At 38.0% G+C, this 57,671-nt stretch carries 48 protein-coding genes, 4 tRNA genes, 1 other RNA gene and 2 pseudogenes (1 of these 55 running past the window's edge); 32 read left to right on the top strand and 23 right to left on the bottom strand.

Translation table 11 applies throughout. The features are described 5' to 3' along the window. The 5 genes from FTV32_RS03390 to FTV32_RS03370 all read right to left on the bottom strand — a co-directional run. Positions 1-413: the 5' portion of an META and DUF4377 domain-containing protein gene (locus FTV32_RS03390; RefSeq protein ID WP_180027937.1), read on the bottom strand. The gene continues 364 nt to the left of window position 1, outside the view; 413 of the gene's 777 nt are visible here — the first part of the coding sequence; the start codon lies at positions 411-413; the stop codon falls past the left edge of the window. A gap of 153 nt (positions 414-566) precedes the next feature. Continuing rightward, complete coding sequence (locus tag FTV32_RS03385) at positions 567-1,343, bottom strand: class III extradiol ring-cleavage dioxygenase (RefSeq protein WP_180027936.1); 777 nt, start codon at positions 1,341-1,343, stop codon at positions 567-569. Between the two features lie 100 nt (positions 1,344-1,443). After that, complete coding sequence (gene rlmH, locus FTV32_RS03380; protein ID WP_035268469.1) at positions 1,444-1,926, bottom strand: 23S rRNA (pseudouridine(1915)-N(3))-methyltransferase RlmH; 483 nt, start codon at positions 1,924-1,926, stop codon at positions 1,444-1,446. Between the two features lie 156 nt (positions 1,927-2,082). After that, positions 2,083-4,509, bottom strand: coding sequence for an endopeptidase La (gene lon / locus FTV32_RS03375; protein WP_180027935.1), 2,427 nt, complete (start codon positions 4,507-4,509; stop codon positions 2,083-2,085). A 116-nt stretch (positions 4,510-4,625) separates the two neighbouring features. Continuing rightward, the gene (locus FTV32_RS03370; RefSeq protein ID WP_180027934.1) at positions 4,626-5,240 is read right to left on the bottom strand and encodes a 5-formyltetrahydrofolate cyclo-ligase; all 615 of its coding nucleotides are present in this window, start codon (positions 5,238-5,240) and stop codon (positions 4,626-4,628) included. Between the two features lie 225 nt (positions 5,241-5,465). Here FTV32_RS03370 and FTV32_RS03365 point away from each other — a divergent pair, with 225 nt between their 5' ends. Then, the gene (locus FTV32_RS03365; protein WP_373683282.1) at positions 5,466-6,722 is read left to right on the top strand and encodes a putative solute-binding protein; all 1,257 of its coding nucleotides are present in this window, start codon (positions 5,466-5,468) and stop codon (positions 6,720-6,722) included. 253 nt (positions 6,723-6,975) lie between these two features. Here the strand turns inward: FTV32_RS03365 and FTV32_RS03360 are convergent, their stop codons facing one another. The 4 genes from FTV32_RS03360 to FTV32_RS03345 all read right to left on the bottom strand — a co-directional run bounded on the left by FTV32_RS03360 (position 6,976) and on the right by FTV32_RS03345 (position 9,475). Next, positions 6,976-7,950 (bottom strand): hypothetical protein, encoded by a 975-nt coding sequence (locus FTV32_RS03360; protein ID WP_180027933.1) that lies wholly within the window; start codon positions 7,948-7,950, stop codon positions 6,976-6,978. Between the two features lie 401 nt (positions 7,951-8,351). Beyond that, a non-coding RNA gene (gene ssrS / locus FTV32_RS03355) (6S RNA) lies at positions 8,352-8,535 on the bottom strand. 101 nt (positions 8,536-8,636) lie between these two features. After that, positions 8,637-8,921, bottom strand: a complete 285-nt coding sequence (locus FTV32_RS03350; protein WP_180027932.1) for a cell division protein ZapA — start codon at positions 8,919-8,921, stop codon at positions 8,637-8,639. Positions 8,922-8,923: 2 nt separating this feature from the next. Beyond that, positions 8,924-9,475, bottom strand: coding sequence for a hypothetical protein (locus FTV32_RS03345; protein ID WP_180027931.1), 552 nt, complete (start codon positions 9,473-9,475; stop codon positions 8,924-8,926). Positions 9,476-9,540: 65 nt separating this feature from the next. Here FTV32_RS03345 and FTV32_RS03340 point away from each other — a divergent pair, with 65 nt between their 5' ends. The 5 genes from FTV32_RS03340 to FTV32_RS03320 all read left to right on the top strand — a co-directional run bounded on the left by FTV32_RS03340 (position 9,541) and on the right by FTV32_RS03320 (position 14,621). Beyond that, positions 9,541-10,161, top strand: a complete 621-nt coding sequence (locus tag FTV32_RS03340) for a UPF0149 family protein (RefSeq protein ID WP_180027930.1) — start codon at positions 9,541-9,543, stop codon at positions 10,159-10,161. 82 nt (positions 10,162-10,243) lie between these two features. Next, positions 10,244-11,563: a Xaa-Pro aminopeptidase gene (gene pepP / locus FTV32_RS03335; RefSeq protein ID WP_180027929.1), complete on the top strand. Its 1,320-nt coding sequence runs from the start codon at positions 10,244-10,246 to the stop codon at positions 11,561-11,563. A 195-nt stretch (positions 11,564-11,758) separates the two neighbouring features. Continuing rightward, entirely contained in the window at positions 11,759-12,967 is a 1,209-nt protein-coding gene (locus FTV32_RS03330; protein WP_180027928.1) for an FAD-dependent oxidoreductase, read from the top strand. Then, positions 12,964-14,202, top strand: coding sequence for an FAD-dependent monooxygenase (locus tag FTV32_RS03325; RefSeq protein ID WP_180027927.1), 1,239 nt, complete (start codon positions 12,964-12,966; stop codon positions 14,200-14,202). Before FTV32_RS03330 ends, FTV32_RS03325 begins: the two co-directional genes overlap by 4 nt. A 170-nt stretch (positions 14,203-14,372) precedes the next feature. Continuing rightward, entirely contained in the window at positions 14,373-14,621 is a 249-nt protein-coding gene (locus tag FTV32_RS03320) for a hypothetical protein (protein ID WP_035269751.1), read from the top strand. Between the two features lie 39 nt (positions 14,622-14,660). Here the strand turns inward: FTV32_RS03320 and rsmI are convergent, their stop codons facing one another. Beyond that, positions 14,661-15,503 (bottom strand): 16S rRNA (cytidine(1402)-2'-O)-methyltransferase, encoded by an 843-nt coding sequence (gene rsmI, locus FTV32_RS03315; protein ID WP_180027926.1) that lies wholly within the window; start codon positions 15,501-15,503, stop codon positions 14,661-14,663. A gap of 11 nt (positions 15,504-15,514) precedes the next feature. Between rsmI and FTV32_RS03310 the strand changes: the two genes are divergently transcribed. The 4 genes from FTV32_RS03310 to FTV32_RS03295 all read left to right on the top strand — a co-directional run bounded on the left by FTV32_RS03310 (position 15,515) and on the right by FTV32_RS03295 (position 18,513). Further along, on the top strand, positions 15,515-16,444 hold the full coding sequence (locus FTV32_RS03310; RefSeq protein ID WP_180027925.1) for a penicillin-binding protein activator: 930 nt from the start codon (positions 15,515-15,517) through the stop codon (positions 16,442-16,444). Positions 16,445-16,458: 14 nt separating this feature from the next. Next, positions 16,459-16,875, top strand: a complete 417-nt coding sequence (locus tag FTV32_RS03305) for a YraN family protein (RefSeq protein ID WP_180027924.1) — start codon at positions 16,459-16,461, stop codon at positions 16,873-16,875. Between the two features lie 64 nt (positions 16,876-16,939). Beyond that, on the top strand, positions 16,940-17,632 hold the full coding sequence (locus FTV32_RS03300; RefSeq protein WP_035266827.1) for a BON domain-containing protein: 693 nt from the start codon (positions 16,940-16,942) through the stop codon (positions 17,630-17,632). After that, positions 17,632-18,513: an alpha/beta hydrolase gene (locus FTV32_RS03295; protein ID WP_180027923.1), complete on the top strand. Its 882-nt coding sequence runs from the start codon at positions 17,632-17,634 to the stop codon at positions 18,511-18,513. The genes FTV32_RS03300 and FTV32_RS03295 overlap by 1 nt, the downstream gene beginning before the upstream one ends. A 23-nt stretch (positions 18,514-18,536) precedes the next feature. Here FTV32_RS03295 and nudC read toward each other — a convergent pair whose 3' ends face one another. The 3 genes from nudC to dnaQ form a co-directional block, all read right to left on the bottom strand. Next, a complete protein-coding gene (gene nudC, locus FTV32_RS03290; RefSeq protein WP_180027922.1) occupies positions 18,537-19,295 on the bottom strand; it encodes an NAD(+) diphosphatase in 759 nt (252 codons plus the stop codon). Further along, positions 19,295-20,935 carry a chemotaxis protein gene (locus FTV32_RS03285; protein WP_180027921.1) on the bottom strand — a complete coding sequence of 547 codons (1,641 nt, stop codon included), beginning with the start codon at positions 20,933-20,935 and terminating at the stop codon, positions 19,295-19,297. The genes nudC and FTV32_RS03285 overlap by 1 nt, the downstream gene beginning before the upstream one ends. Before the next feature lie 119 nt (positions 20,936-21,054). Further along, positions 21,055-22,482 carry a DNA polymerase III subunit epsilon gene (dnaQ, locus tag FTV32_RS03280; protein WP_180027920.1) on the bottom strand — a complete coding sequence of 476 codons (1,428 nt, stop codon included), beginning with the start codon at positions 22,480-22,482 and terminating at the stop codon, positions 21,055-21,057. 215 nt (positions 22,483-22,697) lie between these two features. Here dnaQ and FTV32_RS03275 point away from each other — a divergent pair, with 215 nt between their 5' ends. From FTV32_RS03275 to FTV32_RS03250, 6 genes are all read left to right on the top strand, one after another. Then, positions 22,698-25,910 (top strand): LysM peptidoglycan-binding domain-containing protein, encoded by a 3,213-nt coding sequence (locus FTV32_RS03275; RefSeq protein ID WP_180027919.1) that lies wholly within the window; start codon positions 22,698-22,700, stop codon positions 25,908-25,910. Between the two features lie 39 nt (positions 25,911-25,949). Next, positions 25,950-27,797 carry an extracellular solute-binding protein gene (locus FTV32_RS03270; RefSeq protein ID WP_373683293.1) on the top strand — a complete coding sequence of 616 codons (1,848 nt, stop codon included), beginning with the start codon at positions 25,950-25,952 and terminating at the stop codon, positions 27,795-27,797. Positions 27,798-27,808: 11 nt separating this feature from the next. Further along, entirely contained in the window at positions 27,809-28,879 is a 1,071-nt protein-coding gene (locus FTV32_RS03265) for a microcin C ABC transporter permease YejB (protein WP_180027917.1), read from the top strand. A gap of 2 nt (positions 28,880-28,881) precedes the next feature. Next, positions 28,882-29,892: an ABC transporter permease gene (locus FTV32_RS03260; RefSeq protein WP_180027916.1), complete on the top strand. Its 1,011-nt coding sequence runs from the start codon at positions 28,882-28,884 to the stop codon at positions 29,890-29,892. Beyond that, positions 29,870-31,447: a dipeptide ABC transporter ATP-binding protein gene (locus FTV32_RS03255; protein WP_180027915.1), complete on the top strand. Its 1,578-nt coding sequence runs from the start codon at positions 29,870-29,872 to the stop codon at positions 31,445-31,447. The genes FTV32_RS03260 and FTV32_RS03255 overlap by 23 nt, the downstream gene beginning before the upstream one ends. A gap of 102 nt (positions 31,448-31,549) precedes the next feature. After that, positions 31,550-32,794: an NADH:flavin oxidoreductase/NADH oxidase family protein gene (locus FTV32_RS03250; RefSeq protein ID WP_180027914.1), complete on the top strand. Its 1,245-nt coding sequence runs from the start codon at positions 31,550-31,552 to the stop codon at positions 32,792-32,794. Positions 32,795-32,853: 59 nt separating this feature from the next. Here FTV32_RS03250 and FTV32_RS03245 read toward each other — a convergent pair whose 3' ends face one another. The 6 genes from FTV32_RS03245 to FTV32_RS03220 form a co-directional block, all read right to left on the bottom strand. Then, a complete protein-coding gene (locus FTV32_RS03245; protein WP_180027913.1) occupies positions 32,854-34,257 on the bottom strand; it encodes an iron-containing redox enzyme family protein in 1,404 nt (467 codons plus the stop codon). A 156-nt stretch (positions 34,258-34,413) separates the two neighbouring features. Continuing rightward, a tRNA-Glu gene (locus tag FTV32_RS03240) sits at positions 34,414-34,489 on the bottom strand. Positions 34,490-34,534: 45 nt separating this feature from the next. After that, a tRNA-Glu gene (locus FTV32_RS03235) sits at positions 34,535-34,610 on the bottom strand. Between the two features lie 24 nt (positions 34,611-34,634). Then, positions 34,635-34,710 (bottom strand) — tRNA-Glu (locus tag FTV32_RS03230). Positions 34,711-34,923: 213 nt separating this feature from the next. Continuing rightward, a complete protein-coding gene (locus FTV32_RS03225; protein ID WP_180027912.1) occupies positions 34,924-36,336 on the bottom strand; it encodes an amino acid permease in 1,413 nt (470 codons plus the stop codon). 108 nt (positions 36,337-36,444) lie between these two features. Further along, positions 36,445-36,520: transfer RNA gene (locus tag FTV32_RS03220), tRNA-Glu, on the bottom strand. 270 nt (positions 36,521-36,790) lie between these two features. Between FTV32_RS03220 and FTV32_RS03215 the strand changes: the two genes are divergently transcribed. Next, on the top strand, positions 36,791-37,258 hold the full coding sequence (locus FTV32_RS03215; RefSeq protein ID WP_035266848.1) for a YaiI/YqxD family protein: 468 nt from the start codon (positions 36,791-36,793) through the stop codon (positions 37,256-37,258). Between the two features lie 23 nt (positions 37,259-37,281). After that, complete coding sequence (locus tag FTV32_RS03210) at positions 37,282-38,190, top strand: DMT family transporter (protein ID WP_180027911.1); 909 nt, start codon at positions 37,282-37,284, stop codon at positions 38,188-38,190. 9 nt (positions 38,191-38,199) lie between these two features. Here the strand turns inward: FTV32_RS03210 and FTV32_RS03205 are convergent, their stop codons facing one another. Beyond that, the gene (locus tag FTV32_RS03205) at positions 38,200-38,775 is read right to left on the bottom strand and encodes a PilZ domain-containing protein (protein WP_035266851.1); all 576 of its coding nucleotides are present in this window, start codon (positions 38,773-38,775) and stop codon (positions 38,200-38,202) included. 23 nt (positions 38,776-38,798) lie between these two features. On the opposite strand from FTV32_RS03205, the gene FTV32_RS03200 reads away from it, so the two are divergent. The 4 genes and pseudogenes from FTV32_RS03200 to FTV32_RS03185 form a co-directional block, all read left to right on the top strand. Next, complete coding sequence (locus FTV32_RS03200; protein ID WP_180027910.1) at positions 38,799-40,034, top strand: lipoprotein-releasing ABC transporter permease subunit; 1,236 nt, start codon at positions 38,799-38,801, stop codon at positions 40,032-40,034. Then, positions 40,027-40,704: a lipoprotein-releasing ABC transporter ATP-binding protein LolD gene (lolD, locus tag FTV32_RS03195; RefSeq protein WP_035266856.1), complete on the top strand. Its 678-nt coding sequence runs from the start codon at positions 40,027-40,029 to the stop codon at positions 40,702-40,704. The genes FTV32_RS03200 and lolD overlap by 8 nt, the downstream gene beginning before the upstream one ends. A gap of 82 nt (positions 40,705-40,786) precedes the next feature. Beyond that, positions 40,787-41,632: a DUF4131 domain-containing protein gene (locus FTV32_RS17720; protein ID WP_180027909.1), complete on the top strand. Its 846-nt coding sequence runs from the start codon at positions 40,787-40,789 to the stop codon at positions 41,630-41,632. A 12-nt stretch (positions 41,633-41,644) separates the two neighbouring features. After that, a pseudogene (locus FTV32_RS03185) lies at positions 41,645-43,276 on the top strand (DNA internalization-related competence protein ComEC/Rec2); the annotation flags it as partial. On the opposite strand, the gene FTV32_RS03180 reads toward FTV32_RS03185, so the two are convergent. After that, the gene (locus FTV32_RS03180) at positions 43,273-44,208 is read right to left on the bottom strand and encodes a lysophospholipid acyltransferase family protein (RefSeq protein ID WP_180027907.1); all 936 of its coding nucleotides are present in this window, start codon (positions 44,206-44,208) and stop codon (positions 43,273-43,275) included. The pseudogene FTV32_RS03185 and the gene FTV32_RS03180 sit on opposite strands and share 4 nt — an antisense overlap. A gap of 131 nt (positions 44,209-44,339) precedes the next feature. On the opposite strand from FTV32_RS03180, the gene sppA reads away from it, so the two are divergent. Both sppA and FTV32_RS03170 read left to right on the top strand, forming a co-directional pair. Next, entirely contained in the window at positions 44,340-45,353 is a 1,014-nt protein-coding gene (sppA, locus tag FTV32_RS03175) for a signal peptide peptidase SppA (protein ID WP_180027906.1), read from the top strand. Then, positions 45,350-46,159 (top strand): alpha/beta fold hydrolase, encoded by an 810-nt coding sequence (locus FTV32_RS03170; protein ID WP_180027905.1) that lies wholly within the window; start codon positions 45,350-45,352, stop codon positions 46,157-46,159. The genes sppA and FTV32_RS03170 overlap by 4 nt, the downstream gene beginning before the upstream one ends. Before the next feature lie 15 nt (positions 46,160-46,174). On the opposite strand, the gene purN is transcribed toward FTV32_RS03170, so the two are convergent. Both purN and purM read right to left on the bottom strand, forming a co-directional pair. Further along, on the bottom strand, positions 46,175-46,804 hold the full coding sequence (gene purN, locus FTV32_RS03165; RefSeq protein WP_180027904.1) for a phosphoribosylglycinamide formyltransferase: 630 nt from the start codon (positions 46,802-46,804) through the stop codon (positions 46,175-46,177). A gap of 18 nt (positions 46,805-46,822) precedes the next feature. Next, the gene (gene purM, locus FTV32_RS03160; RefSeq protein WP_035266866.1) at positions 46,823-47,893 is read right to left on the bottom strand and encodes a phosphoribosylformylglycinamidine cyclo-ligase; all 1,071 of its coding nucleotides are present in this window, start codon (positions 47,891-47,893) and stop codon (positions 46,823-46,825) included. 135 nt (positions 47,894-48,028) lie between these two features. On the opposite strand from purM, the gene cxpE reads away from it, so the two are divergent. From cxpE to FTV32_RS03120, 8 genes and pseudogenes are all read left to right on the top strand, one after another. Next, a complete protein-coding gene (gene cxpE, locus FTV32_RS03155; RefSeq protein WP_180027903.1) occupies positions 48,029-49,252 on the top strand; it encodes a chloramphenicol efflux transporter CxpE in 1,224 nt (407 codons plus the stop codon). A 15-nt stretch (positions 49,253-49,267) separates the two neighbouring features. Beyond that, complete coding sequence (gene hda / locus FTV32_RS03150; protein ID WP_035266869.1) at positions 49,268-49,975, top strand: DnaA regulatory inactivator Hda; 708 nt, start codon at positions 49,268-49,270, stop codon at positions 49,973-49,975. 178 nt (positions 49,976-50,153) lie between these two features. Next, complete coding sequence (gene rbtA, locus FTV32_RS03145; protein ID WP_180027902.1) at positions 50,154-51,944, top strand: rhombotarget A; 1,791 nt, start codon at positions 50,154-50,156, stop codon at positions 51,942-51,944. A 12-nt stretch (positions 51,945-51,956) separates the two neighbouring features. Next, positions 51,957-54,368, top strand: coding sequence for a CSLREA domain-containing protein (locus FTV32_RS03140; RefSeq protein ID WP_180027901.1), 2,412 nt, complete (start codon positions 51,957-51,959; stop codon positions 54,366-54,368). Positions 54,369-54,496: 128 nt separating this feature from the next. Then, the gene (locus FTV32_RS03135; protein WP_180027900.1) at positions 54,497-55,279 is read left to right on the top strand and encodes a tellurium resistance protein; all 783 of its coding nucleotides are present in this window, start codon (positions 54,497-54,499) and stop codon (positions 55,277-55,279) included. 8 nt (positions 55,280-55,287) lie between these two features. Then, the gene (locus FTV32_RS03130) at positions 55,288-56,418 is read left to right on the top strand and encodes a toxic anion resistance protein (protein ID WP_092766783.1); all 1,131 of its coding nucleotides are present in this window, start codon (positions 55,288-55,290) and stop codon (positions 56,416-56,418) included. Between the two features lie 17 nt (positions 56,419-56,435). Next, positions 56,436-57,356, top strand: a complete 921-nt coding sequence (locus FTV32_RS03125; RefSeq protein WP_180027899.1) for a hypothetical protein — start codon at positions 56,436-56,438, stop codon at positions 57,354-57,356. A 171-nt stretch (positions 57,357-57,527) separates the two neighbouring features. After that, a pseudogene (locus tag FTV32_RS03120) lies at positions 57,528-57,671 on the top strand (alkyl hydroperoxide reductase); the annotation flags it as partial.

Here is a 57,671-nt window from a genome sequence, read left to right as displayed (position 1 = left end):
ACCAAAGTCAACGTTGGATTATCACGATCATTTAAATTAAGTACGAAAGGAACAGCAGGTTGGGAAAATAGATTTCCAGCAAAGCGTTCTTGTTCGGCAGCCAAACCATTACATCCCTTCATGGTAGATGCAAGTTGAGCAGCTACGATAGTATTGTTTTTTAGCTCAAACCCGCCAAATAAAGTATTGCAGCTCGTATGAATTGAAAGTTTTTTATCAGCGGTGAAGTTTAAAGTGATTGGTTGAGGCGCATTTTGTGGATTGGCTTGCCATTGGTATGCAGAGAGAGTTTGATCAGCATTTTGTTGTTGAAGCACAGACACAGCTAAATCCCCAGCTTTTTGTAGATCGGAAGTCTGACACGCAGCAAGTGTGATAGGCAAAATAGCCAAGGCAATTAATTTTAATTTCATAACAAGTTTTCTAAATTGTATTGATCCGAGGAAGGATAACGCACGGCATCTAAAAAAATATGGATACATTCTGCACTTTTCAGTATCAAAATGTATCCATTGATCGATGATTAATTCGTGATGGTCATTTAAAAAATGATATTTTATTTTCTCTCAATCAAAGCGATAAATATCCATTCCTAAAGCACCCATGGTAAAACTACTATGTACAATGCTAAAACGATCACCAGTGCCCATAGAGAAAAATAAAGGTGCAAAGTGTTCTATCGTAGGGTGGTTGCGATGAACATAAGGAATCGTATTCCACGCTAAAATAGCAGGATAATCCGAATGAGTGAGCTGCTGCACCACGTAGTTTCTAAAAGTTGATGCCCATTCTGGAACTTCACTCGTTTCACCATGCCAAGCAAGCTCTCTTAAATTATGGGTAATGCTTCCCGAGCCAATTAATAATATTTGCTGATCTCTTAATGGAGCGAGAGCTTGACCAATTTTAAATATCGCTTCAGCAGACATCGTCATAGGTAAAGAGATTTCGACTACGGGGATATCAGCTTCTGGATACATATGTAATAAAGGCATCCATACGCCATGATCACGAGGTCGTGTACTATTGGCATGTGCAGTAATTTGTGCCTCAGCGAATAAATTTAAAACTTGTTCAGCAACATCTGGAGCACCAGGGGCAGGATAGCGAATTTCATAGAGTGCATCTGGGAAACCTCGAAAATCGTGCCATGTTTCAGGTCTAGTGCCCGTACTTACTTCGAGTGCATTGCTTTCCCAATGCGCAGACATGACGATTATCGCTCTAGGTTTGGGCAAATTGAGACTCAAGCGATGTAAAGCTGGACCAACCTGTTCAGGATTCAAAGCCAGCATTGGAGAGCCATGTGATATGAATAAGCCAGGTAGCGTTTGAATAGTCATGAGGGTGGTTCCATTCTTAGATGTATGAGGTGATCATCGCAAATTTTAGAAGTCAGAGTAACCATTTAAATTTGAACATCATGTTGCAAATTCGGAACGATTATCCAGCACGATGGTACGGATGGTTATGATTAATGCTCATGGCACGGTAAAGTTGTTCAATCAACAGAATGCGAACCATAGGGTGGGGTAGCGTTAATTTAGATAAAGACCAGTGCCAAGCAGCAGCTTTACGAACTGCGTCAGAATGTCCATCAGGTCCACCAATCGCGAGCACAACATCATTCCCTTCAAGCATCCAACCTTTCATGGTTTCAGCTAATTTTTCTGTACTAAACTCTTTTCCTCCCACTTCAAGTGCAATTAAAAGTTCATTTCCTTTCAGTGCATTTAAAATGCTATCGCCTTCGATATTACGATATTTTAAAATATCAGCTTCAGAGTCATTCTTTCCGCGTTTCGCCATAGGAAGCTCAACAATTTGAGTTTGTACAAAAGGTTGAATTCTTTTGAAATAATCTTCAAAACCAGTAAGAACCCATGCTGGCATTTTTTGACCAATGGTCAAGATACGAATTTTCATGAAAATGTGTCACTAGAAGTTTCACGTTATTATACATTTCAAAGTGATGAATTTATAAAATCAAAAGTTAAAACATAATGGGTTGTTAATTTTGCATCCATTGGCATCTTATAAAAAAAGAGAGCCTAAGCTCTCTTTCTTCACTTAAAAGACCGATTAGTGTCGCGCAGATTTTGATTCGTCAACTGCTTTCACAATGGGTGTTTTGACTAATGGTTTAGGCATAGAGGTTAATGCTAGTGGTAAAATTTCATCAATTGATTTTACAACTTTGATATCTAAACCTTCTTTCACATTATCAGGAATTTCGACTAAATCACGTGCATTTTCCTGTGGAATAAAGACCATTTTTACACCGCCACGATGTGCAGCCAGTAATTTTTCCTTTAAACCACCAATACGCATTGCACGGCCACTCAAGCTAGTTTCACCAGTCATTGCAATATCAGGTCGAATCGCAATGCCAGTAAACGCTGAAACTAATGCTGTCGTCAAAGCAAGACCAGCTGAAGGACCATCTTTAGGCGTAGCGCCTTCAGGTAAGTGCACGTGAATATCGGTTTCTTCAAAGCGAGTAGAATCGATACCCAAAGCATCAGCTCGTGTACGCACTACGGTCATGGCTGCAGTAATAGACTCCTTCATAACATCACCTAAAGAACCAGTGGTTACAAATTTGCCTTTACCTTTCATTGCTGCAACTTCAATTGTCAGTAGTTCACCACCAACTGAAGTCCAAGCTAGACCATTAACACGACCGACTTGAGCTTCTTCTTCAGCCATACCAAAATCGAATTTATGCGGCCCTAAGTAGTCAGGTAGATTTGCCGAATTAACTTCAATTTGAAGATTTTTCGCTTTTTTACTAACCGCTTCTTTAACCACTTTACGTGCGATTTTAGAGACTTCACGCTCTAAACTTCGAACACCAGCTTCACGTGTATAGCGTTGTACGATATCTCGAATTGCTTCTTCGTGTACACTTAATTCCTTAGCACGTAAGCCATTATTCTTGATTGCTTTAGGTACTAAGTAACGCTCAGCAATATTGATTTTCTCTTCCTCTGTATAACCAGGAAGGCGAATGACCTCCATACGATCTAACAAAGCTTCAGGTATATTCATACTGTTTGCAGTACAAATAAACATGACTTCAGATAAATCAAGATCAAGATCGAGATAGTGATCGTTGAATTTGTGATTCTGTGAAGGATCAAGCACTTCTAACAAGGCAGATGCAGGATCACCACGATGATCTTGAGCCATTTTGTCAATTTCATCGAGTAGGAATAAAGGGTTTTTTACACCGACTTTAGAAAGTGATTGCACAATCTTACCTGGCATCGCACCAATATAAGTTCTGCGATGTCCACGAATCTCAGCCTCATCACGAACACCACCAAGTGCCATTCGAACGAATTCGCGACCTGTTGCTTTAGCTACAGACTCACCTAATGAGGTTTTACCTACACCAGGAGGACCTACGAGACACAATACTGGTCCACGTAGTTTTTTTACACGTGACTGAACAGCAAGATATTCAACGATACGTTCTTTAACTTCATCCAAACCATAATGATCAGCATCAAGAATATCTTGAGCTTTAGCAAGATTGATACTTACTTTGCTCGCCTTATTCCATGGTGTATCTAAAATAGTTTCGATGTAATTACGAACTACGGCTGCTTCACTCGATGCAGGCTGCATTGCTTTGAGCTTACGGAATTCACCTTCTGCTTTTTTACGAACATGCTCAGGAAGATCAGCTTCAGCTAAACGTTTTTCAATCTCTGCGATATCATCTTCAGCACCGCCATTCATGTCAGAAAGTTCACGCTGAATAACTTTCATTTTTTCATTTAGAAAATATTCGCGCTGATTCTTTTCCATTTGACGTTTTACATTGTCATGTAAATTTTGCTCAATCTGTTGTTCTTCAGACTGTTGAAGCAAATAAGTCATTAACTCTTGTAAATGAGCTTCAAATTCATCGTGTTCGAGGAATTTTTGTTTCACTTCGATATTTAACGGCACGCGTGTTGCGACGAAGAACATGAGTTGCAATAAATCATCGATTTTATTTGCAGCATTAATTAACTCACGCGCATTACGTAGTTTTGCTTCAGCGTATTGGCTGAAAAGACCACGTAATTCTTCGAGGCGAGTTTGTTGAGTTGACGATTCCATACGGATCGTCATTGGGCTAAGGCTGTGCTCAGCTTCTAAATAATCGTTTTGATCGTAAATATTAATCAATTTAGAGCGATAAATACCCTCGATTAAAACCTTAATGCAGTTTTCATCGTTCTCATGATTTACGACTTGCACAATCTTCGCGACAGTACCGTATTGATATAAATTGTCGTGATCAATTTCTTCTGTAAGAGAATCTTGTTGAGCTACTACAAAAACTAAATTGTCACTGTTACGAGCTACATCAACTGCTTTAATCGATTTTTCACGGCCGACAAAAAGCGCAATTTGCATGTGTGGATAAACCACAACATCACGCAAAGCTAATAGCGGTAACACGCTAGGGGTCTGAAGTTCTAAGTTTTCTTCATTCATAATAATATCAGTCATGAGCACTCCTAATGAGTGACAACGGTGTTGCCATATTTTTATAGTGATGTGTAATTTAAAAAATACAAGGGTGAAAATCGATAAAATTCGATTTATTTCTACTAATCTTGATAAATTCAGTTGGATTTAGGGTTAATTAACATTCTCCGTTTGAATTTTAATCGTTTTTTAGGGGTGATTAACTCATCTAATGGCTGATCCCAAGGCTGGCGATTTAAAGGATCTAAAATTAATTGAAAGTCATGCGCTAAACCGATGCGATAGGGGTGATTGCTCGCATGCTTTAACGTTCTATCATAAAAGCCACCTCCCATACCCATACGTGTTCCATGATGATCACACGCAACAAGGGGCATCAACAGTACATCAAGTTGTTTTACATTTTGCCCCAATCTATGCATAGGCTCATACATTCCCAATTTATGTTTAGTAAAACGTTTATTTAGATATTGATGCTTTGAAATTGGAACCCATTTTAAAGTTGAATCAAGTCTGGAGACTTTTGGGAGATAGACGACTTTATGCTTTGAAAAGCAATGCATGATTAGGATATGTGTTTGAACTTCACCGAATGCATCTAAATAAATCCCAATTTTTTGTGCAGATTTAAATTTAGAATGAGATTGGATTTTTGACAAAATCTGAAAAGCAGAACGTCGTTGCGTAAAAATTGAGAGTTGTCTTCTACGAGAACGTAGATTTTTTCTTAAAAGTTGTGTCTGCAACTGCATTTCAAACTGTACCAATCTAAGTGCATGTGTAAGGGTAAGTAGTTTATCGATTTTTACTCAGGTTTAATCAACCTGATTTGAATATTTTCGATAGTATATTTTTCATTTACTCTAGGTGTAACAAATAAAAGATTGGGGTCAATTTAATTTTTAATTGAAGCCGATAAGCTGAACTCTATCAGATCAATGAAGCTCTGATCATAAAGAATAGAAAAGGGAACGATAATGAAAAATAAAAAAAACGGTAGTCTATTTAAAAAGAGCAAACATGCTTATCGTATGGTTATGCTCACGACAGTAATTAGTCTTTCTGGTCTAATCACAAATCATGTAAATGCTCAAACTAACTCTAAGTTGGATTTATCATTGTCCAGCCATTCTGTGAATAAAATAAAAAAACTACTGAATGATCCAAAAGTTTGGCAACAGATTCCGAAACAAGTCACCTTATGTGTGTATTCACCGAGCGGTGCTCATGGTGAAGCATTTGAGCAGGCGACGAGCTATATGAGTGAATTACCACGAATTGCTAAAGTTGCTCAAGATTTTGGCGTGCAAATGACTGTCAATCGTACGGCTAAGCTACAAATGCAGATAGATTTGAATTATCCAAAATTAAAGCAAAAAACATCCACTGAAGTTAATTTAAAAGTCTATACAGATGAACGGGTTTTAACTGAAGACTTTAGAAGTAAACGTTGTGATGGTGCTGGAATAAGTAATTTACGTGCTAAGCAATTCAACTCTTTTGTTGGAAGTATTGATGCAATAGGTGCAGTTCAAAACTATAAACAACTGACTAAAGTGATTCAGCTGTTAGCAAGACCTGAATTTGACTCGAAAATGGTCAATAAGGATTATGAGATTGTCGGTATTGTGCCTTTAGGTGCTGCTTATATTATGGTAAATGATCGTAAAATTGATACTTTATCTAAAGCAGCTGGGAAAAAAGTTGCTGTAATGAGTTTTGACGCAACCCAAAAAAAATTAGTCCAAAATGTTGGTGCTCAACCAGTTTCAGTGGATTTAACTTCTGTAGGCGGAAAATTCAACAATAAGGAAGTTGATATTATCGCAGCACCTGCAATCTTATTTGAACCTTTGGAACTCTATCGTGGAATGACAAACAAGGGCGAGGTACGAGGCGCAATTATTCGTTTTCCACTGGTTCAAGTGACGGGTACATTGATTATGCATCGAAATAAATTTCCTGCTGGAATGGGGCCCATAGCAAGGGAGATTATTTCCAAGCAATTAACACCAGCTTATAAATTTATTGATCAAACTGAATCTAAAATTGATCCTAAATTTTGGATGAATATAAGAGATGCTGAGAAACCTGGATATTTGAAAATTATGCGCGAAGCTAGAATTCAGATGACAAAAGAAGGGCATTATCATCCTGAAATGATGTCTATCCTTAAAAAGATACGATGTAGTGATGATCCTAAGAATTATGAGTGTGCGCTTCAAGATGAGTAACTAATAATCTATAAAATAGATGGTTTTTATAATTTTAATCGGTTTTATTTGTTTTTAGCCATGCTTTAAATTACTCACATCTTGATTCATGAGTAAATGTGAGATGAAAATTTTTATCGCAGTGGTTACTTATACTTTGTTGATAAGTGCATGCGCATATGATCCAGTGCATTATGAGCAGCTTAGAATGTCAGAGAACGCGCAACACATGAAATTAAATGGTTAAAAAAGCCCCCAGATGGGGGCTTTATGCCTATTTCTTTTTAACGATATCGCTCCAAGACACATTAGCTGGCACGCCTGAATTAAAGCGAACTGATGCGGATGATGAATAATCTTTAGTTTGTTCAACGACAATCTTTTGATTGTACTCATCAATAATTTCTAACTTACCGCCTGCTTTCGGGTAAATTCTCCACCACTCTTTTTCGAAGGGTTGAGTTACACTGAAGTTAAATGCATATGAAAAATTAGCATCTTTAGGTTGGCCAACGATTGTACCTTTACTTGACACACTTTGTAATTGTTCATCAAAAAAACGGTATTCATAATCCTGTAGCCCCATATATTCCAATGTAGTGCTAGGGTTATTTTTATCTACAATCTGGAATTTTAAAGGATCTTTTACAGAGTAAATTGCGCCATTAGAACCAACTGTATCTTTTACAATTTTACCAGTGACTAAATATAGTTTAGATGTATCAGTCCACGGTGTATAAAGCGCATTATTAAACTCAACTGTGGTAGAGCTTAATGTTTCAGTAAGCGAAATAGATCCTCCTTTAAATGTTACGACTTCCTTGCCGAAACTAGTTGCACAAGAATCATTACCACTTTTTAGCTTGATTGTTTGAGTAGTTCCACTTTTAGTGAGCTCAGTACAAATTGAATTTCTCAAAATTGTAAATGCACTTGTTCCTTGATCTGTTAATTCAATTACTCTACCTGTACGAGTAATGGGTCCATCACCCAATGTTTCGCCAATCATATGTCCTAATGCTTGATTAAATCGATCATCCATGACATTCAAAGATTCTGAAAAACCAAGCTTTTCTTTAAGTTTTGTTAAAAAATCCTTATCTTTAAAAGGTATAAATGTAGAGCTCACATCACCTGGTTTAATATAATTATCATTTGGCGTGTCAAGCTTCGAGTCACTTCCACCACCACATGCACTTAGTAATGCAGCAATACTCGCAACCCCAGCCAATTTTGCTAATTTAGACATATTCTCTTCCTTTAAATATAAATCTATTCTCATTGTTTATAATGTTTGACTAATAATATGAAGTCTTTAAACAATAAGAAGACATTAAAATGAAATACTTTTTGTGTAATTTCTATTATGGGGAATAATAATTTAAATTTTAGAAAAGTTACTAGGTCATTATTAATCAAATTTACCAATAATATGTCAATTTTTTTATATTGTTAAATATAGATAAAGCAATAGGTTTAAATAATTAAATAATATTGAGATTTAAGTATATTTGTTTTAGATTAGTGTCTAATAAGTTGTTTATAGTGAAAATAATGTGATAAAAATCAAAAATTATTAATATTGATTATTAATTTGGTATAAAGCGCAAGGATGTTTATTCAAAAATAAGAAAAAAGAGAAAATAAAATAAAGACTCCGGAGATGCCGCTGCATGTGTCGTTACCCTGAACCCGATGAGTTCAAGGTGGACGCGACGTATACTTGCTGGGTTTCCCACTCGAGGTGGGCATACGCTCTAAATATACAGAACACAATCCATAAGTTTAAGTATCGGCAGGGGAATAGACCCGCTGGCGAACATCCCAGAGTTAAATTAAGTATAACGAAATGAGTGAGATTGGCAAACCTTGGTGTACCCATTATTTGCGTGATAATTCACTCAGTAAAACTGACTGTGCAAACTTAGATCAAATTTATACAGTTTTTTCAACGTCTTCCAAGATTGTTGCAAGTAAGCGTTCACAATGAGAATATTCTTGTAAGGATTTGTTCATTGTTAAAACTTCTTGCATAAGCTCTAAAGCCACCATGATAACGAGCTTATTGTGTTCTACGTTAGGTGCTTTTCTACGAAATTCTTGAAATTTCTCATTCAACAAATCACCAGCACGTTGTAAATCATCTTTCCGATCTTGAGTGGTTGAAAGTCTAAATGTTTGTTCAATTAGTCTTAACTCGACTGTAACGACTTCAGACATAATTATGCTTCCTCATTTTGTTCAGCCGGATTTTCTAATTGTTGGATTTCTTGGGTATGATGATCTTGATCAGTACCTAAAATGGCTAAGCGTTGAATGATTTGCTCAACCTTAGTTTTAGCGAGTTCATTTTTTTTGATTAAACGTTGATTTTCAGCCTTCAATTCATCAATTTCTTTTTGAGCTTGACGTTGCTCAGCCAACATTTTTTCTTTAATGACTCTCAGCTCATTTCTTTCAGCCAAGATTTCCTGAAATCTATTTTTTAAATCAGTACAACTTTTTTCTAAACGACTATAACGTTCTGCTAAAGCAGTAGCATCTTGATTTAAGGTTTTATAAATACTATCTAATTGATTGTATTTGTCATTTAGACTTTCAATCTGTTCTTGCTTTTGAGTGATGATGCTATTTTTTTGAGCGGTTTGAGTTTGATGAGTTTCCTGAAGTTCTTTCTGTTTAGCTTCAAGAGAACTATTCATTTGTTCGGTTACGGACAAACGATGTTTAAGCGTGCCTAAATGCGTTTGTAAACGCTGTAATTGTTCTAACATAACGAGGTCGCGTAGTTTCGCAATCAAAGGTAATATATACAGAAGTATAGAGATTGGAAAAACGAATGCAAGACGATATTTCAGGTTGGACAGATTGGAACCAACATTTCGGTTCAATTGAGGAAATTACTAGTCCAAGTGAGTTACATGGTTTACTTACAGGTATTGTTTGTGTAACCCAACCGCCATCTCATGAGGAGTGGTTACAAATTTTGTCTACATTGAATGTGCCTCAATTAGAACCTGCTGCACTTAATTTACTGGCTGAGGAATCTGAAGATGTTTCGCATGCTTTGTCAGAAGATGAATTAGATTATTTACCCATTTTGCCTGATGATGAACATGTATTGTCTGAGCGTGTTCAAGCTTTAGCAGATTGGTGTGCAGGAGTGGTGTTGGGGTTTGGATTAGCGTCTGGGCATATTCGTGCTGATGAAGCTGAGTTGATTGAACACTTACAAGATATTGCAGCAGTCGAGTTTGAAGATTCTGATAATGATGAAGAAGGTGAAATTAGCTATCAAGAACTTTATGAATTTGTTCGATTAATTCCAGTGAGTTTATCTGTTGGACGAACCAAGATTGCTGTTGAAGAAAGCTCATTACTGAAACATGTAAAACCAACAATTTCGAAAAAAAATGAGCAAAGTGTCGTTGAGATGTTTACACCTCATCGACCAAGTTGATTACATTTAATCAGGAGTACTACTTAACATATAAGTAGTACTGTATTTTCTTAAATTAAATAGCCTAAGCTGCAGAAAAGATATGAAACTTACTCAATCAGATTTTCAAAAACGACGTGATCAATTAGCCGCTGAAATAGGCCTAAGAAGCATTGCAATTATTGCAACACGTGAAGAAATGTTTAGAAATCGTGATGCTGATTATAAATATCGCGCTGATAGCAGCTTTTTTTATCTAACAGGATTTGCAGAGCCTGAAGCAGTTGCTGTAATTGAAACATTTGATACTGAAGAAGAAGGTTATACCTACAGTTTATTTTGTCGTGAACGCAATCGAGAGATGGAAATCTGGACAGGTTACCGTGCAGGGATTGATGGTGCAGTCGATGATTATGATGCGGATGAAGCTTATGCGATTGATCTACTAGACGAAGAAATCATCGCAAAGCTTCAAGGAAAAGAAAGATTATTTTATAGAATTGGTCAACAAGCCAGTTTTGATGCAAAAATTACAAAATGGATTGCAGAAGCAAGTGGTGAAAGCCGACGTGGTACCGCTGCACCGACACAATTGATTCAGTTAGATACAATTTTAGATGAGATGCGTCTACACAAAGAGCCAAAAGAAATAGAGTTAATGCAAATCGCATCTGATATTTCTGCTCAAGCACATACGCAAGCGATGAAATCTGTACGACCAGGAATGATGGAATATGCTTTAGAAGCGGAGCTGAATTATATTTTTGGTAAAAATGGTTGTGTACCATCGTATAACAGTATTGTGGGTGGTGGTGAAAATGCTTGTATATTGCACTATGTTGAAAATAACAAACAACTTAATGACGGCGATTTAGTTTTAATAGATGCAGCTTGTGAATATGAATTTTACGCGTCAGATATCACACGGACGTTTCCAGTAAATGGTAAATTTAATCCTGAACAAAAGGCGCTCTATAATATAGTGCTCGATGCACAAATCGCTGCAATAGATGCGGTTAGAATTGGTAACTCTTATAAAGAGCCACACTACGTTGCTGTTCGTATTTTAGTGCAAGGCTTGCTTAATCTTGGAATCATGCAGGGTGATCTCGATGAAATCATTGAGACAGAAGCCTATCGTCAATTTTATATGCATGGAACTGGTCACTGGTTAGGCATGGATGTTCATGACGTAGGGGCATATAAAGTCGATGGAGAATGGCGAACATATCAAGAAGGTATGGTGGTGACCATTGAACCAGGTTTATATATTGCCCCTGATGATGAAACTGTCGATCCAAAATGGAGAGGGATTGGTATTCGCATTGAAGATGATATTGTTGTCACTCAAGATGGACCGAGAAACCTGACTGCTAAAGTAGTAAAAACCATTGAAGATATCGAAGCCTTGATGGCGAGTTAACCATTTTCACAAATCTAAAAAGTCGATGGAAACATCGGCTTTTTTTTAATGTCATATTCAATATTGAAAAATGAATTATGGCTTCATCTTCAATAACGCTAATTCATTATAAAAAGTAAAAACTTTATTGTAAGATGAATTTGATTAAGAATTTATGTGTATGCAGCTATTGCTTGCTTTTATAAGGATCAAAACATGCAACAAGAAGTCATCATTGTCGGTGGTGGAATGGTCGGATTAAGCCTTGCTCTTATGCTGGCTAAAACTAACATTGCAGTGAAATTGTTAGAGGCGATCAGCTATCCTAACTATGATGATGCTAACCTTGCACCATATCATTCAAGTTTTGATGCCCGTAATAGTGCGCTGTCACGTCGAAGCGTGCAAATTTATCAAGAATTGGAAATTTGGGATTCACTGCAACAATATGCAACGCCTATTTTAGAAGTAAATATCACAGAAGAAGGAAGCTTCGGTAAGGCACGTTTAATCGCGGCTCAAGAGAAAGTAGAGAGCTTTGGTCAAGTGATTGAGAATGCATGGCTTGGACGAGTATTGTTATCAGAGGTCAAAAAAAATCCACTCATTGAGTTAATTGATGGTGTTCAAGTGACGTCGCTTAAACAGGATGAGAATTTAGCTTATCTTGAAGCATTAAAAGCGAATGAACATTTGCAGTTTCAATCCAAATTAGTCATAGCAGCAGATGGACGTGATTCTTTCTGTCGAAAAGCACTCGGTGTTGGTGCATCAGTGTATGATTATGATCAAGTGGCGATTGTCACTACAGTGCAGACATCCAAACCTCACTCCCATGTCGGTTTTGAACGTTTCAGCCCACTTGGTCCTTTAGCATTGTTGCCTTTACCTGGTGAATACCGTCGCTCTGTTGTTTGGCCAGTGCCTAAAGGTACTGAGGGAGAGTGGCTAGGTGATGGAAATGATCAGCATTTTTTAGATGCTCTTCAAAAAACGTATGGCGATCGAGCTGGAAAATTTGAGAAAACTGGACGTAGATTTAGTTTTCCTTTATCTCAAGTTTTGTCTGAAAAACAAGCAGTAGGACGAGTTGTACTTATGGGTAATGCTGCTCATACCATTCATCCAGTCGCAGGTCAGGGTTTTAATTTGTGTATGCGTGATGCATATGTATTGACCCGATATTTAAAACAACAAGTCATCAAAAATGCCGATTTAGGTGAAGCTGCTGTACTGAAAGAGTATGAAAAATCTCGACTCAAAGATCAGCAACGTGTGATTAAGTTTTGTGATTCTGTGGTGCGAGGCTTTAGTAATCAAAATCCAATCCTAAAATTTGTGCGAAATACAGGTCTAATGTGCTTTGAAAATATTCCAGGTATTAAGCCACTCGTTGCCAATTATGCAATGGGGTTAAAAGCATGAATGATGCTATTTTAGATGTCGTGATTGTGGGCGGTGGTTTAGTCGGAGGATTAACGGCTTTATTGCTGGCTAAAGGTGGAGTTCAAGCGACTGTACTTGATGCAGCACCGATATTGGATCACGAGAAGACCTTAAAATCATTGAATCCTCGTGTACTTGCATTGAGCCAAGCCACTATTCATTTGCTTAAGCATGTTGATGTATGGGATAAGTTGGCTCGTCAACAACCCTACACGGGAATGCAGGTGTGGAACAAAAATGGCTTTGGTGAAATCAATTTTGGAACATCAGCGCATTCTAAACCTGATCAAGCACAAATATTAGGTTCAATGGTCGAACCAAGTATCTTGAACCTTGCGATTCAGAGCATGATGATCGACCAGATTGATGATTACCGTACTCAGATTCAAGTGAAACGTATTGAGCAAGGAAATGGTTGTTGGATTCTTCATCTCGCTGATCAAACTCAATTGAAAACGAAACTTTTAATTGGTGCGGATGGTGCAAACTCATTCGTACGTGAACAAGCCATGATTGATTTGGATGTTTTGGATTATCATCAGGCTGGTATTAGCTGTGCGATCAAGACGGAACAAGCGCATCAACATGTTGCGAGACAAATCTTCTTAGAAACAGGGCCACTGGCTTTTCTCCCAATGGCAAGTTTAGAAGATCAAGAATATGGTCATTGGCAATCCATTGTATGGACTTTACCAGATGATTATGCAGACGAATTTGCGTCACTCTCAGATGAAGATTTCGTACAATTACTGACACGAGAGAGTCATCATATGTTGGGTAAAGTATTAGCCGCAACGCCTCGAGCAAAATTCCCACTGAAAGCACGAGCTGCTCAACGTTATATTAAAGATGGCTTAGCGCTAATTGGTGATGCAGCCCATGTTATTCATCCACTTGCTGGTCAGGGGGTGAATATTGGTTGCCTTGATGCAGCAATTCTATGCGATGTGCTACTTTCTGACTACGCCCGTGGCGTTTGGGCTCATGAGCAAACTTTATTGAAATATGAGCATCGACGAAAATTTCAAAACGATGCCATGATGCATAGTATGTCTATGATTGGGTGGATGGAATCTGCTCCTGTTTTTCCTATTGTTTGGGCGAGAAACTTTGGTTTGAAACAAGTTGAAAATATCAGTGCGTTAAAATCGGCGTTTATGTCGCAAGCGAATGGTTTGAGTCAGCTCAGTAATACAAGATATCAAGTGAATTGAAATCTGATCTAAAAAGAATCATCAATATATATTTTTTTACCAATATGATTAAAAAATATACAAATGAGGTGCTTTAGATACTATGCGAATGATAAAGAGCTTGATACATTTCTCTAAAAATCAAAGCACGTTCCAATCAGGTGCGTGAAAACATTGATGGGGAGTTTGAAATGACAGACGCAAATGATTTTGATGACAACGAAGACAGTGTTGTAGACGAAAATGAATCACAAGCAGCAGAAAAAGGTGCGGCCGTAAGTGACGTTACTGTATCTGATGCCGATGTCGCTGAAGCTGAAACATTAACAGTGACAGCTAAACTCAAACAACGTCAGGCACTGGAAGATGAAGTTGCTGCTTTTCTAGCACGTGGTGGTCGTATTACTGAAGTTCCACCTGATGAATCAATAAAAGATTAATAAAAAAAGCACCATCAATATGGTGCTTTTTTATTTTGCTCAATCATTCGCGCCACTGAGCTCTAGCGCGCGTTGATATGCGACTTTCTTTTTAATTCCAGTGAGATCAGCTGCAAGTTGAGATGCTGCTTTTACAGATAAATCTTGCAATAAACGATTGAGTAATTTATCTAATTCTTCTTGCTGCATGTCTTTTTCAGTGGCTGCTCCAGCAATTACCAATACAATTTCTCCTTTTTGCTGGTGATGATCATTTGCAATAAATGATTGTAAATCTCCAAGAGTCATTTTTCTAATTGTTTCGAATGTTTTGGTAATTTCACGTGCAAACCCGACTTCACGGTCAGCTCCAAACACAGAGACCATATCCGTAACAGAGTCTAGGATTCGATGTGGTGCCTCATAGATGATCATGGTATGCGTGTTGTCTTTCAGCTTATTTAATTGAATAAGACGTTGAGATTGTTTCGAAGATAGAAATCCTTCAAAACTAAAGTGATCACTGGGTAGACCTACAGCGCTTAATGCTGCGATAGCTGCACATGCACCTGGAACAGGAACCACGCGGATACCATGGTCCTGAGCTGCACGAACTAATTTAAAACCAGGATCACTGATCAACGGTGTACCTGCATCACTGACGAGTGCAACATTTTCACCATTTTTTAACTTATCGATAATTATATCAATTTTGTTACTTTCATTGTGATCATGGCACGCTGTTAGCGGAGTTGAGATATTATAGTGTTTCATTAAAAGAGCGGACTGACGCGTGTCTTCTGCCGCGATAAGAGAGACAGACTTTAAAACATCAATTGCTCGATAAGTCATGTCATCTAAGTGCCCAATTGGCGTCGCTACAACAAATAACTGAGCACTCATAAGGTTTCTCCATGTTGGATCTATTAAGAATAAAAAAAGAATTCATTGGTATTGGCTTATGTGGAATGATTTTCCAAGCCCAAGCGGAAGTATTGGTTATTTTACCTGATTCAGGCCCTATGGCGCGAGCAAGTAATAGTATTAAAAATGGTATTGATGAGGCTTATCAAAAGTCGAACAGTGAAATGCCAATCAAATATGTCAATTCGGATCAAAAACGATTAAGAGAGATCCTAAAGACGGAAGTCAGTCAAAACACCAAACTTATTATTGGTCCATTAGCGAGACAGGATGTCGAAGCAATAATGAAAGAACCGCTTAAAATTCCTGTTTTAGCACTGAATGAAGTTCCTTCTAAACATGCAAAAGTCTGGCAGTTTAGTTTATCGAAAACTGATGATGCTCAAGTTTTAATTAAACAGATTGAAAAGGATAGAGTTCAACATCTCTATATCTTGCGTGAGTCTGGTACTGAGTCCGAGAGTTTAAGCTTTGTAAATGCCGTGTTTAAAAATTTTCATGGTAAGTTTTCTCTAGTCCAACAATTGCCTGATATAAAGTCAAATGAAGGGGTGTTGCTTTTAGGCAGTATGGCGTGGATCAACTCATTGAAGAATAAGCCTTCAAAACGATTGTATGTTCAGGCTTTTGCTATTGATCATAATATGGATATTCCGGAGGGAACTAAATTCTGTGATGTACCAGTCATGGTTCAATTTTTAAAAAAAACTAATCAAACAACAGAAAATACTGCTGCATTTCAACGTCTTAATGCCTTCGGTCAAGATGTTTGGCGTTTGGCGGATTTGATGTTGAAAACGAAGAATCCTGATCAAATATCAATTCAAGGTCAGACCGGGCATTTGAATTTTAAAGAGCATCGGATCGAAAGAAAACCTGCGTGCTTCGAGAAAACATGGTTTAGATTAAAAAATATTTAAGAGGACTTAAATGGATGAGTTCTCAACAATTAGGTATATGGGCTGAAGACCAAACTGAAAAAATCTTGATCTCACAGGGTTATATTGTGCTGGCTCGAAATTTTCATTCTCTTTATGGTGAGATAGATCTGATTGCTCAACGTGATCTTGAGCTTATATTTGTTGAGGTCAAAGCCAGATCAAAAACAACCTATGCTTCAGCCCTAGAATCAATATCATCGAGCAAGCAAATTAAAATTGCGAAAACAGCAATGTCATTTCTTCAAAAATTTCCAAGCTATACAGAGTTTTATTATCGTTTTGATGTGTTTTGTTTTGATTTTCATAAAAAAATTGCAAAACCGTTACAGCATGAAATTTCTGATATGGATTATGATCTCGAGTGGATTGAAAATGCATTTACAATAAATGCAGACTTGATTAATCTATGAACCGAATGAGCTAAGCCATTTCCAACAATAGAAAAAATTCAAGTTTCACGAGGAGACGGATTGAGTGTTGAAGCGTATTGTAATTTCGATGGCGTGTGTTGCTAGTCTTTCAGGCTGTGCAAGTTTTATTTCAGGTGGAACTGGCGCAGAACCAGTTGGGGTGGTGAGTGGAGCTCGTTCTTTAGGTCAGGTATTTATTGACTCTTCAATTGAACGTACAGCAAAGATCAATTTATACAAATTGGATGCTCGTTTTAAACAATCTCGAGTCAATGTGAATAGCTTTCACAGTAATGTCTTGTTAACAGGTCAAGTGCCTGATGCGCATTTGAAACAGTTAGCAGAAGATAACGTTCGAGCGATGAGTGATGTGAAATCTATTCATAATTACATCACAGTTGGTCCTCAAATTGGTTACTCTACCATCATGCAAGATGCGACTGCGACAGCGAATACACGTGGCTTAATTATGCGTGCGCCAGTTGTTTCAGACAGTAAAGTCTTGGTTCATACTGAAGATGGCGTGTTATATGTGATGGGACGCTTAAATACAGCTGAAGAGCAAGATCTCATTGAAGTTTTACAACGAGTAGGGAATGTCACGAAAATTGTTACTTTGATTGATAACGTGGAATCTGCTCAAGTAGGCGCAGGTGTTCAATCATCATCACTTATGAACCCTTCAGCGGTGAGTACTCAACCTTATGTTGAAACACCCGTTGCAATTGATCCTGATGCTGGTGTTAGTTACCAATAATGTCGAATAAGATTGCGCAATTTTTTCCGAAATCAGTTCAGTTAAAACTTACCCAGTTGAATCAAAAACTGAATGCTTTTCGCCCATATAATTTGGGTGGTTTGGCATTAAATCAATTGACCTCAAATAAAGGCTATTCTGTAAAAAGAAATATTGCTTATGGTCTTAAAGCTCGGCAACGACTGGATCTTTATGTTTGCCAAGCGCCAGCGAATAAACCTTTAGTTATATTCGTGCATGGTGGTGCATGGAGTAGAGGAAGTAAGGACGATTACAAGTTTCTTGGAGAAAGTTTGACACGTGCTGGATATAACCTCGCCGTAATAAACTATCATCTGGCGCCAGAACATATTTTTCCTCGTTACGTAACTGACCTTGCAGATTCAATTCAATATTTAATCAAAAGTACTGATAAATATGGTATTTGTGCAGATCAAATAGCGCTTATCGGACATTCTGCTGGTGCTTTTAATGTGATGTCACTGATTTACCATCCTTCATTCATTGACTTTGAAGGACGAGATCGAATTAAAGCGTTGATTGGTTTGGCTGGACCCTATCACTTTAACTATCTAGGTGATCATTTATCTGAACATGCATTCGATAAAGCAGTAAATTTCAAAGCGGTGATGCCATACTATTTTGTAGAGAAAAATAATATTCAGCACTATATTTTTCTAGCAGATCAAGATACGTTGGTAAAAGATCATAATTCTGAAGAGATGCATCAAGCACTGTTAGCTGTAGAGAATCATAGCCAGCTCATTCGGGTGCCTCGTACTGGACATGTATCAATCATGGCAACAACTGCCACATTATTTGATCGACTCTTCAAAACTCGATCTCTCATTCTGAAAGTTTTAGAAGAGTCCTTCAAATAAATCTATAACGATTCGGATTTGATTTATTCTGATTTGAAAGGAGTATTGTGAATGACATGGTGAATCATGGCATGCGCAATACTTCCTGCAAATGGAATTTCTGGTAAATCATCAAATTTAAAGAATTGGGCATCACTAATTTCATCTTCTTGAAGCACAATGTCACCTGAATCATACTCGGCCCGAAAAGCAATCATTAAATTACTTGGGAATGGCCAAGGTTGGCTGGCAAGATATTGAATATTTTTAACGTTTAGGCCAATTTCTTCCATGGTTTCGCGTTGCACAGCCTCTTCTAAAGTTTCACCAACTTCGACAAAACCTGCAATTAATCCATACATATTGGATTTATTTTTTGCATTTTTCGCCAGCAAAATTTCATTGTCACCTCGTGTGATTACGGTGATAACACAAGGTTGAACACGAGGGTATTGGTGATAATTACATGCTGGGCAGATCATGGCATATTCTGAACGGTGCACATCCGTTTCTGTACCGCAATGACTGCAAAATTTATGATTACGACGCCATTCTAATAATTGAACTGCTCGGCTCGCTTGTTCAAATTGTTGCTTAGACCATTGAGTGATCAACTGTCGGATTGGCACAAGTTGATAACCTTCAGGAATCGCTTCTTCAATATGTAGATCTCGTGCAATTACCTGATCACCAGATTTGAAAATCAGATCACTCTCTAAACGTTCAACACGTGGTAATTGGAAGTTTTCATCGACGAGAAGTTGATGTTGTTTAAAAATATAAGCAACAGAGAGTTCAGACATTAGGCAACCGCTTTAATTTTTTGACTGCTGATGAGTGCAGTCTCAGATACTGATTTATGAATAGGATAATCATACTTCAAGCCATCAAGATGAAGTTCTAGACTGGCAAGCACATCTAGAATGTGCTGAAGTTGTTCGTGGGTGAGTGATTTCTGAATATCGTAATAGTGTTCAACCGCCTCAGCACTATTTTTTAGCGCATTACTTAATACTTGAGCATCAAGAAATAGAGCAGCACCGCTTAATTGTCTTAAATTGGTTGTGATGTTTAATAAATCATTTGTGTCTTGAGCATCATTGTTTTGAAAAAGTTTATCGCCTAGTTCTTGCAAGAGAATTCGAGCTTCTTTTTGCAGGGTTTCATGCGCATCATCTAACCGATCTAGTGATATATTCATATTATTCACATCAAGTTGAATGCGAGTTGGTGCAAAATTTCGCTTTAAAATCCCGATAGAGTTCATAGCCGACAGCATGCTGTTCATTAATCGTTGAGCAAAATCGGCATTTTGTTGAATATAGGTTCGATGAAAATGCTCTGCTTGCAGTTTCATTTCTGCATAAGCTTCATTAAGATTCATCACTAAAAAGATATTTGCCATACGATAGAGCTTTAAGCGAATATCTAAAATTTGATCGTCAGTAAAACTTTGATAGTGACTTTCAATATCTAACCTTAATTGATTCAATTCTTCTGTAATCAAGTGAGCAACGGTATCGATTGTTCTTTGATCAGGTCCAAACAGATGGCGACTAAAAATTTGTAGTTGAACATCAGTCAAAATGTTGTCCGAGATTTGAAAATACTCACGAAGCATTTGTGAATCGTAGTTTTCTTGGCTAATACAAATCGCTAAAGCATTAGCAAAGTCAGTTTCATCGACCTGAAAATGCTGCGGTGCATTTAAAAACTCCCGGATCTGACTGCCAACTTTAGCCAACCATTTTAGGCGTGCATCACTGAGAATGAGTTGGTCAAGTTGATTAAATGCGATTTGCATCAGAAGCCAATATTGTTGACTCGGTGTTTCAAGAGAGAGCAGTGCTATATGATCTACAATGAGTTTAAAACGATCAAAATCGTCTTCAGTTTCATTTTGCGTCACTAATTTTATTAAACAATCTTTATATAGTGTATTCCAATAATCAGATGAATTAATCTGATTCGATGATGCTTGCGGTGTTAAAGTTAATTGTTTCTGAGTGGTCTGGATTCCATTACCCAATGCTGTACAAGGGATGTTCAATACTCGCTCTAGATGGTTAAGTGTATCTAAGAGAAATTGGGGGACATCGACTTCACGTAAGCAAATAAATTCAATATATCGCTTTAGCATCGTTGTGCCATCACTTAATGCGGCAGCGTATTTCAGGTTTTTTGCAGTTGGATTTTGCATCATCTTTGACATGACTTGCGCACAGTAGTGTGCAAGTTGTGCGAGATGAGGAAGCTCGATCATGGCAAAAACTTGATTGGATTGTTCAAGTCGAATGAATGCGTCATCTATCCCAAAAGGAAGTGTTTGATCCTCAATAAGCTCTGATACTGTATTTTCGACCTGATTGATGATTTGATCAATTTCTTTTTTAACAATAAGTAATGCTGTAGGGTCAAAATAAATTGAACTTTGATAAGACATCGATCGAAACCTATGTTGGCCGTTAATTTTGCTCAGAGCCCAGATAAGGGGAATTTTTGCTCTAAATGAATATAGCCGAACTGATCGTACTTTACAAAATGAATCAAGCAGATGGAAGATTATTTAGCAAATAAGCACGGCTCGCCATTTTTTTCTTGGTAATCTTCGATCCATTTTTGGTGTGCTGCTAATTCCTCATCAGAAGCATAAATGATTGGTAAATCTACCTCAATTTTTTGGTACTGATTTTGTCCAGTTTCAGAATGATGATCATGCGCTGAGAGTGCATCGATATCAAATGAAACTTGACCACCTGTCATGGCTAAATAAACATCTGACAGAATTTCTGCATCCAGTAAGGCGCCGTGGAAGGTACGATCACGCTGTGGAACTTCGTAGCGTTTCACTAATGCATCCAATGAGTTCTTTTGACCTGGATGTTTCGCTTTAGCCATTGCAAGTGTATCGGTCACTGCGCAGACTTCTGAAAGCGTACCGAAGCCAGCACGTTTGAACTCCATATCTAAGAAGTTCATATCGAAAGTTGCGTTGTGTGCGATAATTTCTGCACCTTTTAAGTACTTGTACAGTTCAGCAGCGATTTCTTCAAATATAGGTTTATCTTTCAAAAAATCATCAGAAATACCGTGAATCGCTTCAGATTCACCGACTGGTTTTTTGGGATTGATATAAATGTGAATTGAACTTCCTGTCAGTTTGCGATTGATCATTTCAATCGCACCCACCTCGATAATACGGTCTGTATCTTGATAATAAAAACCTGTAGTTTCCGTATCTAAAATCAGCTGGCGTGGTCCTTGTAAATTTAGACGAGCAGGCGTGACCACAATATGTGGATGTGATTTTTCAGCTAACTGAGGAACGTTTTGATCTACAGATTCAGAATTTAAGTCCTGAGCATCAACTGTCTTAACAATATCTGAGGAGTTTGAGGCGACTTCGTCCGTGCTGTATTCAGCTTGATCATCATTTTCTGCTAAATCAATTTCGACTTCTTCTTCAACTTCTTCATCTTGATCATTGAGATCTAAACCAAACGGATCATTGAGCAACCAATCTTCAGACTGTTTTTTTTTATCATTCGCTTGCAGGGAATTTTTTAATTGTTCAGCCGTTTGGTCAGCGCCTTGGTTAGCTAACTGATCTGCCATTTCATTGCCTGGATGTCCTGCATGTCCTTTAATCCAGTTCCATTCAATGTCGCGACCTTGACAAACTTGATCCAAAGTTTGCCATAAATCAGGATTTTTTACGTCTTTCCAATTTTTCTTTTTCCAACCACTGATCCATTCAGTAATACCGCGTTTTACATAGTTTGAGTCTGTCCAAATGATCAGCTTTGCATCAACAGGGCAAAATTTGATTCCTTCGATTGCAGCGGTTAACTCCATACGATTATTGGTCGTGTCTGGTTCACCACCACATATTTTATGTTCTGTATCCTTAGTGATGATGTAAGCACCCCAGCCACCTAGCCCAGGATTACCACGACATGCGCCATCAACATAAAGTGTTATTTCAGACATAGTTGGAACCAATCAATCGAATAAAGTGTTGAACATCAAGTTCGGAAATTTTATTGTATACGTAAATGCGAAACATCAGTGCGATAACTGGATATTTTTTAATGTCTTGTAACATTTATAAGCAATTACTCATCAAGAAGAGACTTGCCTGAACAACGAGCTCCTTTAAAATGGCTTATATACAATAAATTTACTATGCGTCTTTCGGAATTTGTATGTCTAAAACAACCACCGCAGTGTGGCAGCCATCTGCAACTTTTTTATTTAAAATTTCAGTAATTACTTCCGCAGTAACCGGATTAGGCGTAATGACTGGCTGTACAGCGAGTCCCACTTCTGTTAAGACGCAAAAGACGAATCAACTCGGCATGTTAGATGCCAGTAGTTTAGATTCACTTGAAGATCTTTTATCTGCAACTGATATGCGTGCAGTAGAAGGTGATCGTTTACTTATTTTAAAACACGGTGATGTTTGGAAACGTATGACCGTTGGTTTTAAAATGGATGAAACAAAGTGGGATCCACGGATTGATGCTCAAAGAAGTTGGTTTATTACGCGTCAGCCTTATCTGGATCGTTTATCCGCTCGAGCTTCTCGTTATCTTTATCATACTGTAAAGGAAGCAGAGCGTCGTGGATTACCTACTGAACTTGCTTTACTTCCTGTCATTGAGAGTTCCTATGATCCTGCTGCAACGAGTTCAGCGGCAGCTGCAGGGATGTGGCAATTCATCCCAAGTACAGGTCGTATTTATGGATTAAGACAGACCAATTTGTATGATGGACGCCGTGATGTAGTTGAGTCTACACGTGCAGCCTACGAGTTTTTAGGAAGTTTATATAACCAATTCGGTTCATGGGAATTAGCTTTAGCGGCTTATAACGCTGGTCCTGGACGTATTCAACAAGCGATTAACCGTAATAAGGCTGCTGGCTTGCCTACAGATTATTGGTCATTACGTTTACCTCAAGAAACAATGAACTATGTACCTCGTTTTCTTGCGGTTGCACAGATTATCAAATCCCCCGAAAAGTATGGCGTAAGATTACCACCAATTGCGAATCGGCCTCACTTTAGAGAAGTTCCAGTTCCAGCAGGTGCGAGTTTAAGCGAAATTGCTTCTCTGACAGGCTTAAGTCGTGCAGAACTTTATCAACTGAATCCAGGGCATCGTGGTGATATTATTGATCCTCAAAGTCCACAGCGAATTTTAATTCCAGCAGATTTAAATCCAAATATTGATCGTAAACTTAAAGCACTTAAACCAAGTAGTGCAGGTCTTTGGGCGAGCGCTTCAAGCCCTGTTTCTACATCTACGCCAGCAACCACAATTACAACGACAGTAAATACACCAAAAGCTTCAAATGCTTCCGTATTGGCAACTCAAACAGCGAAGCCAGTTAATAATACTCAAACACCTTCAGTTTCTACAACAATTTCAACTTCGAAGGGTAGGACTCCTTCTGGTTCTGATGCATTGGCAGCTTTTGCTGCTTCGGCAGTGGTGCCAAGTGCACCTCGTATACCTGTTGCTGTTACACCGGCGCAAAATGTTAAACCTGTACGTGTAGAACCAGAAATCACTGCTGAAGAAAAAGCCAAAATCTTAGCTTCAATTGCACCTGAAAAAACCACAACAACTACGAGTTCTGATCAAATTATTGCCTCGGTCATTGAACCACAGGCCACTGAAGCAGAAAAAGCGGAAGTCGTTAGAGAGATTAGCGCCATTGCACCTCAAGGTACTGAGATTGTCGATCCGTTAGATGGCAAGATTAAATTAACTGCGATTCAAACAAGTCAATCTGTGGCAGCAGGACAAGGTTCAGAAGTTAAAGTTGGCTTTGCTTATCCTAAATCTGTAGCAGAAAGTACATTGCCTACTTCTGAGGAAGCCCAGCTTAATCAAGGTAAGGCATTTAAGAAAACTGAAAGTGAAGTGGTTGTAGAACCACCTAAGGGTAAGCGTAGTACGTATACGGTACTCCCTGGTGACACGCTAGCAATTATTGCAATGAAAAACGGCGTAAGTTGGAGAGATATTGCAAAATGGAACCAAGTAGATCCAAATGCAACCTTATATGTAGGTGCGACCCTATATCTCTACGATGCTAAACCAGTAGCATCTGCTCAGAAAACGGATATAAAGCCAGCAAGTTATATTGCTAAAGCAAATGATAGTCTGACTAGTGTTGCAAACCAGTTTGATTTGAGTGTCCAACAATTGGCTGAATTGAATGGTCTAACTATCAATAGTAATTTACTGGTTGGGCAGAAGTTAAATCTAATCCAGTCTCAAGCATCTAAATCAAGCAAAACAGAACAAGCGGTAACAAAGGTTCAAACGAAATCTTATACGGTTAAACGTGGCGAATACTTAAAGTTAATCGCTGATCGATATGGACTTTCGACTCAAGAGTTAGCGTCATTAAGCTCAGGACTGAAAGCTGATAGTAGCCTGTACGCGGGTCAAAAAATTAATGTTCCTTTAGAAGAAGTGCAATCTGCTACAGCTTCATCAACAACTCGCGCGAGTAATGCTAAAACTGTACCTGAAATTCAGACTGAAACTTACCGCGTACAACGAGGAGATACGTTGTACAACATTGCAAATGCGCATAAGTTAACCGTTGTTGAGTTGGCGACACTGAATAATTTGGATATTGAAAAAGGATTGATGGTTGGTCAAACCATTAAAGTACCAGCGGGATCTAAAGTACCAGAGCAATATGTTGTTCAATCAGGCGATAGCCTGAATGCCATTGCAAGCAAATATAATCTTTCTGTTGCACGGTTAGCAGAAATGAATGGCTTGCGAACGAATGCTGGATTACAAGTTGGGCAAAAGCTGAATTTGAAAGAAGATGAAAATAAAGCTTCCACTAAGCAGAGTTCGACACGAAATAATTCGGTTGCTGAGAAAGTGGAGTTTCACACTGTAAAGAGTGGAGAGACCTTAGCAAGTATTGCGCGACAATATGATATGCCGCTTCAATCATTACTTACGCAGAATGATCTAAATGCGAGATCAGTCCTTCAAATTGGTCAAAAATTAAAAGTAAGTGGCGATGTTGAAAAGACGGCTGCAAGTACAGAAAAAACACCAGTCCGTCAATCAAAATCGCGTGATACAGAGGATTATGCTGTCAAATCAGGCGAGTCTCTTCATGTTATTGCTACACGATTTGACATGACTGCAAAAGAACTTGCAGATCTCAATAAGTTAAACCTACGTGCTGGATTGCAAAGAGGCCAAATTATTCAAGTTCCTAAAGTGGTCACAGATTATAAAGTCCGTAGTGGTGATTCCCTGTACAGAATTGCGAATCGATTTGGTATAGACATTGATCAGCTTGCAGAAATGAATGGTTTGAAACCAAACACACCTTTACAGATTGGTGCTACGATTAAAGTTCCACATTCTTAAGTCTGCTTAAGCAATCAGGAATTTCATATCGAGATGTGCATTTCATCAACTTTGTCAAAAGCAAAGTTTATTTTCCTCTTCTTGCCCATTCATATCAGTGCATGGGCAAATCTTCAAACGACGCCTTATATTGCTTTACAGTCAAAACCGAAATATCTGAATTTAGATGCGATGCCATATGCCAACCCAGACGCACCAAAGGGTGGAAAGTTGGTGAAAGCAGCTGATGGGACATTTGATAATCTAAACGGTATGAATGGGCAAGGAAGTTGGGTTGAAGGTACAAATTACTTGTTCGATACGCTATTTTCCAAGTCATTAGATGAACCAAATGTGTTTTATCCACTTTTGGCTGAGAAAATTCAGTTTGATCCAAGCCGAACAAAATTTGTGATTTTTCATTTAAATCCACGTGCTCGATTTAGTGATGGATCTCCTGTACTGGCTGAGGATGTTAAATTCACGTTTGAAATGTATTTAACCAAAACCAATCCCGGTTTACAGATGTATTTGTCTGATTTAGATAAAATTCAGGTTCTGTCTAAACATGCCGTAAAAATGGTATTTAAATCAGAAAGTAATACTGAAATGCCAGCAATACTTTCACAGATGCCAATTTTTTCTAAAAAAGATTGGCAATCTAAAGATTTTAGTCGAGCAACACTCAAACCCATTTTAGGATCAGGGCCATATACAATTAAAAATCTTGATGCTGGTCGTAGTATTACCTATCAGCGTAATCCCCATTATTGGGCTAAGGATTTACTTGTAAATCGTGGTCGTTATAATTTTGATCAAATTAAATATGTTTATTACCGTAGTTCGGACATTGCATTTGAAGGATTTAAAGCTGGACAATATACATTTCACCAAGAGAAATTTGCTCGTAAATGGAAGACGGAATACAACTTTCCAGCATTTAACTCAGGATTGGTTAAAAAATATAGTGTAGCTTTACAAAACCCTGCTCCGACACAAAGTATCGTTTTAAACACACGAAAAAAACCCCTAAACGATATCTATTTTAGACAAGCAATGACCTATGCTTATGACTTTGAATGGCAAAATAAAGCATTGTTTTATCAACAATATCAACGTTTACAAAGTCATTTTCAGTTTAGTGAGCTCGAAGCAAAGTCAGTACCAAGTCAAAAAGAATTAACAATATTAAAACCTTATTTATCTCGGTTACATCCTTTACAACGAGAAGGGGTATTAAAAGCGTGGAAATATCCCGTCACTGATGGTACAGGTTACAATCGTAAAGGCTTACTCACTGCTCGGAAAATTTTAATTGAGCAGGGGTATTCATTTAAAAATGGTAGTTTGCATGCGCGTGATGGAAAACCAATTCAATTAGAATTGCTTCTTCATCAAGAGGGCTTACAACGGACGCTCATGCCTTATATTCGAAATTTAAAAAAATTGGGTATTCAAGTTTCGATTCGGCAAGTCGATATGCCTCAATATTTACAGCGGATGCGTCAATATGATTTTGATTTAACCACGATGGTGATGCCTCAGTCACTAAATCCTGGGAATGAGCAAGCGCAATTTTGGAGTAGTCATGCTGCAAATGAAGAGGGAAATTATAATTTTTCTGGTGTGAAAAATAGCGTTATAGATGAAATTATACAACGTATTATCCATGCACCTAATCGTGAAAAATTAATATTAAATACACGTGTCTTGGATCGTTTATTACGTGCTGGATATTATCAGATACTTACTTATGGAAATGATCGTGAATGGTATGCGTATTGGAATATGTATAAACAGCCACAGATTAAACCCAAACTCGCTGTTGGTGAAGATTATTGGTGGGTAGATCAACAGCAAGCTCGCAAAGTGTCTGCTTATCTTGGTCGAAGTAAAGGCTCACGTTAAAGGTTAAATTTATGGGTCTTTATATACTTAAAAGACTTTTGCTGATCATTCCCACCTTATTTTTGATACTGCTGATCAATTTTGCCGTCGTTCAAATTGCTCCTGGTGGACCTGTTGAACAGGCAATACAGAGAGCTGAGCAGTTTCAAGGCATTGGTGTTGTGTCTGGTTCGGCATCTCAAATTAATGAGTTTCAGAGTCATTATCAGGGTACACGAGGACTCAGTCCTGAAATGGTCGAGCAGATCAAAGCGCAATATGGATTTGACCGCCCTGTGCATGAGCGCTTTTTTCAAATGCTCAAAGGATATTTTCAACTGGATTTTGGAACGAGCTTTTTTAAAAATAAATCAGTAACAACATTAATTTTGGAAAAAATGCCAGTCACGATCTCCCTTGGATTATGGAGTACCTTACTGATCTACAGTATCGCCATTCCTCTAGGGATCTGCAAAGCGAAAAGACATGGCAGTCTGTTTGATCAAACGACCTCCTTAATATTGGCGGTAGGTTATGCAGTGCCAACTTTTGTATTTGCTATTCTACTTATTATGATTTTTTCGGGGGGATCGTATTTACAATGGTTCCCATTACAAGGATTGGTCTCTGAGAATTTTGCAGAACTCAGTTTTATTGATAAAGTTAGAGATTATTTTTGGCATCTTACATTGCCTGTCCTTACTATTATATTAGGTGGATTTGCGACCCTCACATATCTAACAAAATACTCTTTTATGGAAGAATTAAATAAACAATATGTGACGGCAGCTCGTGCTAAAGGTCTGACCGAGCAACGCGTTTTATACAATCATGTTTTCCGTAACGCCATGTTAATCGTTATTGCAGGATTACCTGAAGCACTGATCGGAATTTTTTTTGTTGGCAATCTATTTGTAGAAATTATATTTAATCTTGATGGTTTGGGATTGCTCGGATTTGAGGCAATTCAGCAGCGTGATTATCCCGTGATTTTTGGAACATTGTTTATCTTTACGTTGGTCGGTCTAATTTTGAGATTACTCAGTGATGTTCTATATCAATTGATTGATCCAAGAATCAATTTTGATCGTCGAGGAGCATAATAATGTCTCCACTTTTCGATCAACGAATTTCAAAATTTAAGTCACATCGACTCGGATTCTTCAGCTTCATTTTATTTATCGCGATCTTTATTTTATCCTTGGGGGCAGAGTTTATTGCCAACGAAAAACCTATACTTATTTATTATAAAGAAGAAATTTATTTCCCAATTTTTAAGCCTTATCCTGAAACAACATTCGGTGGTGTCTTTGAGACTGAGGCTGATTATAAAGATCCAGCTGTTCAAGAATTGATTAATGAGCATGGATGGCAGATTTGGCCTATCATCCCATTTTCATATCAAACACCTAATTATGAATTGGCAGAAGCTGTACCATCTCCACCGACCTCCGTGAATTGGTTAGGCACAGATGATCAAGGTCGTGATGTCTTGGCAAGATTAATATATGGTATTCGTATCTCTTTGCTGTTCGGCATTGCACTTACTATTGGATCTGCATTCATAGGAATTACCATTGGTGCTATCCAAGGCTACTTTGGCGGTTGGTTGGATCTGATCGGTCAAAGGCTGTTAGAGGTGTGGGGTGGTCTACCAATGTTATTTATTGTGATGATTTTAGTGAGCATGTTTACACCAAGCGTATATTGGCTGTTTTTAATTATGCTGATGTTTGGTTGGACTGCGTTAGTTGGTCTTGTTCGTGCAGAGTTTCTGAAAGCCAGAAATTTGGACTATGTGCGAGCTGCGAGATCACTCGGTGCTACAGATAGTCAAATTATTATCAAACATATTTTACCCAATGCTATAAGTTCGTCACTCTCACAGCTTCCTTTCATTCTTACCGCTAATATTACCGCACTTACAGCTTTGGATTTTCTGGGCTATGGTTTGCCACCTGATACAGCTTCAATTGGTGAAATTTTATTACAGGGTAAGAATAATCTATCAGCACCGTGGTTGGTTTTATCTGGATTTTTTAGTCTAGCAGTTTTGTTATCTATTCTTATTTATATTGGAGAGGCAGCTCGAGATGCATTTGATCCAAGAGGCTAAACCAATACTTGAAGTCAACAAGCTCAATATTCAGTTGAATGAACAAAAAATCTTAACTGATTTGTCTTTTAAGCTAAATGCGGGTGAGACAGTAGCGATTGTTGGTGAAAGTGGTTCAGGAAAATCTCTAGCTTGTCTAAGTCTTCTAGGTCTTCAAGATCGCGCTCTAGACTTAAGTGGTGAAATCATATTTCAAAATGAAGATCTGCGTCTAAAACACGAAGATCAGTTGCGCTTAATACGTGGCAATAAGATCGCGATGATATTTCAAGAGCCAATGACGGCACTTAATCCATTACATACAATTGAAAAAATTATTTCAGAACCTTTATGGTTGAAGGGGCTTAAGAGAAAAGGCATTCGAAAAAAAATAGAAGAAGTGCTTTGTGATGTAGGGTTGGGTAATTCATCAGACATCCTCAAGCGATATCCACATCAGTTGTCTGGTGGACAGCGTCAAAGGGTGATGATTGCAACAGCTCTGATTTCGGAACCTGAAATTTTAATTGCAGATGAACCAACAACAGCCCTTGATGTATCACTACAGAAGCAAATTTTAAATTTAATTAAAGACCAAGCGCATCAAAAAAATATGGCCTTAGTTTTGGTTAGTCATGATTTAAGGTTGGTGCAACAATATGCTGATCAGGTATTGGTTTTGTCTAAAGGTGTCACAGTTGAACAGGGTGATGTCTCTCAAATATTCCTGCAGCCTCGCCATGAATATACTCGACTGCTCCTTAATCAGCAGTTTGATTCGATTTCACCTATCAGTGAACAGGCCAAAGAACTTTTAAATACTGAACATCTTCGAGTGCGGTATCCACCTAAGCTGAATTTTCTGAATGTATTTAAAACTCAATTTATAGCGGTGGAAGATTTAAGTTTCCAGCTTAAACAAGGAGAGTCGCTTGGTATTGTAGGTGAAAGTGGATCTGGAAAAACCAGTGCTGCACTCGCGCTTGCACGACTCATAGAGTCAACAGGTACCATTGAGTTAAATTGTATCAATCTCAATCAGTTGTCTGACAAGCAATTAAGAGCGCATCGAAAAGATTTTCAAATCGTTTTTCAAGATCCTTTTTCGAGTCTCAATCCAAGAATGGATGTTTTGTCATTATTAACTGAAGGGTTAAGATTAAAAAAATTGAGAAAGAGTGAAAAATTAAATCTCGCGATTCAAGCCCTTGAAGAGGTTAATCTCACAAAAGAATTTCTTGATCGTTATCCTCATCAAATGTCGGGTGGACAGCGACAAAGAGTATCGCTGGCCAGAGCACTGATTCTGAAACCTCAATTACTCATTCTAGATGAGCCAACGTCTGCATTAGATCGCAATACACAAATAAAATTGGTGAACTTACTTCAAGATATACAGCAGAGAACAGGGATCAGTTACATCTTTATTAGTCATGATCTGAAAATTGTGAAAGCGTTATGCCATCGAGTTATGGTGATGAAAGATGCAAAAGTTATAGAAATTCAAGAGACAGAACGTTTATTCCGTGCACCGATTCATGCTTATACGCAACATCTTATACAAAGTAGTTTATAAAAGTTATTTGACAAGAAGGATTGTCAATTCTAGACTGAAATTCAGGGAAGTCACGCCTAATTGGTTTTAGGTTTAGATAAGCACAAAATTGAGAACTTCAAGATGAGTAAAATTGCTGAGCCGATTCAAATTCGCAATACAACTTTCAAAAATCGCATTATTAAAGGCGCAATGAGTGAAGCTCTAGCGAATGCTGCTGGTGAACCAAATCATTTGCACACAGGCTTGTATGAAGCTTGGGCAAGAGGAGGTTTAGGGGGTTCAATCACAGGAAATGTGATGGTTGATCTACGTGCGAAGAATGAGCCTGGTGTCGTCGTGGTCGAAAATGAGCGAGATTTACCTAAATTAAAGGCATGGGCTGACCTAGGTAAACGTTATGGTATGGTCCAGCTTGTTCAATTGTCTCATCCGGGCAGACAGTGTCCTAAAGGCTTAAATAAAGAAACTGTTGCACCGTCTGCTGTGCCATTTAGTGCTATGTTGGCAACTACCTTTGCTACACCACGGGCTCTCGAGCATGAGGAAATCCTAGATCTAATCCAACGATTTGCAACCTCTGCGGCGATTTGCGAAAAAGCGGGCTTTGAAGGTGTTCAATTACACGGTGCTCATGGATATTTAATCAGTGAATTTCTATCGCCACTGACCAATAAACGTAATGATCAATGGGGTGGCAGCATCGAAAATCGTATGCGTTTTTTATTAGAAATTTATAAAGCTGTTCGAGCTGCAACATCTGATAATTTTATCGTTTCAGTGAAATTGAATTCCGCAGATTTTCAACGTGGTGGAATTACTGAAGAAGAAGTGATTCAAGTATTTAAAGCTATTGATGATGCAGGAATCGATTTAATTGAAATTTCAGGCGGTACGTATGAAGCGCCCGCAATGGCAGGTGCTAAAGCTGAACAGCGTAAAGCAAGTACCATTGCACGTGAGGCTTACTTTTTAGATTTCGCAGAGAAAATACGTCAAGAAGTAAAATGCAAACTGATGGTTACAGGTGGATTCAGAACCGTTAAAGGGATGAATGATGCTTTAGAAAGTGGTGCATGTGACTTTATTGGAATTGCACGCCCGCTCGCTGTAGAAACGGATTTAACTGATCGTTTGATTGCAGGACACGATGTTAGATATGCAGTAAAACCAATTAAAACAGGGATTCCATTTATTGATAAAATGGCAATTATGGAAATTATTTGGTATGCGGCACAATTCAAAGCGATTGGTGAGGGTAATCAACCTAATCCAAAACTTTCACCTTTAAAAGTTTTTCTGAATTATGCAAAAGGAAATGTGAAGGCTATCATTCAAGGTAAAGTTAATTCAAGAAAATCTGCATAGTGTGAATCTATATATATAAGGAGCCTTTATGGCTCCTTATTTTATGCGGCGAGTTAAAACTAAAGCGCAAGTGTTTGAAAAGGGAAAAGTAACTTAGAGACTTCTTGGGTTGCCCATAATCCGATCGCTCGTGGATGATAGTAAGGTGAGAGATATGGAATTAACAATGCTAGTTTATCGTTTGTATCATCTAATGAATGACATTGATGTTTGATCTGTTCAAGTTCATGTTGATTATTGTATTTTGATAGCCAGTTTTGATCTCCTGTTACAGGCATTCTTTTTAAACGAACAGTTAATGATTCCCCTTGAATCCAGTCTTTGATCAGCATTTTCTCAGTTGCATTAAACACACCAAACATTTTGCCATCACTATCGTGAATAAGTTTCCAAAAACGACTTTCTTCGACAGGCCTGTTTTTAATAATCCATTGTTTATCAATTAAGATTTGAATAAATTCAGATATTAATTCAGGTTGAGCGAGCCATTCGTTAATTGATCTGCCATTAAATTGACATTTTTGGTTATGGATATGTTGACCGACAACTGCTTTTCTTTGCAGAAGTTGATAAACGCTTTGAGTCAGATCAATTTCTTGGATGATATTTGTTGAGCTCAAGCCAAGATCATTCATTTGGAAACCCGTTTTCACCAATTCAAGATATTTTGATTTATCTTGAGCTTGATGATAATGATCAATAAATCCCTGTATTGATTTTTCAGCATGTCCATTGTGTGCATTATCAATTGTAATATGAACATTAAAATAATGAGGATCAATTCCAAGTTCTGCTAACTCATAATTGGTGATTAACAGGTGTAGTGGTAATTGTTCATAACCCAAGTTAAATCCAATTACCAGTGGAAATAAATCATGTGGTATATATGCGAGAGCAAGTTGAACAGCGGCTTGTTCAAAATAAATAGCATCTAAATAATTAATGTACGGTTCAAGCTCGAAATGTCGCAGTAAGCTTTGATACATGCAAACATGATTTGCTTTAGCATCTCCCAAGCCAAGTTCTTCTAAGTAGATATAGCTTAGATCTTTGCTTTCAAACAGAGAGGGGTGCGTAAGAGATGAATATAGCCAGGAGCCATCTACATATTTAACTGGAGCAACTTTATATAAAAATTCTAAAGCATGAGAGATGGTTGGAAAGTAGTCACGCCCAAGGCCTGATTTTCGTTGATCTAGATAACTTTGAAATTTAGAACAAGTTTGATCATGTTCGTGTTGTATATGTTGCCTAACTTGGTCTACCTGATCAATCCACGATAAATGAGTTGTATTGAGTTGATCGAATAGTGAAAGAACATAGGTTTCAGCATATTCTGTTTTACATTCACGATTCACTTTAGGGTCTAAAAAAAACTCAACCCAGTCTTTATTTGTTTTAGGACTAAATGTATTTAATTGTGATGGGGATGCTAGGGGATTAAGTACGGTGTTGTCCAACATCATCTTCTCCAAGCGTTATTAAGGGTTTAAACCACCATAACCTGCAAAGATGATAATGTTGTTTATTTTGTGTTCGATTTTTAGGGTGACTAAGTTATAAAAAAAGCCCAAGTCTTAAATGCTTGGGCTTTTTTATGAGATGTATCATCTCGAATATGGCGTCCCTACGGGGATTCGAACCCCGGTTACCGCCGTGAAAGGGCGATGTCCTAGGCCTCTAGACGATAGGGACAGTGCAGAAATATATTTTAAACCATGTTATTTCAATTGAAATTAATGGCGTCCCTACGGGGATTCGAACCCCGGTTACCGCCGTGAAAGGGCGATGTCCTAGGCCTCTAGACGATAGGGACTTAATAAAATCTACTTCTGAAAATTGGCGTCCCTACGGGGATTCGAACCCCGGTTACCGCCGTGAAAGGGCGATGTCCTAGGCCTCTAGACGATAGGGACGTTTCAGAGGTGGGCGTATAATAGGGTGAAAATAGGGGGGTGTCAAACGCATTTCAGCAAAAAAATTAAAAAAATGGTGTGTTCGTATGAAAATAAAACAATATTGAATTTAAAGGCTAAATTTAGATCAAATCTCCAAGAAATATTAGAAAAGCATTGGAAAAATAGGAACTGTCTAAGTAAAAAATAGCGACCGAAGTCGCTATTTCAAAATCAAGATTTATCGTGATAAAACAGGTAATAACTGGCATAGCATACAGCAATGAACGCTAAACACCCGAAAAAGCTAATACGCATACTTGGATCAAATACCATACTTAAGCATGTGATAAAACAGAACACAAAACCTAAGATTGGGACAATTGGAAATAATGGAGCAGCAAAGCCCAGCTCTTCTTTTTTGCGCCCTTGCTTATACCAATCGCGTCTGAAATTAAATTGGCTTAAACAAATACTCATCCACACAACGACCATTGTAAACGCAGCAATACCTAATAAATTGGTAAAAATAGTCTCAGGTGCGAATTGTTCTGACAATAAGCCTGGTAACCCACCGATCATTGTCACGATCACTGCAACATAGGGGATACCACGTGCATTCACTCTAGAAAATACTGCAGGGAGCTGCTTTTTGTAAGATAAAGACCACATCATGCGTGACGCAGCAAACAAACCAGAGTTAGCAGCTGATAATAAAGCGGTAATAATTACAAAACGGATGATATCTTCTGCATAGGGAATACCAATATGCTGGAAAACAGTCACAAATGGAGAGCTACTCACACCTTCAGCAGCTAAGCCAGCTTCTTGATGTGGAAGAAGTGACGTTACTACAATGATTGTACCTACGAAGAAAATCAACAGACGAAAAATCGCTGTATTAATCGCTTTAGGAACATTTTTAGCTGGGTCTTTAGTTTCACCAGCAGCAACCCCAATTAATTCTGTTCCAGAGAATGCGAAGTTTACGATAAGCATCGTAGCAAAAATTGGGAATAGACCTTCAGGGAACCAACCTTGTGCAGTTAAATTGCTAAATAAAGGCGCCGCTTCGTAACCTTGATAGCCAATTACACCAAAAATTGCGAGTAGGCCTAAGAGAATAAATGCAACAACAGTAATAACTTTAACTAAGGCCAGCCAAAATTCAGATTCTGCGAACCATTTTGTGGAAATCATATTTAAAACAAATACGAATACACCAAAGACTATAGTCCACATCCACATGGAACTATCTGGGAACCATTCCTGCATGAGGAGGGCGGCGGCTGTAAACTCAGTTCCTAATGTAACCGACCAAGTTAACCAATATAACCAAGTGATGGTATAGCCTGTTCCTGGTCCAATATATCTTTTGGCATAAGCACCAAACGAACCAGACTCAGGCATATGGACGGCAAGCTCACCTAAACACAGCATAACCATGTAGGCGATAATCCCGCCAAGGATATAAGAAATAATGGCACCTACAGGCCCCGTTTGTGCAATGACTTCACCCGAACCTAAGAAAAGTCCAGTTCCGATTGCGCCGCCAAGCGAAATCATAACCAGATGTCGAGTACTCATAGCGCGTTGTAAAGGCGCAGAATTGCCCTGATGCGAAGCATCATTCGGAGATGAGTGCATAGGATTGAAAATTCGAAACAAATGAAGCGAGTTATTGTAGTGAAAAACTACAATTCTTCAATGAAATAATAGTAATTTTGAATATTGAGTGATCGTATGAAACGATAATGGCGTCCCTACGGGGATTCGAACCCCGGTTACCGCCGTGAAAGGGCGATGTCCTAGGCCTCTAGACGATAGGGACGTTGCGAGGTGCTTGTATATTAAGGATAGACATTTCAATTGTCAAAAGCTTCGTATCAAAAAAAGTTTTAATCGTTCATACATTAAGCAAAAACAATCAATTAGTTTTAATTTTGATTAAACTGACAACAATAAGATTTTTCATGTATTTAAATAACATGGAGAGAAGGTCCTCACTATAAAAAAACGATCCGCTTTATATTCATCATATCAAACCAGCCATCTGTAAAATTTGATAAGATGACGTGGTAAGACAACGAAGGAAAGAGGCGTGTTGCCATTTAAACTCTGGGTGGATGCTGATGCATTACCTAAAATTTTGCGTGAAGTCATTTTAAGAGCTTCTGATCGTTATCAACTTGAAGTAACTTTTGTCGCCAATCAAAATGTAGGAATAACTCCTTCTGTTCGTATTAATTCAATACAGGTGATGAGTGGAGCAGATCAAGCTGATAAAGAAATTATCGAACGTATGAAAGAGCATGATATTGTCATGACGCAGGATATTCCTCTAGCAGCTCAAGTCATCGAAAAGGGTGGCGTTGCAATTCATCCACGTGGTGAAATTTGGACAGAAGCTAATATTAAGGCACGATTACATTTGCGTGATTTCATGGAAACTTTGAGAGGGGCTGGAGTTCAAACCGGTGGACCACCACCAATTTCAGAAAGAGATAAGCGTGAATTTTCAAGTGCTTTGGATCAAACGATTCAAAAACAAAAAAGAAAAACTGCCTGATTTATCTTATCAATCGAGTTCACATGCCAGAAAAATCTAAACTTATGCTCATTTATGCCTTATTGGTCATCATCTGGGCAACAACTCCACTTGCGATTGTGTGGAGTGTAGAAGATATTTATTTAATGTGGGCATTGGTGATTCGATTAGGCTTGGCACTGCCTATCGCGGCATTGCTTCTCATTGTTTTAAAGGTAAAATTTCCTTTAAATTCAATTGCATTGCATAGTTATTTTGCTGGTTCATTTAGCTTGATTGGTTCACAATTTTTTACTTATGTAGCTACTGATTATCTAAGTTCTGGCATGATTGCACTGATGTTTGGATTAGCACCAATTATGGCAGGGCTTATTGGAAAATTTATCTTTCAACAAGATTTGCATAAGCTGCAATGGTTAGGAATGATCGTCGCGATTACTGGGCTCGTAGTGATCAGTTTTACTGGATCATCACAACATATCCATCCCATTGGAATTGGTTTAATGTTGCTTAGCGTTTTTTCATACGCAATGTCAATTTTTTGGGTAAAAAAAATAAATGCTGATGTAGCACCGATGGCACAGGCGACAGGTTCAATACTTGTTTCTACCTTTGTTGCATGTTTAATTGTGCCATTTATATGGAAATATTTACCTACTGAATTACCTTCAATGAAGTCATTACTTGCGATCCTATATTCTGTCGTCATGGCTTCATTAGTCGCGATGTTTTGCTATTTTTACTTGGTCAAAAAAATACAACCCACCACATTGTCCCTTACAAATGTAATGACTCCAGTTCTAGCACTTGGTATAGGCGCTGCATTTAATCATGAGAAATTAACACTAGGTATGATACTGGGAGCAATGATCCTACTTCTGGGATTGTTTATGTATTTTTATCGGGATATAGAAGCGAATCGGAAATTTAAACAAAAAGTATTAAAGCCTTAAGTTGGATGCTCAGCGATTTTGTGAGTTTTTTAAATGCTTCAAGGCTTCTGTTAACTTTACTTTGTCTTGGGGATGTAACGTTAGAAAATATGCACCGGTTCTAAACAGCCCATTTTCTTCTTGATTGCTGTAGACAACTTGTGCAGTTGCAGCGATATGAAAATCATTTTCAGGGTGACTCAATGTGATGTGTATATAGGTTTGTTCAGGGATATGTTGCTCAGCATAAAAACTAAAACCTGTTTCAGACAAATTGACTTGAGTAGGTACTGGTAACATGGTTTGTACAATAGAGTCGTAAAGTGAGCCCGTAATCAGGTTTAATTTTTGATTAAATAAGGATAATATCCGAGCAATTTGTTGATCTTTTTGATTTAATTGTTCTAATTCGTACATAAGCGCATGATCAAATTGATCTAATTCTGCAAGTAAGAGAAAATAGCGCGGTAGTACAAAATTTGAATCATAGGGATCATTCAAAGCGACATCTTTAGTGATGATCTGATAATTTATTCTTAAGGCAGCATCAATACGTGACATGACGCGTCTTTCAATATTGCCACTTTGATGCTGAAGATTTTCCATTAAAACACCTCGGACTAGATGGTATGTTTAAACCGATCTCGCTGTATATAGGGTTGAGATACACTCGCGCACGGCGAAGTAATCACTTTATTTCTTTTATTGCTTTAGTTTCCATGATCGGTCTGACTTTGGGCGTCGCTGTTCTCATTACTGTGTTATCTGTAATGAACGGTTTCGATCGTGAATTAAAAAACCGTGTCTTGGGAATGGTACCTCAAGCGACTGTTTCCTCTACACAAATTCTAACAGACTGGCCTAAGCTTGCAAAGAAAATAGACCAACATGAACATGTGACGGGTGTTGCACCTTTTACACAGTTGCAGGGGATGTTAACAGCCCAAGGACAGGTTGCAGGGATAATGGTCACGGGTATTGAGCCTGACTATGAAAAAAATGTATCTATTATTCAAAATCATATGGTTCAAGGCGACCTCAACTCATTAAAGAAAGGTGAGTTCGGGATTGTTTTGGGCAAGCAGATGACGGATGCTTTAGGTTTAAGTCTCAATGACAATGTAACATTGGTATTACCTGAAGCGACACCATCACCCGCTGGCGTTGTTCCACGATTTAAACGTTTTAAAATTGTCGGTATTTTTAGTATTGGTGCGGAAGTGGACTCGATGATGGGTTACATCGCGCTAAATGATGCTTCGACACTGTTGAGACTGCCGGATGGTGCACAAGGTATCCGTATGAAGCTAGATGATATCTTCAAAGCACCACAAGTCGCTGAAGAAGTTGTTATGGATTTACCAGGCAATTTCTATCCATCAAATTGGACTTATACGCACGGCAATCTCTTTAGTGCCATTCAGATGGAAAAAGCAATGGTCAGCCTTTTACTTTTCCTGATTGTCTTGGTTGCAGCATTTAATATTGTATCTTCATTGGTGATGGTGGTTACTGATAAAAAATCCGACATTGCTATTTTAAGAACCTTAGGTGCTTCACCAGCAACGATCACTAAGATTTTTATGGTACAGGGTACGGTGATTGGTGTTGTAGGAACACTGGCAGGAGCAGCACTAGGTATCATCTTTGCAACGAGCATCAGTGGATTTATTGGCTGGCTGAACACCGCTTTTGGACTAAATTTATTCGATGCATATTTCATTAACTATTTACCATCGTATCTACGTTGGCAAGATGTGGTGGTGATTGTTAGCTTATCACTAGCGCTAAGTTTCCTTGCAACAATTTATCCAGCGCTGCGTGCTGCTAAAGTTCAACCAGCAGAGGCTTTACGCTATGAGTAATATTGTCTTAGAAGCCAAAAATATTCATAAACATTTTACAGATGGTAAATCAACTGTTGAAGTGATTAAGGGATTGGATTTAGTTGTTGAGCAAGGACAATTTGTTTCAATTGTTGGATCAAGTGGTTCGGGTAAGAGTACGCTGTTACATGTATTAGGGGGGCTTGATCGTCCGTCCGAAGGTGTAGTGATGCTTAATGGGCAGCGTTTTGACACTTTAGGCGAAGCTGAACGCGGTTTCCTACGTAATGAACACCTCGGATTTGTGTATCAATTTCACCATTTACTTCCTGAGTTTACGGCTTTAGAAAATGTATCAATGCCGCTGATGTTACGTAAAGATGCAAATTTTAAAGAAGTAAAAGAACGTGCAGAATATTTGTTGAATAAAGTGGGTTTATCACATCGTTTAACGCATAAACCAGGTGAGTTATCTGGCGGTGAGCGACAACGCGTTGCGCTTGCACGAGCTTTAGTGGCTCAACCTAAATTGATGATGGCAGATGAGCCTACTGGAAATTTAGATCGTAAAACTGCCGTCACAATTTTTGAATTGCTTTCCGATCTGCGTAAAGAATTTAATATGGCAATGCTCATCGTGACCCATGATGAACAGCTCGCACAAACTGCTGATAAGATTTTGCATATGCAAGATGGATTGTGGGTATAGGCTCAAAATCCGATTAACAGTCTTGTTAAAGCCCACTTAGGTGGGCTTTAATCTATTTAAGAAAAATAAACATAAAAGTTAGATGTTTTTAATATTTATTCTCATCTTTTGGATCATTGGTGTTGCTACGATCAGCTTTCAGGGTGAAGCTGAATATTCAACTCTCTTGCTGGGTATGGCAAGTATCATTTTGATCATGGGTTACTTTTTACGATTAATAAGGCAACCTGATCGATTCATTTATCCTCACACCTCAAGTATTGTCCAGTCATCATCAAGAATGCTTGTGCTAACGGGAATTTGTCTGATCACATTTGTTTTGGGGCATCAACATGCAAAAACAGCCTTACACGATTGTTTAGATAAACGTGTTCAATATATTGAAGAAAAAGAAATAGTTGTTTATATCAATAAAATTAATCAGCTGAAAATGGATCAGGAAGGTCGATCAATACAGCAGCGTGCGCAAGTGATCGACAAGAAGCAAGGACAATCTCAAACGCTATTATTATATTTGCGAGAGTCAAAACTTGATACGACATTAGAACTAGGGCGCTATTATAAAGTTACGGGAAAATTAAGACCCGCACATAGTTATGCAGTAGATGGGGTCTTTGATCAAGAGAAATGGTTGTTGCAGCAAAATATAGCTGGAACAATGCGTGTAGATTGGATCGTACCTGTAAGTGAAGCGGTGTTATATTCTGAAGGTTATTTATCTTCAACCGATGTGCATCGGAGCCTTATCGCACGATTGAGCCTGAGCATTGAAAAAGCACGTTTAGCTTTTAGGGATGATATCGAACAGGGAGTATTCAGGAATAAGGGTTTGCTAGTCGCGTTACTCACAGGTGATAAGAGTCTACTGACGGAGCAACAAGAAGAATTATTTAAAAAACTAGGCATTACGCATTTATTGGCTATTTAAGGTCCACATGTTCTAATTTTTGCTGGCTTATTATCATGGTTCATGGGGTATCTTGTATCAATTTTTCGTCCTCATATTTTTCTAAAAGTTCCCAAACCATATTTACTTTTAATCCCTTTCGTATGTGGGGTAATTATTTATAGTTTTTTTTCAGGGCTCGAAATTCCTGCATTAAGAACTACATTGTCAGTTTGTCTAATTAGTATCGCTATTTTATTTAAATTTAAGATTAAGCCTTTTGTACTATTACTTATCAGTGCAAGCTTAATGCTCTATTTAGACCCTTTTAGTATTTTATCTGCTGCATTTTGGCTTTCGTACGGCGCATGTTTGATTTTGATTCGTGTATACCAAACGATCGTTCATGAACAGCAAAACACTGCTTTAATCAATAAGCATCGTTTTATAGATAAAGCAAAAATGTATCTTAAAATACTTTTGCAATCCCAATGGAAAATATTTATTGCACTGATACCACTCACTCTACTGATATTTCAACAGATTTCTTTATTTGCGCCATTTGCTAATTTAGTTGCTGTTCCAATGATTGGGACCTTGATCGTGCCATTGGAAGTACTGGGCTATTGTCTCAGCTTTATTCCTTTTGTTGGTCAATTTTTATTTCATCTGGCTGATGTATTGATATCGGTTCTTTTGGTGCTACTGACTAAGCTGGGAGCAATATTAGACAATCCATTGAAATGGGTAGCGTTAACGAAAGCACAAATGTTTTTGCTCGCATTGGCAGTATTCATGTTCTTTATGCCAAAGAATGTAATCCCTCGATTATGGATACCCGTATTAGGTGTGGCATTGCTGATGCCTAAACGTGATGATGGATACGATATCATTGAAATTTTGGACATAGGGCAGGGGCAGTCCATACTCTTACAGTCATCAGGGAAAACTGCTTTAGTTGATACAGGCGGGAGCTTTGATGAGAATACATTTAGTATCGGAGAAAATGTAGTTGTCCCTTTCTTAATTCAACGTGGCATATCAAAATTAGATCAAGTTTTTATCAGTCATCTTGATCAAGATCATGCTGGAGCATACCGCACTATTGGAAAACATATACAAATTGATCAAGTTATCTCAAATGAAAAAGATGATAGGTTTCAGTATGTTGAATTTGATTATTGTCGACAGCATCAACAGGTACAATTGGGTAAGATCAATATACAATTTCTTTCACCAGTTGAATCACAATTAAATTTTGTCAGTCAAAATCGTAATGAGCTTTCGTGCGTAATGTATCTGACATTACCCTATGCTAACGATTTTAAGCATATTCTGATTATGGGGGATGCAGGGTGGGAGACAGAGTATCGTATTTTAAAGCAGTATCCTGAACTTAGAGTAGATATTTTAATCTTAGGACACCATGGCAGTCGACATAGTTCATCTTACGACTTTTTAAAAAATACCAAACCTAAAATTGCCATTGCATCGGCTGGTTTTGATAACCGCTATAATCATCCACATCCTGTTGTCAAAGAGCGTTTAAAAGCGCTTAATATTCCGCTACTCGATACCCAATCGAAGGGCAGTATTCGAATGACCTTCGATAAAAACAGAGATGTACAATTTCGATATCATCGAGATCAAAAAGCGTGGTTAACTCGGAATATCCCCATAGATTAACTTGCTTTTCTGACTTGCTCTATTTTTACTCTGGCTTGTTCTGCAGGGATACGATAAATGTTATGTAGATCAGGATTTGCACGGAAACGTTTATAGCTCCAATGAGCATGTTCAGGATAACGATGAATCAGGCTTTCTATTGCACGGTGAATTACTAACGTTCCGTCAGCGGGAGTGCCTTCATAAATCGAAGCATCCATTGGTTCAATAAATACATCAAAATCTTCAGTTTCATTGCGAATTGCATAGACCAAAAGGCCTTTGGCTTTAGTTTTTTGGATGAGTTTGGCACTTAAATTACTGGACTCGAGTGGTATGCCGAAATAATCGATCATTTCACCACCGTGTTTAGGATTGTGATCTGGAAGAATCACAGTTGTCCCCCCTAATTTAAGGGCTTTAAAAATTTGTCTTATACCACTCTCATCTGTAGGGACTAAAGTTGCTTGTTCTCGACTACGAGCCTGGCGCACAAATTGATCTGCTTCTTCATTCTTGATGGGTTTATACATGATGGTCATCTTAGTATATTGTGCGAACCACGCATTCATGACTTCCCATGTACCAAAATGTGGTGCGAGTAAAATAATACCTTTCTTTTCAGCCATTGCTTCATGAAAATATTCAGCACCAGTGACATTGCGTATTCGTGAAATATTGGTTTCGTTTGAGCTTCCCCAAATACTAAAAAATTCCATATAAGATTGAAGTTCGTTTCTTACCGCTGCACGAGTCACTAAATGTTTTTCTTCATCAGAAAGATGCGGTAAGCAAATGTCGATATTGAGGCGGATGGTATTCGTAGTTTTTGTAATTTTTAGCGTATTAATCAGCCCTGCAAGCATTTTTGCAAAAAAACGAGAAAAACGAATCGGACGGCGACTGAAGAAATTTAACAGGCGGGTTGTGGTCGATGTTTTGGTTTCAGGCATTAGATTCAAAATTTGGTAAGTTCATAGAATATTGTGATTTGGGTTTATTATATGTTAAATCTTGACTTATAAATAGTTTGACCTCATTCCTTGTATATAATGTTAGCTTAAATTTAATTTGGATGGTATGTATGTCCGCTTGGCCGCCTGAACCACAAAATGAAAATCAAAAACCAAATAACCAACCGAACGGAAAAGAATGGCAAATTTTAGAAAAAGCTGTTCTCGCATCTGTAGAAGAACAGAGACGTGCAAGACGTTGGGGAATCTTTTTTAAATTTCTTACTTTCGCATATCTGTTGTTTATAGTTTTGGTCATGGGGAAAAGTTGTTCAACGACTTCCACTGATAGTGCGGTGTCATCACAGCATATTGCTACAGTCGATATTGTAGGAACGATTGCTGCAGACCAGCAAAGTGTGAATAGTGCAGATACGATCAAAGGTTTGAAAAAAGCATTTGAAAGCAAGCAATCGCAAGCTGTTGTTTTAAATATTAACTCTCCGGGTGGATCTCCAGTTCAGTCTGATGAAATTTGGCAAGAGATCCAATATTTAAAGTCGGTTTATAAAGATAAAAAACTTTATGCATTAATTGGTGACACAGGTGCTTCAGGTGCTTATTACATAGCGTCTGCAGCGGATGAAATTATTGTTAATCCATCAAGTTTAGTCGGCTCAATTGGCGTCATTATGCCAAACTATGGAGTGAGTGGTTTGATGCAAAAACTTGGCGTTGAAGATCGCACCATGACTTCAGGTGAGAACAAAGCATTATTGTCGATGACACAACCAGTTGATCCTGCACAACGTGCACACGTACAAGGTGTATTGGATAATGTTCATCAACATTTTATTGATGCAGTTAAAAAAGGTCGTGGCAATAAATTGAAATCGCAAGATCCTGCTATATTTTCAGGTTTGTTTTGGACTGGTGAGCAGGCTGTGAAGCTCGGTATCGCAGATCGGATTGGCAGTATTCACACACTGAAACGCGAATTAAAAGTCGAAAAAACGGTAGATTATACTATTCAACGTAGCCCCTTTGATTCTGTGATTGGACGACTTGGAAGTGAATTTGGTCAAGGTTTTGCTTCTTCAATTTCCAAGCAGATTCAATCTGAGCAGGTGAATCGAATCCAATGAAACCATTGATCCATTTTGCTCATGCCAACGGGGTTCCATCGAAAGTTTATCAAAAATTTTTTGATGCTTTGTCTGATCAATTCGATGTGATTTATACGACCAATCTTGGTGTTGATCAACGTTATCCTGTAGATCAACACTGGGAAAGTATGACACAGCAAGTGATTGATAATATTGTTCAGAAATCCCATGGTCGTAAAGTGATTGGTATCGGGCACTCCTTAGGAGGAGTTTTGACGTTCAAAGCTGCTTTGAAATGCCCAGAACTTTTTAGTCAAACTATTCTTCTCGATCCACCTCTTATTATGGGGCTAGAATCATTTGCTATGCATATTGCAAAGTCTTTGAAGTTAAAAGCAGTGGATCAAATGTCACCAGCGGCATTGTCTAAACGTCGACGTGATCATTGGGATAGTAGAGAGCAAGCTGCAACATTACTTCGACCAAAAGCCCTATATGCAGCATTTGATGAGCAATGTTTTAATGACTATATTCAATTTGCATTAGTTGAAGATCCAACGCGTGGCGGCGTTGAGTTGGCGATTCCAAAATCTATTGAAGTGGATATTTTTAGAACCAATCCTTCATTATGGTGGCTGCCTCAACCTAAGCTCAAAGTTCCAAGTCAATTAATTGTTGCTTCTCAAGGTCCATTCTTAGCACGTAAATTCCCTCATAAAGTGAGGAAAAAGTTTGGTGTGCCTTTTAGTATTTTTGAAGGTGGACACATGTTCCCACTTGAACATCCTGATCAATTGGCTGCGCATTTAAAAACTATTTTGACGCCACAAAAAAACGCAGCCTAAGCTGCGTTTTTTAAATCAAATATGACAGAACTGTATTGGACCTTTCAAAATTTGATTTTTATAGTGCACGCCTTCGGATGTGACTTGAATGGTTTGATTACAAATCCATTCTACAACTTGAGGAAAAATTAAATGTTCAAGTTGATGTACACGATCTGCTAAAGATTCAACATTATCATGGTGAGAAACTTTGAGTACGCCTTGAGCTAGTGCTTGACCTGCATCTAGTTCTGCAGTGACATAATGTACTGTACAACCATGCCATAGATCACCAGTATTCAATACACGTTGATGTGTATGCATTCCTTTGTAATTGGGCAGCAGAGAGGGATGGATATTGATCATTTTACCCTCCCATGCTTTAACGAACTTAGCACTTAAAATGCGCATAAAGCCCGCTAAAACCACAAGATCAGCTTCCCAGTCGAGCAGTTGCTGGTGCATAACATCATCAAACGCTTCACGATCTGGGAAGTTTTTATGTTCAATCACTGCAGTTGCAATGTTGGCATGAGCAGCACGCTCAAGTGCGTAAGCAGCAGGTTTATTCGAGATCACACCGACAATTTGACCTGAAAGGTTTGCATCAATTAGTGCTTGTAGGTTTGATCCGTTACCTGATACTAAAACAGCAATTTTAATCATGTTTTAACAATAAACTGATTAAGCGAAGATCACACGAATTTTTTCGTCTGCACCTTCGACAGATTCAGCATTGTCAACAATGTGGCCCATTGTCCATGCTTTTTCGCCGAGTTGATTTAAGATTTCAACTGTTTTATCAGCTTCAGCAGCATCAACAACTAGAACCATACCTACGCCACAGTTGAATGTACGGTACATTTCAAATTGTTCTACACCACCTTCACGTTGAAGAAGTTTGAACAGCTCAGGCCATTCCCAAGAAGATTCGTTTACTACAGCTTGAGCACCATTTGGTAATACGCGAGGTAAGTTACCTGGTAAACCGCCACCTGTGATGTGTGCCATCGCGTGAACATCAACCTGTTTGAGAAGCTCTAGAATTGGTTTAACGTAGATACGAGTTGGCTCCATTGCCACATCAGCAAGTGGACGACCATCAACAATTTGAGTTAAATCAACATTTTTTACATCTAAAATTTTACGAAGAAGAGAGTAGCCATTAGAGTGTGCGCCGCTTGAAGCAACACCAACTAATACATCACCAGCTTTAACTTTAGAGCCATCAATAATTTTACTTTGTTCTACAACACCTACACAGAAACCAGCTAAATCGTAATCTTCACCTTCATACATGCCTGGCATTTCAGCAGTTTCACCACCGACCAATGCACATCCAGCAAGCTCACAACCTTGACCGATACCTGTCACTACATTTGCTGCGACATCAACATTGAGGTGACCAGTTGCGTAGTAATCAAGGAAGAAGAGTGGTTCAGCACCACAGACAAGTAAATCGTTCACACACATTGCAACCAAATCCTGACCAATTGTGTCATGACGGTTTAAATTCAATGCTAAACGTAATTTTGTACCAACACCGTCTGTGCCAGATACGAGAACAGGTTCTTCATAACCTTTAGGAATTTTACAAAGTGCACCGAAGCCACCAAGACCGCCCATTACTTCAGGACGAGTCGTGCGTTTAGCGACAGATTTGATACGATCGACTAACGCGTCGCCCGCCTCAATGTCGACACCTGCATCTTTGTAGCTTAAACCAGTGTTTGGGGTAGAAGTTGAGTTGCTCATATTGAAGTCTCCGCATTCGCGCGGGGATTATAACCCGAATATACGAAACTCTTATGTTATTTATGCACTAAAATGTTATCTTTACTAAAATATTTTCCTTTACATAACGAATAATCTTAAAAAAGGCGAGTTTCTATGGTAGATCGTACCCTACGCCGTGTTTTTATCCTTGCAGGGATAGCTTTATTTCTCTGGATTTTATACTTATTAAAACCGGTCGTAATCCCATTTATTGGTGCATTTTTAATAGCTTATCTTTTCAGTCCATTGGTTGATCGATTGCATAAGATAGGTTTACCTCGTTGGTTGTCTATCAGTTTGGTGTTTATTGGTATTGGTGTCGTGATCACATGGGCAATGTGGTATTTGGTTCCATTAATTTGGGAACAGCTGATGTATGCTAAATCCAGTATCCCGAAAGTAGTTCATTGGGTAAATTTTAGCTTCTTACCGTGGTTATCAGATACTTTCAATATAGTGCCACTAGAATTAGATGTAGATCAGATTTCAGCAGCTGTTATGGAGTATGTTCAAACCAATTATAGTGCTGACAGTATCCAAGCGATGGCACTCAAATTGGCACAATCTGGTCTGAATTTTATTCAGATTGGTGGGACAATTGTACTGATTCCAATTATTGCATTTTATTTCCTCTTAGATTGGGATCGAATGCTCAATAGTTTGCGTCGACTCATTCCACGTCCTTATGAAGCTTCAACGCTTGAAATCGTAGGTGAATGCCATAGCGTACTAGGCGCATTTGTAAAAGGACAATTCCTCGTGATGATCCTTTTGGGGATTGTTTATGCCGTTGGTTTACAACTGATTGGTCTGGAAGTTGGTTTGATTATTGGCATGATTGCAGGCTTGGCAAGTATCATCCCATATTTAGGATTTGCAGTAGGAATTATTGCTGCCGTGATCGCAACTTTCTTCCAATTTGGTATGGATTGGACTCAACTCCTTTTAGTTGCAGTGGTGTTCATGGTAGGGCAAGCTGTTGAAGGTTATGTGCTTCAGCCATTCTTATTGGGAGATAAAATTGGTCTTTCTCCAGTAGCGGTCGTATTCGCTGTATTGGCTGGTGCACAATTGGCTGGTTTCTTGGGTATGTTGATTGCATTACCTGTTGCAGCTGTAATCGTGGTACTGCTCCGACATGCACGTGACACTTATGAAAGGAGTACAATTTATGGTACGCCAGCTGTTGCCTTAGCTGATCATGGTGGTGGTGAAATTACAATCCAAACCGATCAGGTTGATATTGAGCTTGATCTCAAACCACAATCAATCAATAATCAACAAGATATTGCAACATCTGAAAAAATCGATGTGCAGAAACAAAATAAAGAACCTTAAGGTGACCAAGCATTTATGCGGCAACTGCAACTTGATATAGAACCTCAACTTGATGCACGGATCAGTGATTTTTCCGGCCCAGGTTGGGGACCCGTCATTGATGCAGTTCGCCAACTTCATGCTGGATTAATGAATCGATTTTACCTTTATGGCGGTGCGGGCACAGGTAAGAGTCACTTATTAACTGCAATATGTGACTCATATCTAGATGTGGGGAAATCTGCAATTAAAGTGTCATTGCTAGAATTGCTGGATGCTCCAATTGAGGCGATTACTTCATTGGATCGTTATGATTTGGTCGCACTAGATGATATTGAAGCGATCAGTGGTGTACCGCATTGGCAAAAAGCGGTATTTCACTTAATAAATAATAATAATGATGGTGGAGGACAACTAGTCTTTTCATCTAGATCTGCGCCAATTGAACTGAAACTTGAATTACCAGATCTTCAGTCGAGATTAACTCAAGCGGTGAGTGTTAAAGTGCCAACAGGTCAATCCTATGCTGACCGCTATGCCTTATTACATTCTGTGTTGGATCGTAAAGGTGTGCATTTTGATCCTTTAATTATTGATTATCTGCTGACCAATGGCCCGATACAGACCAGTACCTTATTACAAACGGTTGATCAATTATCAAAGTTACTACAGGGTGAAAAAGTTAAGTTATCCAACGCAACCCTTAAGCAAATCTACGCGCTCATCGATCAGTATAGTGCTTAAATGCTTTTTAAATGTTATTCAAAACTCAAAATGTAGACTTTATCTGAACTCGGCAATTTTTTACTTAAAAATAATTGAGAATTCTAAAAATTTGTGACAGATTAGTCAAAATGGACAAATAGCGCTACATAATTAAAGTTCGCTACTTAAAAAATAAAGAAAAATTAAGGAGATGGTAATGCTCAGACGGGGCTTAGGTCTTGTATTGTTGTGTGCAACAGGGCATGTATTCAGTGCAGATATTGTGGTTACGACCACTGAAGATATCACCAAAAATGATGATCAATGTTCGTTGCGTGAAGCAATTGAATATATTAATCAGGGTAAACCTGAAGCAGGTCTCAATGGCTGTGGTGGTAAAGATGCCACAGATAATATTATCTTATCTACGAAAGAATATCTCCTAAACGAGCAAGTTCGCATCTCTAAACCGATGGTTTTTAGAACGCAGTATGAAACTACCATTGTTGACGATATTCCTGGTACAAAAAATGCCGTCATAACAATGAAGGGTACTGATCGAATTTTCCATATTGAGCGAATTCGTCCTAAAGCTGATGATGAAATTAGAGATGCTGCAATTGGTGTGGAATTTTACGAAATTACCTTTCAAGGTTGTGCCGCATCTGTATGCAAAGACAAAGGTGGGTTAATTCTCAATTATGAACGGCTAAAATTTGATAAAAGCCATCTTATCAATGGCAAAGCAAATTTTGGTGGTGCGATTTATAATGTTGAATCATTTATTGAATCCGAAACTAGCAAAATTCGTTCCGCGCGAGTGAATCTAGTTAATTCGTTATTGGAAAACAATCAAGCACAACAAGGTGCTGTTTTGTATAGTGAATTTCCTGATTTTGACATTAGTGCTTCTGTTATTAAAGGTAATAAAACAACAGATTCAGAAGGTTTCGCAATTTATAGCCATAAAGTGTTGAGTGAAGATGAAACTAAGGTGACCAATCTCAATTATGCCAAAGTGATCAATTCAACAATTTTTAATAATAAGGGCTATATTATCAATGTGAAGGATGGTATTGCGCTTAATAACAATACGCTGGTCTTTAATGATTTTGGCTTGATTTTTAATGCGCCGTTTAAGAAGGCATTGCTTACTAACAATATAATTGCAAAAAATGGCAATCTAGACTGTCGTGTAGAGACTGCAATAGATCAATCAAATTTAAACAATAATTTATATGGTTTTGGTTGTGAGGGCACAGCTTCAGAACAACTGGGCGAGCGCACATTATTAGCTGGGACTGATGTAGAAGGTGAATGTGATGTTAATTCATCTGGCATTTTATGTCCGTTCAAAGTCTATTCTGGCTATGCTTTAGGATATTTCCGCCCAAGAGTGTTGCCTAGTTATCGACAATTAACAGATTCTCCGATCATTAATCGTGGACCAGATTCAAATGGTACATCATGTGAAACAGTTGATCAGCGTGGCAACGCACGTAAGGATCGTATTTTGTGTGATCGAGGCGCAATCGAACTTATTCAGTCAAGTACGTCTTCAGGCAGATTTGGCAAGGATATCTTTTACGGAGAAATTGTTAAGTTAAATATTAATGATTTTCTAGGAGATGGTGAGCTAATACCTGCTAGTCAATGTGATGCCTTAGTCGGACCTCATCCCAAAAAAGAAGAATGGCAAGCGGGCTGTATGATCATCCAACAAAATAATTCTCCAAGTAAAGGTAAAGCAGAACTACTCCAAAATGGGGAGTTTACTTATACGCCTCAAGGGAATTGGCACGGAACTGATGATTTTAAAGTTTTGGTCGTTGTATCTACACGTCAATTGAATGAGTCAATGAATCCTTATATCGAAATTCCAACTGTCATTAAACAAGACCCCAGAGATACTTATACAAGCGATAAAGTAAAAACTTCAGGTGGGGGACTAGGTCTAATCTCCGTATTAGGTCTGATGACTTTAATCGCGATACGTAGAAAAAAATAATAAGGGAATCGTATGTTGAAAAGTAGAAAAGCTTTTTTGACCTTAGCAGTCCTTTCTGCAATGTCCTTGATGGCTGCTGAAGATACAATAATTTATGTCACTACCTTTGATGATGAAGACGGTACTAATGATGCAAAGTGTTCACTCAGAGAAGCGTTGACGGCTGCTTCGACTAATCGAGCTTATGGAGGTTGTGCTAAAGGTAATACGGATCGAGTACAAACTGACATTATTCAGCTTGAAGCTGGTACCTATAGCTTGAATGCAGAGCTTCAGCCAACTTCTTCAGTGATTATTAGGGGTAAAGAGCCTGTCGATTATTCCAAACCGAATGTCATTTCAAATAGTTATCCTGCGCAAACTAAAATTAAAACTATAATTAATGGTCAAAATACACATCGCATTTTTAATACGACCAATCTAAATCGACCGAGTTTGAGTTTAAGAAATATAGAGCTGAGAAATGGTAAATCATCTACCAACGGTGGCGCTTTGCTATTGGGAGGCGAGACTGATTTATATAATGTAAATATCACTAGCTCTTCTGCATTAAGAGGTGGAGCGATATTTTTGAATGACAGTGATAGCTCTTTAAGTTATTCGGTCGGGTGGGTGAGTGGTAATACAGCTCAGCAAGGCGCTGTTATAGCGATGTCTTGTTTGGATAATCTTGTGTTCACACGTCGTAAGATTGATTTATCCCGTATGTCTATTACCGAAAATGGAAATACAGCTTCAAACAGTTTATTCTCATTTTGTGGTGAACCTACAACTCAATTGCAAGCAAATACAATATCTTCCAATGTATTAAATACTACACAAGGTCAAATTTTTCAATTTAGTGATCGTTTAACAGATGGGGGTCAAATAAATTTGAGTCCCAATTCTATTTTGAAGCTCGATAGTAATACGATTATCGCGAATACCGCGCGATCTGTGCTTTGGTATGGAAATACAGGTGCAAAAGCCTTAAATCATAATGTGATAGGTTTTAATCAGGCTAAAGCCTGTATATATAGTCACGGTGATGTGAGCCAAGTTGAGTCAGCAGGTATTGAATTATTGGCAAATGCTATTCCACTGAGTAATCCATCTATAGACTGTGATCTACCAGAAAAAGCGTCAGAAAATGCACAAAAAAATAGTCTTGATGTTAGTCAATTGAGTATCAATGATCTGTTTTCAACATCGTTACCAGTTAATGATGAGAATACTAACTTTCATCCTGTCTTTTTTCCGAAGATTAATTCTAGTGGTACAGATTTAGTTGATTTTGGTACTGATGGTTGTTCGCTGCTTGATCAACGAGGTATTAATCGGATTGGATTGGACTCGCTCAACAGTTTAGATGCGACTCCCAATACTTGCGATATTGGTGCGATAGAAACCTTAAAGTTGACTGTTTCCAATTTAAGTAAAGCAAATGAATCACTGGTTCAGATAAAGAAATCAACTGAGAATAGAATTAAAGCATTCGAAGATGCTATTGCCGATCCTGAAACCAAAGAAGAAGTGATTGATTATTATAATAAGGAGCTCACCGATCAAAAAGCATTTTTGAATGAGTTAAATAATCTTAATCAATATCGTCCAATATTATTCGATCCATTCAAATTGAATTTACCAGATGAATTTGTTTCTCCTGATGGTAAGGTGCGAAAAATTGAGCATCTTAATGTTGATAATTATGATGTCAAAGTTGAAGTTGTGGGAGTTGGGAAATTAGATATCGATAAAACGTTCTTAGGTAAGTTTGATGATCGGTTGAAATGTGAGTGGAAACCGCAGCTTAAGCAGATAGTCATGTATAGAACAGATGGCCGCATAACACCGAGTGGAGACTCTGAATTCTGTACATATACGCTTACTTCAAAAAGCGACAGTAAAAAAACATCAAGTGCATATTTAATTGGTAATTTTATCAATATCGTGCCAACTGTTCCTGAACGCGTGGAATATACAATCAATCCAAAAAAATCGACTCAAATCAGTGTAAATTTACTGGCTGAAGCGAGTGATGCAGGTGATGGCAACAGAAATGCAATTAATCCTCCAAATAAAAAGGAGTTTTACCATAATGCTAATGGAGATGAGGTATCAATTTATTTTGCAAGAGTACCGAATCCCGTTTCAATTATCGCGGATCGGGTAGAGCCATGTGCTAATGACCGTTTTAAAAAGTGCTATGGTGGAAACATTCGAGTTCAGTTGAACAATAATTTGGATGTCTTTTCCTATGATCTTAAGTACTCAGTATTGGACGCAGACGGCGCTTCATCAGGTGAGGGAACATTAGCTGTTCTAAATACGGAAACAGGTCCTGGAAGTTCTCGTACGAGTGGAGGGGGTAGCCTAGGTGGGTTTGGGCTTTTAGGACTCATTGGTTTAAGTTGGCTTAGAATGAGAAAATCTAAACCTCATTAATAAAAAAGCCAGCATTTGCTGGCTTTTTTTGTGTTTGATTTTGTGTAATATTTTGCAAAAAATTAGTATATTTTGAACAGTTTATTGCTACATTTGAAGATTGCTGATCACTTTCTTAAATTACACCAATGTCATCCTTTAATGAGCTTATACCCTTAAATCAAATTGAAGTTAATCCTTCGGATTTGCTCTCAATTAAGAGGCATGATCTTGTTCCTTTATTGACTGATTCGTCTAAACTTAATTTATATGCTGAACATATTGTGCAGGCACAAAATGCTCTATTGGTAGGTATAGACCCCACTTTAAATAAAAAATTAAGCGAAACAATTTCAGATATTATTCAAAAATTGAATCAATCCAAAAAGAAATTAAAACAAAAAAAATTTAATGCTCTCCAAAAGTGGTTAGGTCTGGATTTGGAGTTCGGTGCGGGTCAAATTTCTTATATTCGTGATTTAGATAGACTCATTCTAGATGCTGATCAGCTGTCCCAACGTATTCACATTGAAATCCAAAAGTCTAGTTCTCGATTTCAGCAAGCAGTTGGTTTGAGAGAGCAAATGGCGCGCTACATTCAAGCAGCAAGACAATTTTTAACAGAATACACAGATTTTTCTCATCATCGCCATCCACTCGATAACTTTGAGGAGCGATTGGCTAAAAAAATACAAACATTAGAGTCGGTACAAGCAAACAATGATATTTCTCTCATGCAAATGCAATTGACTCAACAACTTTCATTAACTCTGACGGATCGTTTTCGTGAAGCGCAGCAAGTATTAATCCCAGCTTGGCAATATCATCTTGAGCAAACTCAAATTAAAAATGGCGCAGTCGATATTGAAAAGTTAGATCAAAGTCGCGAACAACTGATTCGATCTCTAAAAAAATCACTAATTAAAGAATAAGGTGTGTTATGTCTGATTTTCCAATTCAAAAGAAAAATGAATCCTTAAGCTTAATCTCTACGGAGGAAAAGTTTTCCAAGTTAGATTTAAAAGAAATTGGGTTGACGACGTCAGACCTTGCAGCAGTCGAATCAGTTCACCAAGAACTAGCTGATATGAATCATGCTACGGTTGCTGAATATGGGAAAAATATCGCGACTAAAACAGCGACTTATACGGATGAATTACTGGATCTAGTTAAAAATAAAGATTTAGATGCAACAGGTCAAAAGTTAAATGAAGTCGTTACAGTGGCTCAACAGCTCAATACAAACAGTATTTTAAGTCCTGCTAAAAGTTCAGGCTTCTTGGGTAGTATCTTAAATCGATTTAAGGGTGCTAAACAGAGTTTTGATCAAAAGTTCAATACCACTAAAGAACAAATAGATGCTTTAGTTAAAGAAATTGAAACCTCTCAACAAGGGTTAAAAGACCGTGTAAATACATTGGATCGTATGTTTGATGGTGTGCAGGACGAATATAAACAATTAGGGGTTTATATTGCTGCAGGGAAAATTAAACAACAAGAAGTTCAGGAGCAAATAGCTGAATTAAGTACGCTAGAACAAGATGCGCAAACTAATCAAAAAATCTACGACTTAAATCACTTAGCAAACAACTTGGAAAAAAGAGTGAGTGATTTACAGGTATTGCAACAATCTGCGATGCAGACATTACCGATGATTCGAATTATTCAATCAAATAATTCAATGTTGGTTGATAAGTTTTATGCGATAAAAAATATCACGCTTCCTGCCTGGAAAAATCAAATTAGTTTAGCGATTTCATTACAGGAACAAAAAAATAGCGTCCAATTGGCTAATACTATTGATGATGCGACGAATGAGTTACTTAAACGAAATGCAGATTTATTACACCAGAACTCAGTAGATACTGCTCGAGCAAATCAACGCTCAGTGATTGACATTGAAACACTTGAACATGTTCAAAATACCCTCATTAAAACAGTGAATGATGTTATTAGTATTCAGAAAGAAGGGATGCAAAAACGTGAAGAGGCATCAATCCGTATTAAGGCTTTGCAAGGAAATCTTCAACAACTTGTTTTGGATTCGAGTCAAAATCAGCCAAAACACTAATTTCTTGAGGTTTAAATTTGAATAAAACCAATGAATATCTTGTGGCGCAGACTGAGATTCAGAAAAGATTGCCTGAATTGTACAAACGAAATCGCATACTTAATTTATGGGGATTTTTGAGTACCAGTGTACTCATTATTTCAGTTGTGTCGCTTTTTATTCATCAGGACATGATTTATGGTTTTATGGGTATGAGTGAAACTGTTCAGCAGCTTCATTTGCCACATAGTTTAGATGAAGTCGTAAACGTGTACCAACATCAGCCTGACTATTTTTTTAATTTGATATCTTGGTTAGGTTGGTTCATTCTAAAAGTATTTAGCTCAGTCATTGGTGCTTTTTTTATCGTTCATTTTTTAAAGAAAATACGTTTTTTCTATGTACGCTTTCAATCATTTGTACTTAAGTTTGTTGGTTGGTTCATTGCTGTCATCTTAATTTGGTCAGGTTTGACCTATGTTCAATATGACTTGAATGATGAGTCTTTGGAACAACAATATCAATTAAGTCATTATGATAAATCGATTCACGAAAGTCTGATTGCTGTCATCATGACTGAACAACAGGTCGATCCAATTATACAAGCCTACGTCCTTGCGCAAGTGGCTTTGATTCACAAACCTGAAGATACCAAGCTAGCAACTGCATATTTAGCTCGACTTGCGCAAGCTGAAAGAAATGAAAAACAGTTTGTCGAATATGGTTTTAATACAGAGCAGTTATGGTCAATGCAGCAACAAGTTTATGGTCAATCTATTACTCCTTGGGCAAAAGCGATAGATCCTCGGGCAAATCAGGCACGACAAATTTCAGAAGTCGTCAAGATGATATTAATGGTGTTCTCAACCATCATGTTATTGTCAATGTTTATTTTCTTTGGATTAGCTCGTAGTTTTAAAAGCAGAATTCAAACGATCACTCAACGTTTGGAGATATAGTTAAAGTTTGTACTGTTACGATCATCATAAAAGAATCATTCATTCTTAATTGGATGATTTTTTAATTCAATTTTTCGATAGTCTTTATGTAAATTAACTGTTTTACCTATTTTTGTATTTCTTCTAATATAGCTTTATCAAATAAATATTACTCCTTTGGAGACGTTAGCAATGTTAGATCAAAATACTTCAGCTCAATTAAAAACGCTTTTAGAACGCCTTGAGGGTCCAATCGAATTGGTTGCGACTTTAAATGATTCAGACAAATCTGCAAAAATCAAAGAACTTGTGGAAGAAGTGGCAGCACTTTCTCCA

Source organism: Acinetobacter sp. YH16032, from assembly GCF_013417345.1.
Classification (GTDB): domain Bacteria; phylum Pseudomonadota; class Gammaproteobacteria; order Pseudomonadales; family Moraxellaceae; genus Acinetobacter.
The sequence above is the reverse complement of the archived record's forward strand: the minus strand, read 5'-3'. Positions and strand labels throughout refer to the sequence as shown.

Coding starts and splice junctions, on each gene's coding strand:
- hda (WP_035266869.1), top strand. CDS start 49,268: ATGCGGCAACTGCAACTTGATATAGAACCTCAACTTGATGCACGGATC.
- FTV32_RS03295 (WP_180027923.1), top strand. CDS start 17,632: ATGTCGAATAAGATTGCGCAATTTTTTCCGAAATCAGTTCAGTTAAAA.
- FTV32_RS03345 (WP_180027931.1), bottom strand. CDS start 9,475: ATGTTAGAACAATTACAGCGTTTACAAACGCATTTAGGCACGCTTAAA.
- purM (WP_035266866.1), bottom strand. CDS start 47,893: ATGAGCAACTCAACTTCTACCCCAAACACTGGTTTAAGCTACAAAGAT.
- FTV32_RS03365 (WP_373683282.1), top strand. CDS start 5,466: ATGAAAAATAAAAAAAACGGTAGTCTATTTAAAAAGAGCAAACATGCT.
- FTV32_RS03200 (WP_180027910.1), top strand. CDS start 38,799: ATGTTTAAACCGATCTCGCTGTATATAGGGTTGAGATACACTCGCGCA.
- lon (WP_180027935.1), bottom strand. CDS start 4,509: ATGACTGATATTATTATGAATGAAGAAAACTTAGAACTTCAGACCCCT.
- FTV32_RS03310 (WP_180027925.1), top strand. CDS start 15,515: ATGTTGGATCTATTAAGAATAAAAAAAGAATTCATTGGTATTGGCTTA.
- FTV32_RS03140 (WP_180027901.1), top strand. CDS start 51,957: ATGTTGAAAAGTAGAAAAGCTTTTTTGACCTTAGCAGTCCTTTCTGCA.
- FTV32_RS03170 (WP_180027905.1), top strand. CDS start 45,350: ATGAAACCATTGATCCATTTTGCTCATGCCAACGGGGTTCCATCGAAA.
- FTV32_RS03275 (WP_180027919.1), top strand. CDS start 22,698: ATGTCTAAAACAACCACCGCAGTGTGGCAGCCATCTGCAACTTTTTTA.
- FTV32_RS03265 (WP_180027917.1), top strand. CDS start 27,809: ATGGGTCTTTATATACTTAAAAGACTTTTGCTGATCATTCCCACCTTA.
- FTV32_RS03250 (WP_180027914.1), top strand. CDS start 31,550: ATGAGTAAAATTGCTGAGCCGATTCAAATTCGCAATACAACTTTCAAA.
- FTV32_RS03305 (WP_180027924.1), top strand. CDS start 16,459: ATGAGTTCTCAACAATTAGGTATATGGGCTGAAGACCAAACTGAAAAA.
- FTV32_RS03225 (WP_180027912.1), bottom strand. CDS start 36,336: ATGCACTCATCTCCGAATGATGCTTCGCATCAGGGCAATTCTGCGCCT.
- rbtA (WP_180027902.1), top strand. CDS start 50,154: ATGCTCAGACGGGGCTTAGGTCTTGTATTGTTGTGTGCAACAGGGCAT.
- FTV32_RS03135 (WP_180027900.1), top strand. CDS start 54,497: ATGTCATCCTTTAATGAGCTTATACCCTTAAATCAAATTGAAGTTAAT.
- purN (WP_180027904.1), bottom strand. CDS start 46,804: ATGATTAAAATTGCTGTTTTAGTATCAGGTAACGGATCAAACCTACAA.
- FTV32_RS03180 (WP_180027907.1), bottom strand. CDS start 44,208: ATGCCTGAAACCAAAACATCGACCACAACCCGCCTGTTAAATTTCTTC.
- cxpE (WP_180027903.1), top strand. CDS start 48,029: ATGGTAGATCGTACCCTACGCCGTGTTTTTATCCTTGCAGGGATAGCT.
- sppA (WP_180027906.1), top strand. CDS start 44,340: ATGTCCGCTTGGCCGCCTGAACCACAAAATGAAAATCAAAAACCAAAT.
- FTV32_RS17720 (WP_180027909.1), top strand. CDS start 40,787: ATGTTTTTAATATTTATTCTCATCTTTTGGATCATTGGTGTTGCTACG.
- FTV32_RS03340 (WP_180027930.1), top strand. CDS start 9,541: ATGCAAGACGATATTTCAGGTTGGACAGATTGGAACCAACATTTCGGT.
- FTV32_RS03385 (WP_180027936.1), bottom strand. CDS start 1,343: ATGACTATTCAAACGCTACCTGGCTTATTCATATCACATGGCTCTCCA.
- FTV32_RS03245 (WP_180027913.1), bottom strand. CDS start 34,257: ATGTTGGACAACACCGTACTTAATCCCCTAGCATCCCCATCACAATTA.
- FTV32_RS03130 (WP_092766783.1), top strand. CDS start 55,288: ATGTCTGATTTTCCAATTCAAAAGAAAAATGAATCCTTAAGCTTAATC.
- pepP (WP_180027929.1), top strand. CDS start 10,244: ATGAAACTTACTCAATCAGATTTTCAAAAACGACGTGATCAATTAGCC.
- rlmH (WP_035268469.1), bottom strand. CDS start 1,926: ATGAAAATTCGTATCTTGACCATTGGTCAAAAAATGCCAGCATGGGTT.
- FTV32_RS03260 (WP_180027916.1), top strand. CDS start 28,882: ATGTCTCCACTTTTCGATCAACGAATTTCAAAATTTAAGTCACATCGA.
- FTV32_RS03285 (WP_180027921.1), bottom strand. CDS start 20,935: ATGTCTTATCAAAGTTCAATTTATTTTGACCCTACAGCATTACTTATT.
- FTV32_RS03205 (WP_035266851.1), bottom strand. CDS start 38,775: ATGGAAAATCTTCAGCATCAAAGTGGCAATATTGAAAGACGCGTCATG.
- FTV32_RS03210 (WP_180027911.1), top strand. CDS start 37,282: ATGCCAGAAAAATCTAAACTTATGCTCATTTATGCCTTATTGGTCATC.
- FTV32_RS03330 (WP_180027928.1), top strand. CDS start 11,759: ATGCAACAAGAAGTCATCATTGTCGGTGGTGGAATGGTCGGATTAAGC.
- FTV32_RS03360 (WP_180027933.1), bottom strand. CDS start 7,950: ATGTCTAAATTAGCAAAATTGGCTGGGGTTGCGAGTATTGCTGCATTA.
- FTV32_RS03320 (WP_035269751.1), top strand. CDS start 14,373: ATGACAGACGCAAATGATTTTGATGACAACGAAGACAGTGTTGTAGAC.
- FTV32_RS03350 (WP_180027932.1), bottom strand. CDS start 8,921: ATGTCTGAAGTCGTTACAGTCGAGTTAAGACTAATTGAACAAACATTT.
- nudC (WP_180027922.1), bottom strand. CDS start 19,295: ATGTCTGAACTCTCTGTTGCTTATATTTTTAAACAACATCAACTTCTC.
- rsmI (WP_180027926.1), bottom strand. CDS start 15,503: ATGAGTGCTCAGTTATTTGTTGTAGCGACGCCAATTGGGCACTTAGAT.
- FTV32_RS03325 (WP_180027927.1), top strand. CDS start 12,964: ATGAATGATGCTATTTTAGATGTCGTGATTGTGGGCGGTGGTTTAGTC.
- FTV32_RS03255 (WP_180027915.1), top strand. CDS start 29,870: ATGCATTTGATCCAAGAGGCTAAACCAATACTTGAAGTCAACAAGCTC.
- FTV32_RS03370 (WP_180027934.1), bottom strand. CDS start 5,240: ATGCAGTTGCAGACACAACTTTTAAGAAAAAATCTACGTTCTCGTAGA.
- dnaQ (WP_180027920.1), bottom strand. CDS start 22,482: ATGTCTGAAATAACACTTTATGTTGATGGCGCATGTCGTGGTAATCCT.
- lolD (WP_035266856.1), top strand. CDS start 40,027: ATGAGTAATATTGTCTTAGAAGCCAAAAATATTCATAAACATTTTACA.